Source organism: Serpentinimonas barnesii (genome assembly GCF_000696225.1).
In the GTDB taxonomy this organism is placed as follows: Bacteria; Pseudomonadota; Gammaproteobacteria; order Burkholderiales; family Burkholderiaceae_C; genus Serpentinimonas; species Serpentinimonas barnesii.
This window is the reverse complement of the sequence record NZ_BAWN01000011.1, coordinates 1-55,216: the sequence shown is the minus strand read 5'-3', so window position 1 is coordinate 55,216 and position 55,216 is coordinate 1. Positions and strand designations below refer to the sequence as shown.

Sequence of the window (55,216 nt, the reverse complement as noted above, 5' to 3'; positions counted from 1 at the left end):
CGAGCTCAACAACCCCATCAGCTTCGTGCTGGGCAACACCCACGCGCTGCAAAAATACGGCAGCCGCTTGCAAAGCTATCTGGGCGCGGTGCACGGGCAGCGGCCCGAGGCCGAGCTGCGTGCCTTGCGCCAGCAGTTGCGCATCGACCACCTGTTGAGCGACCTGCCCGATTTGATGGCGGGCACGCTGGAGGGCGCGCAGCGCACCGCCGACATCGTGCAAGGGCTCAAGCGGTTCTCGGCCATGGACCGCCAGGAGCGCCAGCCGCTGGAGCTGGCCGGGGTGATCGAGCGCGCCATCGAGTGGGTGCAAAAGGGGCAGCCGGAGCCGGTGCCCCTGCGCTGGCAGCGCCCTGACACGGCGCTGCCGGTTCAAGGCAGTGCGGGTCAACTGCAGCAGGTGCTGATGAACCTGTTGCAAAACGCCTGTTATGCCGTGGCCACGCAGCCGCCCGCGCGGCGTTGGGTTGAAATCAGCGCGGTGGCCGACGCGAGCCAGGTGCGGGTGACCGTGCTCGACGGCGGAGCCGGCATCGCGCCCGAACACCTGTCGCGCATTTTCGACCCGTTTTTCACCACCAAGCCGGTCGGGCAGGGGACGGGGCTGGGGCTGTCGATCAGCTACGGCATCGTCGAAGAACACGGCGGCCAGTTGAGCGGGCGCAACAGCGCCCACGCCGGGGCCGAGTTCGAGCTCAGCCTGCCGCGTGTTGACGCACCTTGATGCGCAGCGAGGCCACCGGCTGCCCACTGCCTTGCAAGGCTTGGAGCAAGGTGGGGGCGAGCTGGCGCAGCTTGCTGGCCACGGCTGGGTTGTTGACCAGCACACACCAGACGCCGTCGTCGAGCGGGCCGGCTGCCACCTGATCGCGCAGCGGGGGTGGCAACAAGGGCAGCGTCAACCGCAGCAACTGCTGCGACTGCGCCACGCGCTGCGTGATGGCAGACAACACCGTGGAGGCGCGCACGGCCTGTTCGAGCGGGATCATGGCGCAAGTATCGCCGGTTTTGGCTGCACGCGCCGCAGCCGGTCAATCGAGCCAGCGCTTGAGGTAGGCCTCGATCAGCACGCGCACCGCGCTGGCCTTGATCACCAGCCCGAGGTCGATCATCTCGCTGCCCAGCACCGTGCCGCCTTGGCTGGCGGGCACCGGCAGCGGCACCAGGCGGCTGGCTTCTTCGCGGAAAAACACCGCCGCCACCACGCCCACGAACCAAGGCGCTTCTTGGCTGGTGTTGCTGCGGCGCACAAACACCGGCGAGCCGCTGGAGCCGGGATAGACCGCGGCGTCGATCAAGAACTCGGGCCGGCCCTCGAAATCGAGTTCGGCCGCAGTGGCGGTGCTGCCCCGGCGCAGAATGGGCAGGGCGTTGAACTGGTCCCAGACCCCGCTCGGGTAGCCGACGAACAGCACCTCTTCGAGCGCATCGAAGGCAGAGCAAGCGGCCGCGTCGGGGATGTGTCGGGTGTCTATGGCCTGCACGTAGAGCTGCGCCCCGCGCGCCTCGGCCGCTTCCAGCAGCGGGCGCAGCGGCACCAGCGCCAGATCGACCGATTCGTCTGGGTGCAGGAACCAGGCTTGCGGGAACTGCTCGATGTCGATCTGGAAGCGCTGCCCGATCGCCGGCTGGCCGTCCTGCGCCAGCGTAAACACCAGCGCGCCGCGCTGCACCCCCTCGACCAGGTGCCGATTCGTGACGACAAAGCGCGCCCGCCCCTTGGGGTGCTGGTGCTCGATCACGAAAGCGGTGCCCGAACCCAGGCTGCCATCGGCCAGCACGGTATCGACGCGCACGGTGTGAAACAAGAGCCGCTTGGCGGCGGTATCGACTTGCATGGCTTTAGGCCTCCCCGGTGGCGGCGCACTGTTGGTTGAGGGTTTCGACCGCGCGCTCGGCCGCTTCCAGCGCCTGCTGCGCCTCGGCTTCGCTGCCCATCATGGTCAGGCGGCCAAAGGAGCCAAAGGGGCGCACGTCGATGAGGGTGATGTTGGCGGCTTTCTCGGCTTGGTTGGCGGCATAGACCACATAGCCGGCCGGTTCGACCTCGAAAATGAACATGCTCTTGCCCGGCAGCAGCATCGAGCCTTTGCGGAACTGGCGGTTGATCAGGGTGGCGTGGTCGGGCGTGACGGCGCGTATCACCTCGCTCCAGGCGATGCGGCAGGGCAGCCGATCGGCCTCGCGCGTGCCCAGCCGGTTCAAGATGAGCTGGCCGGCTTGCGCCACCTCGCTCTGGTTGCGGTAGTGGATTTCCATGGAGCCAAAGGCGCGCTCCACCACCTGCTCGCCCATGTGCACGTTGCTGCCCTTGAGCGCGATGTCGGACAGGCGGTGTACCGCCATGCCGGGTGCCACCTCGACCCACAGGCAGGCGTCGCCCGGCACCGGCAAAAAGCCTTGCGAGGACGTGGCCAGGTAGGAGGCCAGTTGCGGCTGCAGGGAGTCGATCATGACGTAGGTGCGCAGCGACACCGCAGGGGCGGCGCGGCTCATCGCGTCAGGCCCAGGTAGAGCTGCGGCAGGCGCTCGGGCAGGCGCTCGATGCGGTCGATCACGGCGTAGTGGCGGGCACCAAAGATGCGCTCCACGTAGGTGTCGGCGCGCGGGTCGAGCGAGAGGCCAAAGGTCTGGATGCCCTCGCGCTGCAACTCTTCGACGGCGCGGCGCGCGTCGTGGCGCAGGTACTGCGGGTCGCGCACGTCGCGGTCGGCCGGTTCGCCGTCGGTGATCACCAGCAGCAGGCGTTTTTTCTGCGGCCGCTGGCGCAACTGCGCGCCCGCGTGGCGCAGCGCCGCGCCCATGCGGGTCGAGAAGCGCGCCTGAAGGCCCCCCAGGCGCGCGCGCGCCCCGGCGTCGAAGGGCTGATCGAAGTCTTTGCAGCGCAGGTAGTGCACGTCGTGGCGGCCATCGGAGCAAAAACCGTGCAGGGCAAAGGGGTCGCCGATGCGCGTCAGGGTCTCGGCCAAGATGGCGCTGGCGGCGCGCATGAGTTCGAGCACGGTCTGCTCTTGGCCGTGCACCTTTTCGTTGGCCGATTCCGACAGGTCGAGCAGCACCAGCAGAGCCAAGTCGCGCTGGTGCACCTGGCGCCGCATCATGATGCGCGGGTCGGGCTGCTGGCCTAGGCGCAGGTCGATCAGGGCCTGGATGGCGGGGTCGAGGTCGATCTCATCGCCGTCTTGCAGGCGCCGGATGCGCTGCATGCCCTGCGGCGACATGGCTTCGATCAGGTGCTTGAGCCGCCCCAGCAAGGGCCGGTGCTGCTCCAGCACGGCATCGACCGGGGCCGGGTCGGAGCCGCTCACGGGCCGCTCCTGCAGCGTGACCCAAGCCGGGCGGCTGAGCTGGATGGTGTAGTCCCACTCGGGGTAGTGCACCGGGTCGGGCAGCGCGGTTTGCCCGAGCAGGGAGTTGATGCTCACACCTTCTTGGTCGAGCATGAATTCGGTCGGAAGGGTCCAGATTTCCTGCGCGTCGTCGCCCGCGTATTCGTTGTTGACTTCGTTGACCATCTCCATCAGGCTGACTTTGCGCCGCACCTGTTGGCGTGCGTCCCAAGCCGCCTGCAGCGCCTGCGTTTCGTCGTAGCGCGCGGCTTGCCAGAGGAAACGGTTGTCGTCGCGGTAGGGCGCGCGCTGCACGTCGAGGCGGGCCGAAAAGGGGGCCCAGCCGGCCACGGCGATCCATTCGGCCAGGCTGGCGGCCAGCGCGATGCCGCTGGCGCGGCTGTGTTGCGCGTCGTGCAGGTCGGGCCACTGCGCCAGCAAGGCCAGGCCCTGCTGCACCCAGGGGTGGGGGTCGGGCGGGTCGTTTTGCAGCCAGGCGCGCGCCAGCCGGTTGATCAGATCGCCGGCGCTGCTGGGCGCTGCGTCGGCCTCGGGCGCGCTCGGGTGCAGGCTCAGCCAAAGCTGGCGCAACCGGGGAAAGCGCTGGATCGCCAGCGCCTCGATGCGGGCGTCTTCGACCGCCTCGATCAGGGCGCGCTCGAGCGCGCTCAGGCCCTGTTCGTCGAAGGCGGCACCGCCCAGCACCAGGTGCGCGGCGCAGTGCGCGGCTGCGGCGCGGTACAGCGCCATGGCGGACACGGCCGGGTCGGCTCCGTTGGCAGGCAGGTCGTCGTAGGCGTCGGCCAGGTGGATCACCATCTGCTCGATGAAGGGGCGCTGCCCCGTGCGCTGCTCGTAGTCGCCCGCCGTGGGGCGCAGCACGAAGTCGCGGCCCCAGAGCGCGCGAAGGTAGCGGTTCAGGCGCCGCTGCACGTCCACCAGCAGCGTGCCTTTGCGCTCTTGCTGCAACAGCGCCAGCGCATCCGGGCTACTCAGCCCGAAGTAGCGCACCTGCGCTTCGATGTCGCCCCGGTGCGCCTTGGCCCCCCACTGCACCCAGCGCCGCAAGCCGCCCAGCGTGAGCTGCGCCAGCAGGCGTTCGATCTGGCCCAGCAGCGGCCGCAGCCCGTGCGGGGCCTGCGCCAGCAGCAGTTCGAGCACGTTGAGGTATTGGCGAAACAGCGTGGCGTCGCCCAAGCGCTCGGCCACCGTGGGGGCGCTGGCGGCGATCAGCGCCAGCACCTGGCCAGAGGTTTTGGAGGCCATGGCCAGCAGGAAGTTGACCACGCCGGGCACTTCGTCTTCGCCCACGGCGCGCGCCAGTTGCGGCATCTGCTGCAAGAAATTGAGCACCAGCTCTTCGCCACGGCCCAACTGGTGCAGCGCCAGCGCGCCTTTGAGGTAGTTGTCGAGCCCGCGCGGCGACATGGCGCGCGCCGCTTCCTGCCAGGCCCCTTGCAGCACCTCGTGCGCGGCGCTGGGCAGCTCGGCCAGCAGCTCGTGGTGCTGGTGCAGGTGGACGGTCATGGCGCGGCGCAGCAGGGGTCAGAAATAGGTGCCCACGGCGGCGTCGAGCACATCGCGCATGTCGGCGTCGTCGGTGAGCGGGCGCACCAAGGCCATGCGGCAGGCTGTGAGCGGGGCCACCGAGCGCGCAATCAGGCTGCCGGCGTGGATCAGCATGCGGGTGGACATGCCCTCGACCAAGCCGTGGCCTTTGAGGTTGCGCGCGCGCGCGCCGATGTGCACCAGCTTGGCTGCGGTGTCGCGGTCAACACCGGATTCGTGCGCCACGATCTCGACCTCGACCTCGTGCTCGGGGTAGTCGAAGTCGAGCGCTGCAAAGCGCTGTTTGGTGGACTGCTTCAAGTCCTTGAGCAGCGACTGGTAGCCTGGGTTGTAGGAGATCACGAGCTGGAAATCGGGGTGTGCGTGCAGCGCCTCGCCCTTTTTTTCCAACATCAGCATGCGCCGGGCGTCGCTCAAGGGGTGGATGACGACGGTGGTGTCTTGGCGCGCTTCCACCACTTCGTCGAGGTAGCAAATGGCGCCCAGCCGCGCCGCCAGCGCCAGCGGGCCATCTTGCCAGCGCGTGCCTTGGGCGTCGAGCAGGAAGCGCCCGACCAGATCAGAAGCGGTGAGGTCTTCGTGGCAGGCCACGGTGACGAGCGGCTTGCCCAGGCGCCACGCCATGTGTTCGATGAAGCGGGTTTTGCCGCAGCCGGTCGGGCCCTTGATCATCACCGGCATGCGCACCGCGTAGGCGGCCTCGAACAGCTCGATCTCGTCGGACAGTGGTCGGTAGTAGGGCTCGCTGCGCACGCGGTAGTCGGCCAAGGGGTCGCTTGCCGCAGCCGGGCTGGAATGCCCGGCGTGGCGCAGGGTGGCATCGTAGCGCTCGGTGCGGTTGCTGGTCGGCAAGGGTGCGGCGGGGTGGCCCATACCGGCCAAGTCGAGGTGGCGCGCGGGGTAGTGGCGGGCGGGGGAGTTCATGGCGTTCTTGCTCGGGAGTTGGCGCGGATGGGCGGTGGAGCGGCTCAATCGGGCCAGACCCGACTGGGGAACAGCTCGCGGGCGCTGGGTTTGGGCTCGCTTGCCAGGCGGGATGCCGGGGTGGTGGCGCTTGGGCTTGCGATGGAGGGAGCTGCTGCGCCGGGGGGCGCAAGCACAGCAGTCGGAGCGACCGCTGCCGCAGCCGCAGTGGGTGCAGCGGCGCGGGTGCGGCGCACTGCGGGGCGGGGCGTGCCCGCCACACCGGTCGGGCCGCTGCCGCTGCTGCGCACGCTGGCGCTGAGTTGCTCTTTTAGGCTGCTCATTTCAATATCTCCTCGATGACGGCATCCAATTCGGCTGCGGCCGCAGCGCCACGGCGGCCCAGCATCTGCACCGTCTGCCCGCCCAAGGCGGCGCTGCGGTAAATGGCGCGGCGCCGCACCACGCAAGGCAAGACCTGCAGCTCAAACTCGCGCAGCGCATCGTGCATGGCGGCGGTCAAGGCGCTATCGGGCTCGGCCTGGTTGATCACAAAAGCGGCCTGCAAACCGGGTCGGCTGGCGCGTGCTTGCTGCAACAGCCGAACCAGGTGCCAACTGGCCCACAGATCGATAGGCGAAGGCAGCACGGGCACCAGCACCCAATCGAGTTGCGACAGCAGCGCCAGCACCTGGGGATGGTCGCTGGAGGGCGGGCAGTCCCAAACCACAAAGGCGGGCGGCTCGCCGGCTGCGCCCAGCGCAGCCTCGGCTTCCAGCGCGGCACTGACCCGCATTGGTAACTTCTCCCCACCTTGTTGGGCCGCCCACTGCAAGGCCGAGCCTTGTGCATCCAGATCGACCAGCAGCGTAGGCGCACGCTGCGCCAGCGCTGCGGCGAGGTTGAACGCCAGCGTGGTCTTGCCGGTGCCGCCCTTGTGGTTGAGCAAGGCCAGTTGAAACGGGGCAAGGCGATCGGGCATACCCGCTCAATCCGCCACCAAGCGGCCCAGTTCGGCCGCCAAGCGGCATTCGCTCTCGCTCAAGTTGGGCCCGCTGGCGCTGATCGTCACATTCACATAAGTGGTGCCGAAGTTGATGTTTTGCGGCTGCACCCCGAGCGCGTCCGATTGCTCGGCCAGCCGGTCCAAGAACTGTCGCGTCTGGCCATAGCTGCCAAACTCGAAGCGCCGAAACAAGCTGGGCGGGCGCTCGCTCCACTGCCAGCCCGGGGCGGCGCTCAAGGCCGCGTTTTTGGCGGATTCCTTGCTGGATTCCGAGGCGGTGGGGTCCATCATCTGCGTCTCCTCAGACGGGTGGCTGCGGGGGTCAGCGCGCTTGGCTCAGCGTGCCTTAGCTGCGGGTGGAGGTGATTTCCAAGTCGCGCCCGCCACTGTCGGCTTGCGGGCGCAGGGGCAAAATCCCCTCCACTTCGCTGTGTACGCGGGCAATGATGTGCGCCGCCACCAGCCCGTCGCCCACGCGCTCGCAGGCATCGGCCCCGGCGCGCACGGCGGCGTTGACGGCCCCGGTCTCGCCGCGCACCAGCACCGTGACGTAGCCGCCACCCACGAACTGGCGCCCGATCAGGCGCACCTCGGCGGCTTTGGTCATGGCGTCGGCGGCCTCGATGGCCGGCACCAGACCGCGTGTTTCGATCATCCCGAGGGCGATCCCTGTTGCTTGGCTCATCGCGTGCCCCTTTACAGTGTGAAGTTCAAATCAAGCCGATGGGGTCGTGGGCAGGATGCCCTCGACTTCGCTGTGCACGCGCGCAATGATGTGCGCCGCCACCAGCCCGTCGCCGACGCGCTCGCAGGCATCGGCCCCGGCGCGCACGGCGGCGTTGACGGCCCCGGTTTCACCGCGCACCAGCACCGTGACGTAGCCGCCGCCGACGAACTGGCGCCCGATCAGGCGCACCTCGGCGGCTTTGGTCATGGCGTCGGCGGCCTCGATGGCCGGCACCAAGCCGCGTGTTTCGATCATTCCCAGGGCAATACCCGTTGCTGCAGACATTTCACTTCTCCTTCAGTTTGAAACAAAAAACGGGCCGTTCGCGCTTGAACCCAACCCACCCATGCCACACCGGACTGGCACCATGCCGGCCCTGCTTGCATTTTTTCTGGCATCCTTGGCCGTCGCCTTCATGGGGCTGGCTCCCATTGATCGACAATGCCGCAGATCGCCAGATCGGTCATCGTCAGCGGGTCTGGCATGGCCAGCCGGGCCGCTGTGCCGGTGGCGACCAGCACCCACTTGCCGACCGGAGCCCCGACCGCGTCGGTGGCCACCGAAACCACCCCCTGCTCGCTTTGCAGCACGCGCAGCGACACCGCACCGAGCCCCGCCACGCGCCGGGTACAGACCAAATCGTCGATCACTTGCAGCACTTCCATCAGGCGCTGCCTTCGGCCGTCCAGCGGTCGATGATGCCGACGATGGTCAGGTCGGACGGGAAATCCCGGCTGCCCGCGGCCTCGCGCGCCGCCGATGAACCCACGCAAATCACCCAGTCGCCCGGTATGCAACCCACCGCATCCACCGCCACGCTGCGGACGCCGCCGGCGCGCTCTTGCACCACCAGCAAGGGCCGGTGCCCAAAGGCCTCGATGCGGTTGGTCGAAACCAGGGTTTTTTCTACGCGCATGATCTTCATGGTTCCGATCCTTGCCCGTTCAATGCGCGGCGGCCAGCACAGCGTGCTCGGCCCATTCCAGCACCGAGCCCGCTTGGCGTTCGCTCACCGCCACCCGGCAGTGCAACAGGCCGCGTTCGGCCAGATCGGCAAAACGCACTCGGATGGCTTGCGCCACGCGCAGCCCGCGTTGCACGGCGCGCTCGCGCGCACCGGGCACGCGTGCGTTGTAGGTGAAGTGGACCAGCACCGGCAGGGCCAGGCCCCGCTGCACGTTCAGGCCTTGGAAGATGCGTGCGCCTACGTCGAGGTCGGCCGCGCCTTCTTCCACCGTATCAAGGTGGGCAAAGTAAAACTGGTTGCGCAGGTGCAGCAGCGGCACCGCCTCACCGGCGCAGACGAAGGCTTCGTCGTGCCCGATGACGGCGTAGCGCCCGGCGTGGTGCCGGTTCACGTACTCGATCTGCGAAAAATTGGCAATCAACCACGCCTGCGCCAGCGCCACCATGCCGGCCTCATTGCCCTTGGCGGCCAAGCCGCCGAGTTCGGCCACGTAGCCTTGCAGCGCCTGCGCCACGGCTTGCTGCGCTTCGGCTGCTGACATGCCCTGGGTGCGGCGATACAGCGCGGCGCTGTCGAGGTAGCGCGCAGGGTGGATCTGCCCACGGGCGTCGGGCAGGTGGATGCGGATGGCGTCGCAATCGGTGTCCACCCCGAGCAGCAGCACCTGCGGCGCGGCACCCAGCCCAAAGGTGTTGTCCACCGCCATTTGCAAGGCGACAAGGCGCTCGATGGCGGCTTGCACGGCTTGCTCGTCCAAGCTGCCGTGGGCGGCGCAGCCTTGATCACAGGGTGCCGATGAGCTGTAGTGATAGACCGCCACTTTGAGGTAGTCAAGCTGCGCCCCGCCTTCGATGGCCCCGGTGAGGCGTTCGAGTTCGCGCTGGGTCCAGTCGGCCACGTCGTGCTCGACATCGAACAGCGCCCCGGCGTAGGCCTTGACCCACACATGGGCGGCGGGCGTGGTGCGCAGGATAAAAGGCAGCAGCGCCTGCAGGCGGCCGTCGGCGCAGGGGCTGAAGTCCAGCGTGTGGTAGCCCCAGTCGCGCCACTGCTGCGGCCCGATGGGCATGCGCGCACGCCAGCAGCTTTGATCGAAACCGGCCTGCTGCACCGACTGCGCCACGGTCTGGAACAGGCAGTGTGCGTGCAAGGCTGCCATGTCTACCCCGGCCACCCAGGCGTTGGCGAGCCAGTCGGAGGGCAGCTCAAAGCCCAGTTTTTGCAGCGCCAACGCCTGCGCCTGGGCGGCAAAATCGCGCTCGTGCTGGCAGCTCGACAGGGTGCGCAGCACATCGAGCACGGCAGCAAAGCGGCCGCGCACGCGCTGCTCGTAGGTGTGCAGGCAGTCGTTGAGCTCGGCATCAACGAGCGCGTGGCCGGCAGGCTGGTGATGGGCTTGGGGTTTCAGGGGCCCGCTGGCAGCTGGAGCCTGCGCCCCCCTGGCTGCCCTTGCCGGGGTTTTGCTCGCCGAAGCCGCGCTGTGTCGCGCCGCGCGCTGCAGCGCCAGCGCCGAGGCCGGACGCCGCGGTGGCGCTGCGCCCCCAAGGGGTGCGGCGGCCAGCGCCTGCCCACCGTGCACTGGCGCGGTGAGGGCTTGTCGGCGTTTGAGCGTGTTCATGATGGCGCGCTTGCTGTTGCTGCGTGGGTCTGCGGGGGCGCTTAGCCGCGCGCACCGCCCGAAACCGTTACCGTGGCGCCGCGCCCGGTGCTACCCGATGAACCCGTGACCGGGCTTTGCGGCACTTCGGCGCGGGGCTGTTCGCGCACGCTGCGCGCATCCATGCCCATGCCGCGCGGCTGGCCGCGCTGGGTCGGGTTGCGCGACTGCGCCGAAACCCCGTCGGTGCCGCTGATGTGGCGGCTGCTGCCCCAGGCGTCGCCGGTCAGGCGCGAGCCCTGCTGGCGCCCCTCGCCCGAGAGGCGCTCGCTGGCTGGTGGCAGGGCAGCGGGCGGGTTGGGCGCGCTCACTGCGCTGGCTGTGCTGCGCCGGGTGTGGCCACCGTGGCGGAATTCGGGTGTGCCGGTGATCATTCCCATGGCTTTAAAGCCCGGCCCGGTGATGCGGTCGCTGTTGCCGCACGCCACCCCGGTGACCGGGTTGCGCTGCGGTTCCGACTGGGGTGTGGACTGCGGTGCCGTAGCCCGTCCGGCCGCTTGCCCCCGCTGCGGGCGCACGATGCTGAAGCCTTTGGGTGCGGCAGGCGGGGTTTCCACGGCCAGCTCGGGGTGGCGCGTCAACCAGGCGCTGTCGATGGTGCAGGCGGCGTGCTGGTTATCCGGCCCGACGAAGGGGGTGCCGGTAATGGGTTCGCAGGCACCGCGTTCGTCTCCGGTGACGCTGCCGCCGCCAATGCCGGGCCGGTCGCCGGTGAGCGACTGGGCGCGCCAACTGGCGCTCTGGCGCTGCGCTTGGCCCTGCTCAGCCAGCGCTTGCCGGGCCTCGGAGGCGGGCATTCTGCTCGGCGCCGCTTGCACGGCGCGGGCGTATTGGGTGCCAGTGATCGGGCGCTGCACCCCAGCTTCGTTGCCCGTGACCTTGCTGCCGCCGTTGACCACGACGCCGGTCACGCTCTGCTGGCCCCGGCTCGACATCACGCTGACCTTGTGCGGGCCCTGCAAGGGCTGCTCTTGGCACAGGAGCGCGGTTTCGGCCGATAGGTATTGGGTGCCGGTGATGCCCAAGCAGGCCCCGGTCTGGTTGCCGGTCACGCGCGGCAGCGGATCGACCTCGGTGCCGCTCACACTTTGCTGCTGGCCGGTGGTCTGCGACAGACCGACCTTGGGTGGGCGCGGCTGCGGCTTGGACTCGCACCAGGCTTGGTACTGCTCCATGCCGATGTATTCGGTGCCGGTGACGTTGCGGCAGGTGCCCGGCTCCTGGCCCGTGACCTTGCTGCTGCGTTCGACCTGGATGCCGCTCACCGCTTGCCCAGACAGGGTGTGCCCGACCTCGGTGCGCTCGGCGGCGGCGCGGCTGCGCGTGCGGCCTGCTGCACTGCGGTTGCCGCTGTTGTGGCCGGCTTCGGTGCGCCCAGCCAGCGACTGCACGATGCGTTTTTGCATCGCCAACTGGCGCCCGGTGGCCCCTTGCACGAGGGCGGTTTGCCAATCGGCGCGGTCTGGCATGGTGGCGGCGATGCGGCTGGCGTTCACCACTTTCTGGATGCCCACCTTGCCTTCGAGGGCCAAGGTCTGGCGCCGGGCCCGCGCCAACACACGGCCATTGGGCAAGGCGGAGTTGGCCTTGGCGGGCTGCACAGCCACGCCAAGAGAGGCGCTTGCGCTGCACGCACAAACCGCATCGGCACCGGCCGCACAGCCACACTGCGCCTCGTCGCGCTGGGCCGCTGCCTGCGCCGCCTGAGCCACGTGGGTGGCGCGCACAGCCGCTGCAACGCGCTTGGCCGCCCCGACCTTGCCCTCGGTGGCCATGGCTTGGCGGCGCATGCGCGCCAAATCGCGCCCAGAAAGGGTCAGGTCTGCATGGTTCACTGCGGGCTGCATAGCGGTCTCCTCAATCTTCGGTGGCGCACCGGCTGGGTGCGCGCTGGATGGGCTCAGGCGGGGCGGTTCGTGCTGGCGGGGCTCAGCGATAGACCACGAAGCACTGGCCTTGGCTTTGCGAGTAGTTGTCATAGGCCACAAAGCGCACCATGTGGTCGGGGAATTCGCGGTGGCAGGCTTCGATTTCGGCCAGCACGGTGTCGATGTTTTGCTCGCCAAACAGCGGCAGCTTCCACATATACCAAAAGCTGGTGTTGGCGGTGGTGCCGCGTTCGGTGTGCTCGACCGCCGGGTTCCAGCCCTGGGCGATGGCGTAGCCGATTTGGCGCCGCACCTGCTCCGGCTTCATAGGGGGCAGATAGGAAAAAGTCTCGTACTTGAGCGACTGCTGATAAGCTTGCACGGCCATGATGGGGCTCCTTGGAAGGCAAAAAAGAGGGTTCAGGTGAAGGATGGGGCTCTGACGCAGTGGCTCACTTGTGTGCCACGTCGAGCTTGTCCACGGTGTCGAACTCGAACTTGATCTCTTTCCAAGTCTCCATCGCGATCTTGAGCTCCGGGCTGTGCGCGGCTGCAGCGGTAAGGATTTCCTTGCCTTCTTTTTCGAGCTGACGCCCTTCGTTGCGTGCTTGCACACAGGCCTCCAGCGCCACCCGGTTGGCGTGCGCACCAGCCGCGTTGCCCCACGGGTGGCCGAGCGTGCCGCCGCCGAACTGCAGCACCGAGTCGTCGCCAAAAATGTTCACCAGCGCTGGCATGTGCCAGACGTGGATGCCGCCCGAAGCCACGGCGAACACGCCCGGCATCGAACCCCAGTCTTGGTCGAAGAAGATGCCGCGCGAGCGGTTTTCCGGCACGTAGGACTCGCGCAGCAGGTCGATCCAGCCCAGGGTGGATTCGCGGTCGCCTTCGAGCTTGCCCACCACGGTGCCGGTGTGCAGGTGGTCGCCGCCCGAGAGGCGCAGGATTTTGGTCAGGACGCGGAAGTGGATGCCGTGGTGCGGGTTGCGGTCGATCACGGCGTGCATGGCGCGGTGGATGTGCAGCAGCATGCCGTTTTCGCGGCACCAGTTGGCCAAGCCCGTGTTGGCGCAGAAACCGGCCGTGATGTAGTCGTGCATGATGATCGGCGCACCGATCTCTTTGGCGTACTCGGCGCGCTTGTACATTTCCTCGGGCGTCGGGGCCGTCACGTTGAGGTAGTGGCCTTTGCGCTCGCCGGTTTCGGCCTCGGCCTTCAGGGTGGCTTCCTGCACGAAATCGAAGCGCTGGCGCCAGCGCATGAAGGGCTGGCTGTTGATGTTCTCGTCGTCTTTGGTGAAGTCCAAGCCGCCGCGCAGGCACTCGTACACGGCGCGACCGTAGTTCTTGGCTGACAGACCGAGCTTGGGCTTGATGGTGCAGCCCAGCAGCGGGCGCCCATACTTGTTCATGATGTCGCGCTCGACCTGGATGCCGTGCGGCGGGCCGCCGCAGGTTTTCACGTAGGCAATCGGGAAGCGCACGTCTTCCAGTCGCAGCGCACGCACCGCCTTGAAGCCAAACACGTTGCCCACCAGCGAGGTAAACACGTTGACCACCGAGCCCTCTTCGAACAGGTCGATCGGGTAGGCGATGAAGGCGTAGAAGCAGGTGTCGTCGCCGGGCACGTCTTCGATGCGGTAGGCGCGGCCCTTGTAGTAGTCCAAGTCGGTCAACAAATCAGTCCAGACCGTGGTCCAGGTGCCGGTGGACGACTCGGCTGCCACCGCCGCCGCCGCCTCTTCGCGATCCACCCCGGCTTGCGGGGTGATCTTGAACACCGCCAGCAGGTCGGTGTCGAGCGGGATGTAATCGGGCATCCAGTAGGTTTGGCGGTATTCTTTGACACCGGCGCTGTAAGACTTGACGGCCATGCTTGCTCCTGATAGATGTGGGGTTGAGCCAAAAATCTGCGCCCTGGCTGTGATGGGTGCCGATCCGATGGCTTGAATTGTTAGCCTACCTTTCGTTTGATGCAAGTAAATTGTTTTGACTGTAATCTTTTACTTTGATAAACTAGCATCCATGAACCTGCGCCACCTCACCCTGCACCAGCTCCGCATCTTCTTGGCCGTGGCCCGGCATTCCAGCTTTGCCCGCGCCGCCGAGGCGCTGCACCTGTCACCGCCCACGTTGTCGCTGCAAGTCAAGCAGCTGGCCGAAACCATCGGCCAGCCTTTGTTTGAGCAAATCGGCAAAAAAATCTTCCTCACCGCTGCCGGACAAACGCTGGCCGACGCCTGCCAGGACATGGAGGGTCGGATGGAGCGGCTGGGCCAAGACCTGGCGGCGCTGCAAGGGGTCGAGCGCGGCAGCCTCAAGTTGGCCATCCTGACCACGGTGCAGTACACCGTGCCCAAGCTGCTGGGCCGCTTTTGCAGCGCCCACCCCGGCATCGAGGTGGCGATGCAGGTGGGCAACCGCGAAATGCTGTTGCAGCGCCTGGCACACAACCTCGACGACCTCACCATCATGGGCCAGCCACCCGAGCACCTGGCGCTGGTGAGCGAGGTCTTTGCCGACAACCCGCTGCTGCTGCTGGCCCCGCCGGGGCACCCGCTGGTGGGCGAGCGCGCCATTGACCCGCAGCGGCTGCAAGACCAGCCCTTTGTGCTGCGCGAGCCCGGCTCGGGCACCCGTTTGACGAGCGAGAAGTTTTTCGCCAACCAAGGCGTGCGCATCAAAAACCGGCTCGAAGTGGGCAGCAATGAGGCCATCAAGCAGACCGTAGCCGGCGGGCTCGGGCTGGCGGTGCTGTCGGCGCATGCGGTGGCGGCCGAACTGGCGCTGGGCGAGCTGGTGCAGCTCGATGTGCAGGGTTTCCCGCTGATGCGGCACTGGCACCTGGTCTACCCACAGGGCAAGCGCCTCTCACCAGCGGCGCTGGCCTTCAAGGCCTGGATCGGCCACGCAGCTTTGGCTTCGGCTTAAGCGAGCGCGCAAAACATTTGAATCGACCCGCCCAATTTGGGGTGGCAAAGGCGCTGCATTGTCTTGTGGCTGACGAATCGATCTGAAATAATGGTCTGATCCACCCCCGCCATCCATCCCTATACAAGGCCCAACACCCCATGAACCCACGCGCCACCAAGATCGTCGCCACCCTCGGGCCGGCATCCAACACGCCCGAGATTTTGCAGGCCATGATCGAGGCCGGTGTGAACGTGGTGCGGCTCAACTTCTCGCACGGCACGGCCGACGAGCACCGCCAGCGCGCCGCCATGGTGCGCGCCGCCGCGCAGCGCGCCGGGCGCGAGGTGGCCATCATGGCCGACCTGCAGGGGCCCAAAATCCGCGTGGGCAAGTTTGCCCAAGGGCGGGTGACGCTGCAATCCGGCCAGCCCTTCGTGCTCGATGCCGCGCGCAGCCAGCCCGGCGACGAAGCGGCCGTGGGGCTGGACTACAAAAACCTGCCCGACGAGGTGCAAGCCGGCGACGTGCTGTTGCTCAACGACGGCCTGATCGTGCTGCAGGTGCTGCGCATCGAAGGCGCGGCGGTGCACACCGAGGTGCTGCAAGGCGGCGAGCTGTCCAACCACAAGGGCATCAACAAGCGCGGCGGCGGCCTGACCGCCCCGGCCCTGACCGCCAAAGACATGGAAGACCTCAAGGTGGCCATTGGGCTCGAGGTGGACTTTGTGGCGGTGAGCTTCCCCAAAGACGCCGCCGACATGGAGCTGGCGCGCCAGCTGTGCCTGCTGGCCAACCCCTACGGCGCGCAGCCGGCCCTGATCGCCAAAATCGAGCGCGCCGAGGCCATCCCGGTGCTGGAGAGCATCGTGCTGGCCAGCGACGGCATCATGGTCGCGCGCGGCGACTTGGCGGTCGAAGTGGGCAACGCGGCCGTGCCGGCGCTGCAAAAGCGCATGATCCGGCTGGCACACGCGCACGACCGCTTCGTCATCACCGCCACGCAGATGATGGAAAGCATGATCCACGCCCCCATGCCCACGCGCGCCGAGGTGAGCGACGTAGCCAATGCGGTGCTCGATGGCAGCGATGCCGTGATGCTCAGCGCCGAAACCGCCGCCGGCAAGTTCCCGCTCGAAACCGTGCGCGAAATGGCGCTCATCTGCGAGGCCGCTGAACGCGCCGACCAGCACGACCTGGAGTCCGACTTCAGCGGCAAAACCTTCACCCGCATCGACCAGTCCATTGCCATGGGTGCGCTGTTTACCGCCTCGCACCTGGGTGCCAAGGCCATCGTGGCCCTGACCGAATCGGGCTCGACCGCGCTCTGGATGAGCCGCCACAAGGTGGGCCTGCCCATCTACGCCCTGACGCCGCGCCTGCGCGCGCAGCGGCGCATGACGGTCTACCGCAACGTGCACCCGCTGCTGGTGGACTCCAGCACCGACCGCGACACCGCACTGGCCCAAGCCGAGCAGCACCTCATCGGGCGCGGCATCGTGCAGCCGGGCGACGTCTATGCCATCACCTGCGGCGAGCCCATGGGCACCCCGGGCGGCACCAACATGCTCAGGATCTCCCGGGTGGAATAAAGGGCAGCAGTTGCCCAAAGCGCTGCGCCAAAAAGCCTTCGCCGCGCTCCAGGATGAAGTAGCGAAAAGCCTCTGCTGCGGGTGAGAGCACCTTGGACAGGGTGTGGACCAGGTTCCACGCCCGCACCACCGGGGTGCCCTCCACGTCGAGTTGCGCAATCAGGCCGTGTTCCAGTTCCAGCCCGATGGTGTGCAGCGACAAAAAACTCAAGCCCATGCCGGCCATCACCGCCTGCTTGATGGCCTCGTTGCTCGACAGCTCCATCACCACACGGGGCTGCAAGCGGGTGTTTTGCAAGAACTTTTCCATCGCCGCCCGGGTGCCCGAGCCGCGCTCGCGCACGATAAAGCCATAAGGCTCCAGCGCCGCCGGCGTGGGGTGGCCGATTTTGAGCAAGGGGTGGTCGCTTGGGGCCACGAACACCAGCGGGTTGGCGGCAAAGGGTTCGGTGCGCGTGGCCAGCTCCTTGGGCGGCATGCCCATGACCGCAATATCGACCTCGCCGCCTTGCAGCATGCGCAGCAACTGGTCGTGGTTGCCCAGCACCAGGCGCGTTTCCACGCCCGCGTATTCCTGACGAAACTGGCCGATCAGGTGCGGCAAAAAATACTGCGCCGTGCCCACCATGCCGATGGTCAACTGGCCGACCTCGACCCGCTTTAAGCGCGCTGCCGCGTCTTGCGCGTCTTTGAGGGTGGACAAAATTTTGCGCGCATAGACCAGCATGTACTCGCCGGCCGTGGTCAGCGACACCTTGCGGCCGCTGCGCTCAAACAGGGGAAGACCCACATTGTCTTCCAACTCCTTGATTTGCATGGTGACGGCGGGCGGGGTCAGGTGCAGCGATTCGGCAGCGCGGGCAAAACTCAGGTGGCGCGCCACCTCAGTGAAAACCCTAAGTTGGCGAAAGGTGGTGTTCTTCAATAAGTTTCTCCTGAATCGATTGTGAATTAATCGTAAATTTACCTTATCTCACTTCGAAACTATATTGCGGTTTCCACTTATTTTTGGTCCCCGCCCACCTCCATGCTCACTGCCCTAATCTTCGACGTCGATGGCACCTTGGCCGACACGGAAAGCGTGCACCTGGAGGCGTTTAACCACGCCTTCGCGCAAGAAGGGCTGGGCTGGCACTGGGACGTGCCGCTCTATACCCAGTTGTTGGACATCTCGGGCGGCAAGGAGCGCCTGCTGCACCACTGGCGCAGCGTGCAGCCCGATCTGAAAGAGGTCGACAGCGGGGCCGTGCGCGACACCGTGGCCCGGCTGCATGAAATCAAAACCGCCTACTACGAGCAGGTGGTCAGCGCCGGTGCGCTGTCTTTGCGGCCCGGGGTGTTGGCTTTGATGCAGGCCGCCTTTGAGCAAGGGGTGCAACTGGCGATCGCCACCACCACCTCGCCGGTCAACATTGCGGCGCTGCTGCGCAGCGCCATCGGGCCGGACTGGCGCAGCTACTTTTTGGCCATCGGTGACGCCAGCAATGCGCCCATCAAGAAGCCGCATCCGCAGGTCTACCAAAAAGTGTTGGCCGATATGCGCCTCGACCCGGCGCACTGTGTGGCTTTCGAAGACTCGGCCAACGGCCTGCAGGCTGCCAGCGCCGCCGGTTTGGCGACTGTGATCACCCCCACCAGCTACACCGCCCAGCACGACTTTCGTGGGGCGCTGCGGGTCTTGCCCGATCTCAGCCAACTCAGCTTGGCACAGTTGCGGCAGTGGTTAAGCGAACGCCAGGCCGAACCCGGCAGCCCCCCGCAGCCAGCGGCCAAACCGCGTGCCACAGCCAGGCGCTGAGGCGGCAACGGCACCCACGCGCGCTCCCTGCCCCGCATCCGCATAGCCCCTTGATCAATTAAAACCACCGAGACAACCCATGCTCCAGACCAACCGCTCCACGCTCACCCAATTCCTAATAGAAGAGCGGCGCCGCTTCCCCGGGGCCACTGGCGATTTCAACGCCCTCATCCTCGATGTGACGCTGGCCTGCAAGGCCATTGCCAGCGCCGTGGCCTACGGCGAGCTCGGGGGTGCCATGGGCAACCATGCCCCCGATGCGGGCGGCTCGGTCAATGTGCAGGGCGAAACGCAAAAGAAGCTCGACGTGCTCAGCAACGAGGTCTTCATCCAGCGCACCGAGTGGTCGGGCCACCTGGCGGGCATGGCGTCGGAAGAGATGGACTTGCCGCACCAAATTCCAGCCCAGTACCCGCGCGGTCACTATTTGCTGGTGTTCGACCCGCTGGATGGCTCCAGCAACATCGACGTCAACGTCTCGGTGGGCAGCATCTTTTCGGTGCTGCGCGCTCCGCAAGCGGTGATCGACAGCGGCCGCGATGTGGTCGAGGCCGATTTTTTGCAGCCCGGCGCCACCCAGATGGCCGCCGGCTACGCGCTCTACGGCCCCACCACCATGCTGATCCTCACCGTGGGCCGTGGCGTCAACGGCTTCACGCTGGACCCGAATCTGGGCGAATTCATGCTCACCCACCCCGACATGAAAATCCCGCCCGACACGCAGGAGTTTGCCATCAACGCCTCCAACGCGCGCTTCTGGGAGGCCCCGGTCAAGCGCTATGTGGATGAATGCCTGGCCGGCAAGACCGGCCCACGCGGCAAGGACTTCAACATGCGCTGGATCGCCTCCATGGTGGCCGAGGCGCACCGCATCCTGATGCGCGGCGGCGTGTTCCTGTACCCACGCGACACCAAAGACCCCAGCAAACCCGGTCGTTTGCGTCTGCTCTACGAAGCCAACCCGGTCGGCATGATCATGGAGCAGGCCGGGGGCCGCGCCAGCACCGGCCGCGAGCCGATGATGGGCGTGCAGCCGACCTCGCTGCACCAGCGCATCGGGCTGGTGTTTGGCAGCAAGAACGAAGTCGAGCGCATCGAGCGCTACCACCGCGAGCCCGCACTGGCCAAAGAGGGCGAGCCGCTGTTTGCCACACGCTCGCTGTTTCGCGACTAAGCGCCCGCAGCACCCAGCCCCAGAGTACAAAATTTAGGAGACCTGCCACCATGTCCGAACGCCACCCCATCATCGCCATCACCGGCTCCTCCGGTGCCGGCACCTCCACCGTCACGCGCACCTTTCAAAACATCTTTCGCCGCGAATCTATAACCGCAGCCGTGATCGAGGGCGACAGCTTTCACCGCTTCGAGCGCAAAGCCATGAAGCAGCGCATGGCCGAAGAAGAGGCCCAGGGCAACCGCCACTTCAGCCACTTCGGGGCCGAGGGCAACCGCTTCGAGGAGCTCGAAGCCCTGTTTCGCGACTACGCCGCCAGCGGCACCGGCAAAAGCCGCAAATACCTGCACAACGAGCTCGAAGCAGCCCCCTACGGCCAGGAGCCCGGCACCTTTACGCCTTGGGAAGATTTGCCTACCCACACCGATTTGCTGTTCTACGAAGGCCTGCACGGGGCGGTGAAAACCGAAGCCGTCGATGTGGCGCGCTACCCCGATCTGCTGATCGGCGTGGTGCCCACCATCAACCTCGAGTGGATACAAAAACTCATCCGCGACAAAACCCAGCGCGGCTACAGCCAAGACGCGGTGGTGGACACCATCTTGCGCCGCATGCCCGATTACGTGAACTTCATCGTGCCGCAGTTTGGCCTCACGCACGTCAACTTCCAGCGCGTGCCGGTGGTGGACACCTCCAACCCCTTCATCACGCGCGACATCCCCACCGCCGACGAAAGCGTGTGCGTGGTGCGATTTGCCCAGCCCAAGGGCATCGATTTCCAGTACTTGCTGAGTATGATCAGCGGGTCGTGGATGAGCCGCGCCAACACCATCGTGGTGCCCGGGGGCAAGATGGAATTGACCATGCAGCTCATCTTCACCCCCTTCATCTGGCGCATGATGGAGCGCAAAAAGCGTGCGCTCGGCTTGGCCTGAACCCGCCCCCGATCTGGAACACCTCGCATGAAAAACCCTAGCCCCGAACTGGCCCGCCGCATGGCCAACGCGATCCGCATATTGTCGGTCGATGCGGTAGAAAAAGCCAAGAGCGGCCACCCCGGCGCCCCCATGGGCATGGCCGAAATCGCCGAAGTGCTCTGGAACCGCCACCTCAAGCACAACCCGCTCAACCCGCTTTGGCCGGACCGGGACCGTTTCGTGCTCTCCAACGGCCACGGCTCGATGCTGATCTACTCCCTGCTGCACCTCACCGGCTACGACCTGCCCCTGAGCGAGCTGCAAAACTTTCGCCAGTTGCACAGCAAAACCGCCGGGCACCCCGAAGTGGGCATCACCCCCGGCGTGGAAACCACCACCGGCCCGCTCGGGCAGGGGCTGGCCAACGCGGTCGGCATGGCGCTGGCCGAAAAACTGCTGGCGACCGAGTTCAACCGCCCCGGCCACACCGTGGTGGATCACCACACCTACGTCTTTTTGGGCGACGGCTGCCTGATGGAGGGCATCAGCCACGAGGTCTGCTCGCTCGCGGGCACCCTGCGCCTGCCCAAGCTGATTGCCTTTTACGACGACAACGGCATCTCCATCGACGGCCACGTCGAGGGCTGGTTCACCGACGACACGCCCAAGCGCTTCGAGGCCTATGGCTGGAACGTGATCGCGCGCGTCGATGGCCACGACCCGGCCGCAGTGCAGGCGGCGCTGTTGCAAGCGCAGCAGCAGGCCGCCGCCGCCGACGGCAAGCCCACCCTAATCTGCTGCCAGACCGTGATCGGCCAAGGCTCGCCCAACAAGGCCGGTACGCACGATGTGCACGGGGCTGCGCTCGGGGCCGCCGAAGTGGCCGCCACCCGCGCCGCGCTGGGCTGGGAGCACCCACCGTTCGAGATCCCGGCCGACCTCAGCGCCGCCTGGGACGCACGCGCCAGCGGTGCCGCAGCCGAGGCCGCGTGGCAGACACGCTGGCAGGCCTACCGCAGCGCGCACCCGCAACTGGCGGCCGAGTTCGAGCGCCGCATGGCGGGCCAGTTGCCGCCCGACTATGCTGCCAAGCTGCCGGCGCTGCTGGAGGCCATCGCCGCCAAGCCCGAGGCTATTGCCACCCGCAAAGCCAGCCAAAACGCGCTCGACGCGCTGGCTCCGCTGCTGCCCGAGTTCTTTGGCGGCAGCGCCGACCTCACCGGCTCCAACCTGACCAACTTCAAGGGCTGCGTCAAGGCCGGCCGCGACACCTGGGGCAACCACCTGAGCTACGGCGTGCGCGAATTTGGCATGGCCGCCATCATGAACGGCATCGCCCTGCACGGCGGCTACCTGCCCTACGGCGGCACCTTCCTCACTTTTAGCGACTACTCGCGCAACGCCATCCGCATGGCGGCGCTGATGAAGCAGCGCGTAATCCACGTGTTTACCCACGACAGCATCGGCCTGGGCGAAGACGGCCCCACGCACCAGTCGATCGAGCACGTGCCCAGCCTGCGCCTGATCCCGGGGCTGGATGTCTGGCGCCCCGCCGATGGGCTGGAAACCGCCGTGGCCTGGGCCAGCGCCGTCGAGCGCCGCGACGGCCCGGCTGCGCTGTGCCTGTCGCGCCAGAACCTGCCCCGCGTCAGCAGCCTGGCGCAAGCCGAGGCCATCCGCCAGGGCGGCTACGTGCTGGCCGAAGTGGCCGACCCGCAGGCGCTGATCGTGGCCACCGGCTCCGAAGTCGAAATCGCGCTGCAGGCGCAGGCCGCGCTGGCCGCCGAGGGCGTGCGCGTGCGCGTGGTCTCCATGCCCTGCACCCAGGCCTTCGACCGCCAGCCGCAGGCCTACCAAGACAAGGTGCTGCCGCTCAACCTGCCCGCGCTGGCGATCGAGGCCGCGCACCCCGATTTTTGGCACAAATACGTGGGGCGCAGCGGCACTGTGCTGGGCATGGCCAGCTACGGCGAATCGGCCCCGGCCAAAGACCTGTACCGCCACTTCGGCCTTACCGCCGAGCGCGCCGCCGAGGCCGTGCGCGCCCTGCTCAAGCGCGCCCCGGCCGGCCATTGAGTCCCCCGTGCACCGCCCTGAGCCTACCCTGCAAAGCCTCTATCCCGTGAACCCTGCCCCCGTGAATTCAGCCCGCCCCTACGACCTGATCCTGTTCGACCTCGACGGCACCCTGATCGAGACCGCGCCCGAGATCGCTGACGCCGTCAACGACACCCTGCAAGAGCTCGGCCACCCAGCCGCCGCCGAGCAGCAGATCACCGACTGGATCGGGCACGGCACGCGCGAGCTGCTGCTGCAGGCGCTGGCCCAGGCTAGGGGCAGCGATGTGGAGGCGCAGCGCCAGAGCAGCGGCTTTGCCGCCATCGAAGCCCGCTTTGGCCAGCACTACCTGCAGCGCTGCGGCAGCCGCAGCCAGCTCTACCCGCAGGTGCGCCAAACGCTGGCAGCGCTGCGTGCGGCCGGTGTGCGGCTGGCGCTGGTGACCAACAAAGAAACCCGCTACACCGAGGCCGTGCTGCAAGCGCACCAGTTGACAGAGGCCTTCGACCGCGTGATCTGCGGCGACACCCTGCCGGTAAAAAAGCCCAACCCGGCCGGCATCCAAAGCTGCCTGGAGCAGTTTGGCGTGGCCCCCGAGCGCGCCCTGTTCGTGGGCGATTCCTCCATCGATGTGGCCACGGCGCGCAACGCCGGCCTGGCGGTCTGGGTGCTGCCCTACGGCTACAACATGGGCCAGCCGATCGAGGCCAGCGCACCCGATCGGGTGGTCGAGCACATCGGGGCCTTGCTGGCAGCCACCCCAGCCTTACAATTTTGAATTTTAATCCCGGAGACTTTCAATCATGAGCATCAAAGTAGGCATCAATGGATTTGGCCGCATCGGCCGCATGGTGTTTCGCGCCGCCATCGCCGAGTTCAAAGACATACAAATCGTTGCCATCAACGACCTGCTGGAGCCCGAGTACCTCGCCTACATGCTGCAATACGACAGCGTACACGGCCGCTTCAAGGGTGAGGTGGCGGTCGATGGCAAGGACCTGATCGTCAACGGCCAGCGCATCCGCCTGACCGCCGAAAAAGACCCGGCCAACCTGAAATGGGGCGAAGTCGGGGCCGAGGTGGTGATCGAATCCACTGGCATCTTCCTGACCAAGGAAGGCGCGCAAAAACACCTCGACGCCGGGGCCAAGAAAGTCATCATGTCGGCGCCCTCCAAAGACGACACGCCGATGTTCGTCTATGGCGTCAACCACGCCACCTACGCCGGCCAAGCCATCATCAGCAACGCCAGTTGCACCACCAACTGCCTGGCCCCGGTGGCCAAGGTCTTGAACGACAAATGGGGCATCAAGCGCGGCCTCATGACCACCGTTCACGCCGCCACCGCGACCCAGAAAACCGTTGACTCCCCCTCCAACAAAGATTGGCGCGGCGGCCGCGGCATCTTGGAAAACATCATCCCCAGCAGCACCGGCGCCGCCAAGGCGGTGGGCGTGGTGATTCCGTCCATCAAGGGCAAGCTCACCGGCATGGCGTTTCGGGTGCCCACCTCCGATGTGTCGGTGGTGGACCTCACGGTCGAACTCGAGCGCCCCGCCAGCTACGCCGAAATCTGCGCCGAAATGAAGGCCCAGAGCCAAGGCGCGCTCAAGGGCGTGCTCGGCTACACCGAAGACAAGGTGGTGGCGAGCGACTTCCGCGGCGAGCGCTGCACCAGCGTCTTCGACGCCGATGCCGGCATCGCTTTGGACAGCACCTTCGTCAAGGTCGTGGCCTGGTACGACAACGAGTGGGGCTACTCCTGCAAGTGCCTGGACATGGCGCGCGTGGTTGGCCAAGCTGCCAAATAAGCAAGGGCGCACGATGAACTTCCTGCGTTTCTCCGATCTCTGCGCCAGCGGTCAGGCCACTGGCAAGCGGGTGTTCATCCGCGCCGACCTCAACGTCCCTCTGAATGAGGCGCTGCAAATCACCGAAGACACGCGCATCCGCGCCAGCCTGCCAGCCATGCGCATGGCGCTGGACGCCGGGGCTGCCGTGATGGTGACGTCGCACCTCGGGCGCCCGACCGAGGGCCTGTGGCGCGCCGAAGATTCGCTGGCCCCGGTGGCGGCGCGCCTGAGCGAGCTGCTGGGCCGCCCGGTGCCCTTGATTGCCGACTGGGTCGATGGCGGTTTTGAGGTGCAGCCCGGCCAACTGGTGCTGCTCGAAAACTGCCGCCTCAACAAGGGCGAAAAGAAAAACAGCCCCGAACTGGCGGCCAAGCTCGGGCGGCTGTGCGACATTTTCGTGCACGACGCCTTTGGCACCGCGCACCGCGCCGAGGGCAGCACCTACGGCATCGCCGAAACGGCGCCGCTGGCCTGTGCCGGCCCCTTGCTGGCGGCCGAGATGGACGCCATCGGCAATGCGCTTGGCCTGCCTTTCGCCGGGCCGCCCCAAGAAGGGCAGCACCCCCTCGGGGGGCCTGGCGAAGCCAGGGTTGGGGGCACGTTACCGAAGCGCCCGCTGCTGGCGATCGTGGCGGGCTCCAAGGTGTCCACCAAGCTCACCATTTTGCAAAGCCTGGCCGACAAGGTCGATGGCCTGATCGTGGGCGGCGGCATCGCCAACACCTTCATGCTGGCGGCCGGGCTGCCGATCGGCAACAGCTTGGCCGAGCCGGACTTGGTGGAGCAGGCGCGCGCCGTCATGGCCGCCATGAAGGCACGCAGTGCCGAGGTGCCCATCCCCACCGACGTGGTGGTGGCCAAGCGCTTTGCCGCCGACGCCGAGGCCACGGTGAAGGCGGTGGCCGACGTGGCCCCTGACGACCTGATCTTGGACATCGGCCCCGAGACCGCTGCCCGGCTGGCGACGCAGATCGAGAACGCCGGCACCATCGTCTGGAACGGCCCGGTGGGGGTGTTCGAGTTCGACGCCTTCTCCCACGGCACCGAAACGCTGGCGCGCGCCATCGCCGCCAGCCCGGCCTTTAGCATCGCCGGTGGTGGCGACACGCTGGCGGCGATTGCCAAATACGGCATCGAGCCGCAAGTGGGCTACATCTCGACCGGCGGCGGGGCTTTCCTCGAAGTGCTGGAGGGCCGCACCCTGCCGGCTTTCGAGGTGCTGGCGCGCCGCGCCAACTAATTTTCTACAGCAACGGAGACATTCATGGCCCTCATTTCCCTGCGTCAACTGCTGGACCACGCCGCCGAACACGGCTACGGCCTGCCGGCTTTCAACGTCAACAACCTGGAGCAGGTGCAAGCCATCATGCAGGCCGCGGCGGCGGTCAACAGCCCGGTGATTTTGCAAGGCTCGGCCGGGGCACGCTCCTATGCCGGTGAGCCCTTTTTGCGCCACCTCATCGCTGCCGCGATCGAGATGTACCCGCACATCCCGGTTTGTATGCACCAAGACCACGGCGCCACGCCGGGGGTGTGCTTTCGCTCCATCCAGTCCGGCTTTAGCTCGGTGATGATGGACGGCAGCCTGCGCGAAGACGGCAAGACCCCGGCTTCCTACGAGTACAACGTCGAAGTTACGCGCAAAGTGGTCGAACTCGCGCACGCCTGCGGCGTGTCGGTAGAGGGCGAGCTGGGCTGCCTAGGCTCGCTCGAAACCGGCCAGGCCGGCGAAGAAGACGGCCACGGCGCCGAAGGTGTGCTGGACCATTCGTCCCTGCTCACCGACCCCGACGAAGCCGCCGATTTCGTGCAAAAAACCCAGGTCGATGCGCTGGCCATCGCCATCGGCACCAGCCACGGCGCCTACAAGTTCAGCAGCAAGCCCACCGGCAAGGTGCTGCGCATCGACCGCGTCAAGGAAATCCACCAGCGCATCCCCAATGTGCATCTGGTGATGCACGGCTCCTCCAGCGTGCCCGAAGACTGGTTGGCCATCATCAACCAGCACGGCGGCGACATGGGCCAAACCTACGGCGTGCCGGTGGAAGAAATCGTCGAAGGCATCAAAAACGGGGTGCGCAAGGTCAACATCGACACCGATCTGCGCATGGCCAGCACCGGGGCCATCCGCCGGCACTTGGCCAACGACCGCAAGAACTTCGACCCGCGCAAGTTTTTCAAAGAAGCCACCAAAGCCATGCAGGCGATCTGCGAAGACCGCTACCGCGCCTTTGGTTCGGCTGGCATGGCCTCGCGCATCGGCACCATCCACAGCTTGGAAGCGATGCAAAAGCGCTATGACAAGGGCGAGCTCAAGCCCCTGATCGGCTAAAGAGCCCGCGAGCAGCAGGCCTGGCCTGCTGCCACAGCCACAGAGCGCCACCCCGCCCGAGCAGCGGGGTTTTTTTACGCCCCGGCTGCGTCGGCTAGCTTGCGTGGCAGGATTTGTATGTCTTGCACAATCGCCTTGATGCGGTAGCCGCGCTCCATCAGGGCATCGATGTCTTCCAGCACCCCCATCAGCCGCCGCTCCGACAGGATGATGTGGATCATCACATTGCTGTCGCTGGGCAGGGTGCCGGTGTTGAGCCCCGAGGCTCCAGCCCCGGTAACAGAAGAAATGGTGTAGCCGCCGATGCCGCGCGGGGCAAGGGTCTCGATCACCATGCGCTGCAAAGGCTTGGCGGTGATCAGGATGAGCAGCTTTTTGTGTTCCAGTTGTCGTTTCATGGCGGGTCTCCAGGGTGGGGCAATCGGGGCAAGTCATGCACAAGCACAAGGGCGGGCAGCGTATGTGGCGCTGCCATGGGGCTTTGTGCGGGGTGAGCCGGTGGGTGCAGGCTAAATGAATACAGGCTCACAGAGCCCCCCACAGGAGCCGCCGCATTTTTTAGGCCACGCCATGGAGCCATGTGGCGTAACTGTAATACAGCGGCAAGCCCAGCAGCAAGTTGAACGGCAGCGTGATGCCCAGCGACGCAGTCAGGTAAATGCCCGGGTTGGCCTGTGGCAGCGAGGCCCGGCAGGCGGCCGGGGCGTCGATGAAAGATGCGCTGGCGCACAGGGCCCCAAATACAAAGGAGCCGCCCAACCCCAGCCCGATCGCCTGCCCCAGCGTCACGCCGACGATGCCATTGAAAACCGGCATCAGCGTGCCAAAGCCGAGCATGAACCAACCCACCTCGCGAAAGGCGCGGATGTGGCGCGCCGCGGTCATGCCCATTTCGAGCAGGAACAGCATCAGCATGCCGCGAAACAGGTCGTCGTAAAAGGGCGAAATTTGCTGCCACTGCGCGTCGGTGGTGAGAAAGCCGATCATCATGCCGCCGCCCAGCAACACAATGCCGCGCCCACGCAGGGTGTCGAGCAGCAGCTCGCCGATGCGGATCTGGTTCGGGTTGGCTTGGTTGCTGGCGGCCAGTTCGCGCGCCATGGCCACCCGCGCAATCAAGAGCGAGAAGATAACGGCAAACTCCATCAGCGCCACCATCGCGACCATGTAGCCACCGGCCGGCGTGCCCATGGCGGTGGCCAGCGTGAGCGAGGAGAAAAAGGTGGCGGTCGAGACCGAGCCGTAGTGCGCCGCCAGCGCCGCTGCGTTGCTGATGTCAAAGCGCCCCAGCAAGCGGGTTACCGAATAGACCAGCAGCGGGATGGCCACAACCATGAACAGCGTCAAAGCCAGCAGCGGCAACAGCCCGCCCAATTCGGCCTGCGCCAGCTCGCGCCCGCCCTCCAGCCCGATAGAAAACAGCAGGTAGATGGCCAGCAGGCTGATCACCGCTGCGGGCAGTTCAAGTTCGCTGCGTAAAAATCCGGCTATCGCACCTAAGACGAAGGCCAGGATGATGGGTTGGATCAGGTTGGCGATCAGCAGGTCGAAGCCGGGCATGGGGTCACTTTCGCGTGTGGCTGAGGGGCAGATGCGGATTAGACCGATGATGACCGTTCAGGTAAAGTCATTAATTTTTTATGATCAACTAAGCTTGTTATTAATTGATTGCCGGTTTTGGGTCGGCGCTGCGCTGTAGCGCCTTGGGTGGCTGCGTGTCTGCGCCGACGCATGCCCCGGCTCGCGCACGCTGCACCCAGATCGCTTGGGCTTAGAATGGGCCAACGCGATTCGCTGCACTGGGGTCGGCACCAAGGCCCGTGCACCGAGGGCCGTTTGGTTTCCCCCCCCCTCCCCGTTGTTAAAGCTCCACACCATGGCCCGCACACCCTCGACCATGCGCGCGCTGGGCAGCGCAGCGCCCGATTTCCGTTTGCCCGAGCCGCTCAGCGGACGCCAGCTGGGTTTGGCCAACTTCAGTGGCCAGCCGCTGCTGGTGATCTTCACTTGCAACCACTGCCCCTTTGTGCTGCACATCTTGGATGAGATGGTGCGCGTGCTCAACGCCTGCCAGGCCCAGGGTTTGGCGGTGGTGGCGATCAACGCCAACGACGTGGCGCGCTACCCCGACGATGCGCCCGACAAAATGGCGCAACTGGCGCAGCGCAAGGGCTTTGCCTTCCCCTACCTTTACGATGAAAGCCAGGCGGTGGCGCAGGCCTACCAAGCCGCCTGCACGCCCGACTTTTTCCTCTACGACGCGGCACACCAATTGGCCTATCGCGGCCAATTCGACGACGCCCGCCCCGGCAACGGGGTGCCGGTGACGGGCGCGGACTTGCGCGCCGCCATCGAAGCCGTGCTGGCCGGGCGCGCCCCGGCGGCCGAGCAACGCCCCAGCCTGGGTTGCGGCATCAAGTGGAAACCCGGCCACGAGCCGCATTGATGCCCGGCCGTGTCAAGCAACAGCCACCCGCTCCATGCCTTGCACGGCACGCGCCTGCTCAGTTTGGCGCTGAATCTGCCCGGGCCTGCGGCCTTGCAGCGCCTGCGCGCCATGGGCGCGCGCTGCACCCAGGTGCTGCCGCCCAGTGGCGACCCGATGGCGCAGTACAGCCCGCAAGCGCAGCAGCAGCTGGGCCTGGGCATCTGGCAGACCACACTGGATTTAAAAAGCGCGACCGGGCAACAGCGCTTGCACGCCTTGTTGGGGCGCGTCGACGTGTTGCTCACCTCCTTTAGGCCTGCCGCCCTGCGCCGCTTGGGGCTGGATGCCGAGTCTTTGCGGGCGCGCTACCCGGCTTTGTGCACCGTGGCCATCGTGGGGGCGCCGGGTGGCCGCGCCGATGAGGCGGGCCACGACTTGAGCTACCAGTCCGAAGCCGGGCTGGTGCCCGGTTTGCAGATGCCGGTGAGCCTGCTGGCCGACATGGCCGGGGCCCTGCTGGCCAGCGAGGCGGTGCTGCAGGTGCTGGCGCAGCGCCAGCGCAGCGGCGGCGGTGCGCACCGCGAGGTGGCGCTGACCGAGGCCGCGCACTGGCTGGCCTTGCCGCGGCAGTGGGGCTTGACGTCAGCGGGGGCCCTGCTGGGGGGAGGGCACGCCGGCTACCGACTCTACCCCTGCCTGGACGGGCGGGTGGCGCTGGCGGCGCTGGAGCCGCACTTTGCCACTGCGCTGGCGCAGTTGGTGGGGCTGGACATGCCGCCCATGCCCGACTGGGGCAGCGCACAGGCCCACCAAGCGGTAGCGGCCTTCATGGCGCAACGCACCCGTGCGCAGCTCGAGCAACTGGCCGCAGCGCACGATTTGCCCTTGCACACCTTGCCCGCAGGCTGATGCGCCTGCCTTGGCCGATGGGGTGCCACCCTCGCATTGCTGGCGGCTTTGTTTGGTACCATGAGGGGTAAGCACATGCTTGAATTGCATTACCCGCTGTCCACCCAAGCCCTTTGCAGCCATGAAAAATTCTACTGAGCAAGTGTCCGGTTTGCCCGCCCAGCACCGTTTGGGAGACGCCATTTTGCTGGTCGCGCTGGGCCTGTACGTGTTGGGCGCGGTGGCGTTGGGCTGGTGGTTCAACCGGCCCGATTTGTCGACCACCACCACGGTGCTGCTGGCCGTAGGGCTGGCGCTGCCCGGCGTGCTGGGTTTTGTGGCCTTGCGCGGCCATTTGGCGGCGCGCCTGCTCATCACCTTTTCGCTGGTGGCGCTGGTGGCCTTGCACATCCACACCGCCATGGGCATGCTCGAATTTCACTTCGGTGTGTTCGTCACGCTGGCCTTGCTGCTGGTCTACCTTGATTGGCGCCCGATCGTGTTGGCGGCGGCCCTGTTTGCGTTGCACCACATTGGGTTTGACCGCTTGCAGGCCATGGGAGTGGGGGTCTATTGCTTGAGCGAGCCCAACTTTGGCATCATCTTGTTGCACGCGTTCTACGTGGTGGTGCAAACGGCGCTGCAGGTGTTCCTGGTGCTGCGCCTGGCCGGCAGCGTGCGCGACAACGCCGAGGTGGCGGTGCTGGCCAGTGGCATCCGCCAAGGCGAGCAGATTTCGCTCGATACCCGCCGGGCGCAGGTGCAGGCCCCGCTGGCGCTGCAGTTGCGCGACAACCTCGATCGGATGGCGCAGGCGGTGGCAACGGTGCGCCACGCGGTCGACAGCGTGCTGTCGGCCAGCCAAGAAATTGCGGGCGGCAACCGCGATCTGAGCCAGCGCACCGAGCAAGCTGCCAGCAGCCTGCAGCAGACGGCGGCCAGCTTGGAGCAACTCACAGCGGGGGTGCAGCATTCCGCTGCGGCGGCGGGCCAAGCGCGTGAAATGGTGGCGCAAGCCGCCAGCCACGCGCAGCGCGGGGGGCAGGAGGTGGGGCAGTTGAGCGGCTCGATGGCTCAAATCCACCAAAGCAGCGAGCGCATCCGCGAGATCATCGGGGTGATCGACGGCATTGCTTTTCAGACCAATATTCTGGCCCTCAACGCCTCGGTTGAGGCCGCCCGGGCCGGTGAACAAGGGCGCGGCTTTGCGGTGGTGGCCGCCGAAGTGCGCACGCTGGCGCAACGCAGCGCCCAAGCGGCGCGCGAAATCAAAGACCTCATCAACGTCAGCGTGGAGCGGGTGCAAACCGGCAACGATCTGGTCGGTCGCGCAGCCCTCACCATGCAGTCCTTGGTGGACAGCGTGCAGCGCGTCAATGGCATCATGGCCGATATCGCTGCGGCGGCGCAAGAGCAAAGCGCAGGCATAGGGCAAGTCAACATCGCCGTCTCGCACCTGGATGCGGTGACGCAGCAAAACGCGGCCTTGGTCGAGCAAAGCACCGCAGCCACCGAGAGCCTGAGCCAACAAGCTCAGCGGCTGGAGCAGGCGGTGTCGGTGTTCCAACTCGGCCAAGCGGATACGGGGCGGACGGGGCAGACCGAGCAGCCCAAGCAGCGGCCTGCGGCCTTGCGCGGCCACGCCCCCAAGGCCCTGACCTTGCGCCAGCCCTGACCCACGCAGGGCCGCCGCGCAAGCAGGCCCTGCTGCGGGGCTGGAAAGGTTGGGCGGCGACAGGGGCGGTCTGTGCGCCCTACAATGCCAGTCAGCCGCATCCGCTGCCAGCCCCTGAGGCCAGCGGCGCCACCGTGTCATAGCCCCTGCACCCGCCGGAGACCGCATCCATGCTTACCCCACCCGAAGACCAGCGCGCCGAAATGCGCCGCGCGGCCCTCAAGTACCACGAATTCCCGACGCCGGGCAAGGTCGCCATTCGCGCCACCAAGCAGCTCACGAACCAGCACGACCTGGCGCTGGCTTACTCGCCCGGCGTGGCGGCGCCGTGCGAAGAGATCGTGGCCGATCCGGTGAACGCCTACAAATACACCAGCCGCGGCAACTTGGTGGCCGTCATCACCAACGGCACGGCGGTGCTGGGCCTGGGCGACATCGGGCCGCTGGCGGCCAAGCCGGTGATGGAAGGCAAGGGCGTGCTGTTCAAAAAGTTCGCCGACATCGACGTCTTCGACCTTGAAATCAACGAAAAAGACCCGGAACGGCTGGTCGAAATCATCGCCGCGCTGGAGCCCACCTTCGGCGGCATCAACCTCGAAGACATCAAAGCCCCGGACTGCTTTTATGTCGAGCGGCGCTTGCGCGAGCGCATGCAAATCCCGGTCTTTCACGACGACCAGCATGGCACCGCCATCGTGGTTGGGGCGGCGCTGCTCAACGGCCTCAAGGTGGTGGGCAAGCGCATCGACGAGATCAAGCTCGTCACCTCGGGCGCTGGGGCGGCGGCGCTGGCCTGCCTGGGGCTGCTGCTCAAGCTCGGGCTGCCGCGCGAAAACATCTGGGTCACCGACCTCGCCGGCGTGGTCTATGAGGGCCGAACCGAGCTGATGGACCCCGACAAAGCCCAGTTTGCCCAGCCCACCGCGCAGCGCAAGCTGGCCGAAGTGATAGCGGGTGCCGACGTGTTTTTGGGCCTCTCAGCCGGCGGCGTGCTCAAGCCCGAGATGGTGCGCGCCATGGCGCAGCGGCCGCTGATTTTTGCGCTGGCCAACCCCACCCCCGAAATCCTGCCCCACGAGGTGCAGGCAGTGCGCCCCGACGCCATCATGGCCACAGGGCGCAGCGACTACCCGAATCAGGTCAACAACGTCCTGTGTTTCCCCTACATCTTTCGCGGTGCGCTCGACGCCGGCGCGCGCACCATCAGCGACGAGATGGAGATTGCGGCCGTGCACGCCATCGCCGAGCTGGCACAAGCCGAGCAAAACGAGGTGGTGGCGGCGGCCTACGTGGGCGAACAGTTGTCCTTTGGGCCGCAGTATCTGATCCCCAAACCCTTCGATCCGCGCCTGATGATCAAGATCGCGCCGGCGGTGGCCGAGGCGGCCGCGCGCTCGGGTGTGGCGCTGCGCCCGATCGCCGACCTCGAGGCCTACCGCGAAAAGCTGCAAAGCTTCGTCTTTGCTTCCGGCACCATCATGAAGCCGGTCTATGCGATTGCCAAGCAGGCGCAGCACAAGCGCATCGCGTTCGCCGAGGGCGAGGAGGAGCGCGTGTTGCGCGCCTGCCAGATCGTGGTCGATGAGGGGCTGGCGCGCCCCATGCTGATCGGGCGCCCGGCCGTGATTGGGCAGCGCATCGAAAAGTTTGGGCTGCGCTTGCAGGTCGGGCGCGATATCGACGTGGTCAACATCGAGCATGACGAGCGCTACCGCGAGCTGTGGCAGGACTACCACCGCTTGCAAGAGCGCCGTGGCGTGACCGAGCAGATCGCCAAAATCGAGATGCGCCGCCGCCTGACCCTGATTGCTGCCATGCTGCTGCGCCGGGGCGACGTCGACGGACTGATCTGCGGCACCTGGGGCACGCCGCAAATCCACCTGCACTACATCGATCAGGTGATCGGCAAGCGCCCGCACGCCAGTTGCTACGCCGCCATGAACGCGCTCATGCTGCCCGGGCGCCAGGTGTTCATGGTCGACACCCACATCAACTACGACCCCAGCGCCGAGCAACTGGCCGAAATCACCCAGATGGCGGCGCGCAAGATGTTGCGCTTTGGCATCACGCCCAAGGCGGCGCTGCTGTCGCATTCCAACTTTGGTTCCTCCGACCAGCCCTCGGCGCTCAAGATGCGCCGCGTGCTGGAGCTGTTGCGCGAGCACGCGCCGTGGCTGGAAGTAGAGGGCGAGATGCACGGCGACGTGGCGCTCGATGCCGCCGCCCGCATGCGCCTGATGCCGCGCAACGCGCTCGAGGGCGAAGCCAACTTGTTGGTGCTGCCCAATGTGGACGCCGCCAACATTTCTTACAACCTGCTCAAGACGGCAGCCGGCGGCGGCATCGCCGTCGGGCCGATGCTGCTCGGGGTGGCCAAGCCGGTGCACGTGCTCACCGCCAGCGCCACGGTGCGGCGCATCGTCAACATGACGGCGCTGTGCGTGGCCGAGGCCAATGTGGGGCCGCGTGCGGTCGCAGCAGGCGCCACGGGCGCTTGATACCCGCTGACGCCAGAGGATTTTGCTTGCATTTTCGGGGTGCTTGAGGCAAAATCGGGGGATCGTTTCGAGGCAAAGGTGGCGTTTCGCATCCGCAGATCGCCCCCAAGCCTCGATTTGGGTATCGTGTTTTTTCCACGCAGCCAAGCGCTTGTTAACACGCTCGACGAAATAGCCGGACGGGCTTTTTAGTGGCGCTGCCGCATAGCGTTTGGTTGGTCTTGTTTTCTTTTTTCTATTTTCTGGACCAGCGCCGAGATGGACAACCCCCTTCGTCACGTGCGAACCAACATCGTGCAATCGATCCGTGCCCACACGGTCAAAGACTTGCAAGCCGCAGCCGAGCAACTCGGGCACCGCTTCCTGTATGCCGACCTTGCCGCCGCCCTGACCAAGCAAGACGTGATCGACCTCGTGGCCCAGCACCCCAACTTGCCGGTGCAAGCGACCAAAAACTTCGACGCCTTGCACGACAAGCTCACCGATGGGCTGCACAAGTCGGGCCAGCAAACCGGCTTCATCGTGGTGCTCGAACACATCCCAACGGGCCCCAAGTTCGACAAAGAAGCGCGCGAGCAGTTGCTCGACATTTTTCGCGACGTGGCCGACTACTGGAGCGAGCGCAAGGTGCCTTTTCGCTGCTTCTACTCTTTCTCGGTGGCGCGCGCGCCCAAGGCGGCCGATCTGCAGCTGGGCCAAGAGCCGCAGCTCACCGACAAGCTGGTCGATGTCAGTCCGCAGGCGCTGCGCATGAGCAGCCCCTTCAACGCCGGTTACTGGCTTTCGGCAGCCTGAGTCGGCGGCTGTGCGGCTGGCGCGGTGCCTGCTAGGGCCTGCGCCAGCGCCACGTACTCGGCCACGGGCACTTCTTCGGCCCGGCGCTGCAGGTCGAAGTGCCCAGCGTAGCCTTGCTCGGTCAGCCAGCGCCCTAGGCTGTGGCGCAGCAGCTTGCGCCGTTGCGAAAACGCCACCCGCACCGTGTCTTCTAGCGTTGGCCAATGCAGCGCGGCGGCTTGCGCGTGCGGCACCATGCGCACCACCGCGCTGTCGACGCGCGGCGGCGGTGTGAAGCTCTGTGGCGGCACGAACAGCACGTTTTCCATGGCGTAGCGCCACTGCAACACCACGCTCAGGCGGCCATATGCGGCGCTGCAGGGGGCGGCCACCATGCGCTCAATGACTTCCTTTTGCAGCATGAAGTGCTGGTCTTGCACCAGGTGGGCCCAGGGCAGCAGGTGAAACAAGATCGGGCTTGAGAGGTTGTAGGGCAGGTTGCCCACGATGCGCAGGCGCGCCGGCCCTGCACCGTCGGCATCGCCCATGGGCTCGGCCGCTGGGTCTGCCTGGGGCAGGAGCGAGGCAAAATCCACCCGCAGCACATCGGACTCGATCACCTGCAGTTGCGGGTGGGTGCGCAGGCGCTGGGCCAGATCGCGGTCCAGTTCGATCACCGTCAGGCGGCCCAGGCGTTCGACCAGCGGCTGCGTCAGGGCCGCCAGGCCAGGCCCGATTTCCACCACCCATTGGCCCGGACGCGGCGCAATGGCGCCCACCAAGGCCTCGACTATGGTTTGGTCAGACAGAAAATGCTGACCGAAGCGCTTGCGCGCCAAGTGGCCTTGGTGCAGCGCCGGGGCGCTGTGAGGGGGGCGGCGCGCGGACACCTGGGCCTTCAGCGTTCGCTCAGCCGCAGTTCGACGTAAGCCCGCCCGCGCAGTTCACGCGCCCATTCCTCGTAGGCCTGCTCGCTGCGTTGCTCGCGCAGGCGCGCGCGCACCCAGTTGCGCCGCTCCAGCGCGCTGGTTTCGACCTCGCGCCGCTGCACCACCTCGATCAGGTGCAGGCCAAAGCGCGAGCGCAGCGGTTGCGCCACTTCACCGGGAGCGAGCCGGTTCATGGTTTGCTCAAACTCGGGCACGAACTGGCCTGGGCTGGCCCAGCCCAAGTCACCGCCCTCGGGGGCGGAGCCATCTTGGCTGTGCTCGCGCGCCAAATCCTCGAAGCGCGCCGTGCCAGCCAGCAGGCGCGCGCGCCACTCGCTCAGGCGCTGCAGCGCGGCGGCCTCTTCGGCGGCGTTGGTCGGGCGCAGCAAGATGTGGCGCGCCCGCGTCTGCGTTAAGTGCGTGGGCGGCAGGTTGAGGTTGCGCTGCTCCAGCACCTGCAGCACATGAAAACCGGCCCCGCTGCGCAGCGGCCCCACCAGCGCCCCGCGCGGCTGTCCCCGCACCGCTTCGACGAACAGCGTGGGGTAGCGGTCGGCGCTGCGCAGGCCCATTTGGCCACCGGCGCCGCGCTCGGGGCCATCGGAGTGCTGGCGCGCCAAGGCCGCGAAGTCTTCGCCAGCGCGGGCGCGGCGCAGCAAGTCAGCGGCCCGGGCTTGGCGCTCGGCCACCGTGGCGGCGTCGGCGCCCTCGGGCAGGGCGATCACGATTTGAGCCAGGTGCAGCGCCGTTTGTGCCGCAGCCACCGCACTGCTGTGTTGGCGCAGGTAGGCGTCAATTTCGAGTTCGGTGATGCGCACCCGTGCCGCCACTTCGCGCTCGCGCACGCGCAGCAGCAGCAGCTCATTTTCTAGGTTGGCGCGAAAGCCGCTCAGGCTCAAGCCGTCGGCTTGCAGGCGCTGGTGCAGTTGCGCCACCGTGACGCCGTTTTGCCGCGCCACCGTGGCCTCGGCTTCGGCCAGCGCGGCGGCGTCGATGACGATGCCGGACGCGCGCGCCCACTGAGTCTGGGTGCGCTCGATGATCAGCGCCTCCAGCAGCTGGCGCTCCAGCTCTGCCGCCGGCGGCAGGTTGGCCCCTTGGGTGGCCTGCACCCGCTCGATGCGGGTGCGCAGCTCGCGCTCGGTGATCGGCTCCGAGTTGACCAAGGCCACGATGCGATTGAGGTCGCGCACCGGCACGGCGCTGGGCGGCGCTGCCGACCGGGCCGCAGCGGGCGCCGCCTGCGGCGCGGTGACGGCTTGGGCTGGCCTTTGCAGTTGCGCGTGGGCGGTGCCTGCCCACAGGCAGCCAGCCAAGGCCCACAGCAGCAGAGGCAAGGGTGCCGGGCGTGCCCGCAGGCTTGAGGGGAGGTTATTCATGGCGCTGGAAACGGCTGGGCGGGTTGATTTCTTCACGCAGGAACTGGTAGCGCGGGATGTTGTCGCGCAGCACCTGCAAGGGGTTGGAGCCAATGCGCGAAAAGCCAGCGAACTCGAGCTGGAACAAGATGCGCTGGTTGGCTTGGGTGCGGCTTTGTTGCAGCCGCTCGATCACGATGCGGCCGATCCAGCAGCCCGCATCGTACTCGAAACCGGCGATCAGATCGACGATGCGGCGTTCGGTGAAGCTGTAGTTGATCCGGCCCACACTGTACCAGTGCCCCGGACCGAGTCCACGCCCTGGCCCCAGGGCCGGGACGGCTGGGCCGCGCAGCAAATCGCTCAGCGGCCACTGCCAGCCAAAGTCGATCTGCTCGCTGGTGTCGCGCTGCAAGCGGTAGGCCACGTTGAAGACCCGGAAGTCGCCCGGGCTGTAGCGGGCGGCCAGCGTGGTGCGCTCGGTCTGCCCGAGCTCGGGGTTGTACTGCAAGGTGCCGTTGAAGGCCCACTGCGGGCTCCAGTTGAGGTTGCCGCTCAGCAGCACGTCGCTCAGTTGCTCGCGTATGGCTTGTTGTCCAGGCAGCACCACCTCTTGGTCGCGCAGCCGCACCCGCTGCGCCACGCTCAGGTTGGCCCATTCGGCGCCGGTGGCCGGGTCGAGCAAGCGCGTGGTGGCGCCCAGCGTGAGCGCGCTCAGGTCGGCAATGCGGTCGTGGCCGCCAAAGGGGTTGGCCGAAAAGATCGAGCTCAGGTTGAAGTCAAAGGCCGAGCTGTCGTAGACCGGCAGATAGCCTTGGCGGCGGTACGGGGTGTGCGCCAGCAACAGGCGCGGCTCCAGCGTTTGCAGCACCGCACGGCCAAAGTAGACCGCGTCGCGCTCCAGCACCAAGCCGGAGTCCAGGGTGAGGGTGGGCACCAGCACACTCGGATTGCGTTCACGCGCCCCGACTGGGCCCACGGCCTGCTCGAGTTGGTACTGGCGCGCGTGCAACTGCAGGCCCGGGCGCAGGTAGCCAGCCGGGCCTTGCCAGGTTTTGTCCACGTTGAGCACACCCAGCCAGCGCGTGCCATTGACGTCGGTGGGCTGGTTGAAGGCGCCGATCAGCGGCTGCCGGTCGGTGCGAAACTGCGTCACATCGGTCAGCAGCGACACACTCCAGCCTTCGGTGCCGGCCCAGCCGAAGGGGCCGCTGCGGTAGCTGGCCGACAGCGACGGCAGGCGGTCGTAGGGGGCCACGATGGGGGCGTCGCGGTCTTGCAGCGTCTGCCAGGTGTAGGCGCCGGCGCTGAAGGCCCAGTTGCCATGGCGGGCGCTCAATTCCAGGTCGTTGCGCAGCAGGCGCGAGGTGAGCGAGGTGCTGGTGCGCGGGAAGTCACGCCAGTAGTTGTCGTCGCTGACGCGGTTGAGGTCCAGCCTCAAGCTGGGCCCGCTCAGGCCAGCCAAGTCGGGCAGCAGGTGCTGGTGCTGCGCCGACAGGCCCCAGCGGTCGGCGTCGCGCAAGCGGTCGTCGGGCATGAAGGCGGCGCGCACCTGGCCGGCGTAACGCGGCTCTAGGTAGCGGTATTCCCCGGCCAAGTCGATCCCGCGCTCGCTCATCAGGGTCGGGAACAGGGTGGCGTCGCGGTTCGGGGCCAGGTTGAAGTAGTAGGGCAGGGTGAGCTCGACCCCGCTGACGTTGTCGAGGTTGAAGGTCGGCGCCAGCAAGCCCGATTTGCGCTGGTCCGACAGCGGAAAGCTGATCCATGGCGCGGCCAAGATAGGCAGACCCTGAAAATTGAGCACGGCCCCGGTGGCGGTGCCGGTGTCGGTTTCTTGGTCGAACACGATCCGGTTTGCGCTTAAGTACCAGTCGGGCTCCCAGTTGGCGTCGCGCGGGCGCGGGCAGGTGCTGTAGCGCACCTGGTGCGCCACGGTGCGGCCCGGCCCTTCAAAATCGATCCGGCCCGCTTCGCCATAGCCGCCGTGGCGCAACAATGAAAACCGGGGCGACTCGAAATGCCCTTGGCGGGTCTCGAGTTGCAAGCTCAGCGCCGGGCCTTCGAAAATGTCGCCCATGCGGTTGATGCGCACCTGGCCTTGGGCATGGGCGGTGTCGCTGGCGGGGTCGTAGCGCAGGGTGTCGGCGCGCAGCACGAGGTCGTGGCGGCGCAGTTCGGCCTGGCCCTCCAGCCGCACCTCCTGCCCGGCTTGCCCCGCCATGCGCTCGGCCGACAGCAGCAGCGCGGATTCGGCCAAGGCCGGCGCGCTCAGCCCCTCTTGCAGCCGCTCGCTCAATTGCAGCGCCAGCGCGTCCGGGCTGGGGGGCTGCGCCCAAGCCGGTGCCGCCATGCAAGCCAGCAGGCAAGCCTGCGCCCAGGCGCGCAGGCGCGCACCCACCGGGTGTTGCCCAGACCAGGCGGTCGGGTAGGAAACGGTTCGGCCCATAGGGCGCAGCATAGTGGGCATGTGGAGCAGGTTCGGGGCCACGCGGCCGAATCAGGCCGTCGCTAGCAGCCTGTCGGACTTGGGAATCGTCGGCTGCAAATCGACCGCAGCGGCCCATTTTTCACCGTCTTCTGGCCCCATAGCCGGGCTATGGGGCGGCGAATCCGGCGCAAACTGTGCTCGCTGGGGCCGATTTTCGCTTTCGACGCCCCAAGTCCGACAGGCTGCCAGGGGCTGCGTAGAATCAGCGGCGATTATCACCCACCCTGAGTGCCCCAAGCGACCATGACTTCTGCCCCCCTGTCCGTTGGCGAACCCATTTCTTGGAGCGACCCGGCGCGTGCCGCGGCCTTTGAGCGCTGGCTGGCCGAACAGGCCCGCGCGCACGGCCTGGTGCCCGCCAGCCTGCGCTTGGCTTCGGCCGATGCCAGCTTTAGGCGCTATTTGCGCCTCGACCGCCACGGCGGCGGCTGTGCAATCGTCATGGACGCCCCGCCGGCGCAGGAAGACTGCCGCCCCTTCGTGCAAGTGGCTGAGCTGCTGCGCGCGGCTGGGGTGCGCGTGCCCGAGGTGCTGGCTTGGCAGCCCGAGCTCGGCTTCATGCTGCTGAGCGACCTGGGCCAGCAGACCCTGCTTGAGGTGCTGGATGCGCAGCAGCCCGAGGCCGCGCTGCCCTACTTCAAAGACGCCATCGCCGCCCTGCTGGCCTGGCAGCAAGCCAGCCGGCCCGGCCAGCTGCCCGCCTACGACGCCGCCTTGCTGCGGCGCGAGCTGCAACTGTTCCCCGATTGGTACCTGGGGCGGCACAAAGGCTGGGCGCTCACGCCGGCGCAGACGCAGACGCTGGCGCAGACTTTCGATCTGATCGTGCAGCGCAACCTAGCGGCCCCGCAGGGCTTCGTACACCGCGACTACATGCCGCGCAACCTGATGCTGCCCCACGCCGGTTTCGACGCCCGCGAGCCGCAGCGCCGCCTGGGCGTGCTCGACTTCCAAGACGCCGTCTATGGCCCGCTCAGCTACGACATCGCCAGCCTGATGCGCGACGCCTTCCTGAGCTGGGACGAAGCCGTGGTGCTGGACGTGACGGTGCGCTACTGGGAGCAGGCGCGCCGCACCGGCTTGCTCGATTTCGAAGACTGGGGCAGCGACTTTGGCAGCTTTTACCGCGCGGTGGACTGGATGGCGCTGCAGCGGCACCTGAAAGTGGCGGGCATTTTTGCGCGCCTGACCTTGCGCGACGGCAAGCCCAAATACCTGGCCGATGCGCCGCGCTTTATCCACTACATCCGCAGCACCGCCTTGCGCTACCGCGAACTGACGCCGCTGCTGCGCCTGATTGACGAAATCGAAGGCTGGCAGGGGGCCAGCGGTTTCGCCTACGGCCGGGTCTGATTTTTTGCTCACCTTGCCAGCCCTATGCCGCGCATCCACCACCCCGAGCCGCTGCACGTCGGCCAAACGCTGGACCTGGGCGCAGCCGCCGTGCGCCACGTGCAGGTGCTGCGCCTGCAGCCGGGCGACACGCTGACGCTGTTTGGCGGCTTCGAGCACGGCGGCGAGTGCGTGGCCGAGGTGCTGCAAATGGGGCGCAACCAAGTGCAGGTGCAGGTGCAGGCGCTGCGCGAGGGTGGGCGCGAGCCGCAGCGGCCGGTGCATCTGGCGGTGGGCATGCCGGCCAACGAACGCATGGACTGGCTGGTCGAGAAGGCCACCGAACTCGGTGTGGCCAGCATCCAGCCGCTGCACACCGAGCGCAGCGTGCTGCGCCTGCAGGCCGAGCGCGCTGTTAAAAAAGTGGCGCACTGGCAGGCGGTGGCGGTGAGCGCTTGCGAGCAGTGCGGCGGCAACCGGGTGCCGCTGGTTCACCCGGTGCAATCGCTGCAGGCCTGGTTGCAGGCCTTGGGTGCTGCGCCGGGGCTGGATGCGCCCTGGCGCGCCGTGTTGTCGCTGGCGCCCGGCAGCCAGCCTTGGCCGGCCGCGCTGGCGCAGGTGCAGCCACCCACCCGGCCCCTGTGCCTGGTGCTGGGGCCTGAAGGGGGATTGGCGGCTGCCGAGGAGCAAGCCCTGCGGGCGCAGGGCTTTGCCCCGGTCAGCCTGGGCCCACGGGTGCTGCGCAGCGAAACGGCGGCGCTGGCGGCGCTGGCCTTGGCCTTGGGATAAATCGACCGAGCGCCCAGCGAGCCAGCGCCCAAGTCAGCAGCCAAGTCAGCAGCCAAGTCAGCAGCCGGGGCCAGCGAGCCTGCCCAGCCTGGCGCCGCCGCGCAGCGCGGGCGCCGCCCTCACTGCCAGCGCTGCGGCTCCAGCGCCACCGTGGCGCTGGCGCTCGAGAGCGTCAGCACCCCGTCGAGCAGCGTGGCTTGCAGCGCCATGCTGCGCTCGGTCAAGGCCGCCAGCGCCTGCATCTCGGCGCTGGGCAGGCGCCAGACCTGCAACCTGTCCAGCCGCGCCAGCGCCCCTTGCGCGCCCTGCCACCAGACCTCGGCCGCCGGCCCGTAGGCATAGACGCGCACCGCATCGGCCTGGTTGCAGGCTTTGGCAAGCGGTTTCGCCTCGGGTTGCCCCACTTCCACCCACAGCCGCTTGCGGCCGGTGAAGTCGCTCAGGTGCACGTCTGGGTCCTGCGGGTCCGACAAGCCCGCGCCAAAGGCCAGCGTGGCGTCGCCACCGCACCAGTCCTTGATCAGGTGCGCATTGAGCACCAGCGCCGCCAGCCGCGCCATCAGGCGCGCATCGGTCTCGCTTGGGTGCCGGGCCAGCGTCAGGGCGTGGTCGGCGTAGTAGCCGTGGTCGATGTCGGCGATTTGCAGGCTGGCTTTGAAAATGGTGGACTTGAGGGCCATGGCGTTTGGATTGATACCCGCTGGTGTATATTCGGCGTTGATCGGATTGGGGCTTTTCGCGCGGCTGCGCGGCGGCCAGCACCGCACCGGGGGTTCCAGCGCTGCCTGATGGGGCCTGATAGGGTTTCGATTATCGCGGCAAGCACGGCGCGGCGGGTGCCTCACTGGCGCGGTCGCGCTTCCCATGAAGCCCTGCCACGCTGGCGCAGCTTGCAACTTTGGTACATCTTCCTTGCGGCATAGGGGCCGAGGCGCACCAAAATGGCGGTAAGCTACGGGTAAGCACAAGTTTTTAATTCGAACCGCAGGAGTCACAGATGTTGATAGGTGTACCCGCCGAAAGCGCGGCAGGCGAGACCCGGGTGGCGGCCACGCCCGAGACGGTCAAAAAACTGGTGGCCCAGGGCCACACCCTGCGGGTGCAGTCCGGTGCGGGCCTTGCCGCCAGTTGCACCGACGCCGCCTACCAAGCCGCCGGGGCCGAGGTGGTCGAGGCGGCCGCCGCCTTGGCTTGCGCGCTGGTGCTCAAAGTGCGCAGCCCCTCGGCCGCCGAGCTGGCCCAGATGCAGCCCGGCAGCACCCTGGTCGGCATGCTCAACCCCTTCGACGCCGCTGGCCTGCAAGCCTTGGCGCAGGCCGGCCTGACCGCCTTTGCGCTCGAAGCGGCACCGCGCACCACGCGCGCCCAAAGCTTGGACGTGCTCTCATCGCAGGCCAATATTGCGGGCTACAAGGCGGTGCTGCTGGCGGCCAACCAATACCAGCGCCTGTTCCCCATGCTCATGACCGCAGCCGGCACCGTGAAAGCGGCGCGGGTCGTCATACTGGGCGTGGGCGTGGCCGGTTTGCAAGCCATTGCCACCGCCAAGCGCTTGGGCGCGGTGATCGAAGCCTCCGACGTGCGCCCGAGCGTGAAGGAGCAGGTCGAGTCGCTGGGGGCCAAGTTCATCGAGGTGCCCTACGAAACCGCCGAAGAAAAAGAGGCCGCCGAAGGCGTGGGCGGCTACGCCCGGCCCATGCCGCCCTCTTGGCTGGCGCGCCAGCAGGTCGAGGTGGCCAAGCGCGTGGCGCAGGCCGATGTGGTGATCTCCACCGCCCTGATTCCGGGCCGCCCGGCGCCGCAGCTCATCAGCGAGGCGATGGTGCAGAGCATGAAGCCGGGTTCGGTGATCGTCGATCTGGCCGCCGGCAAGGGCCCCGACGGCGTGGGCGGCAACTGCCCGCTCACCGAGGCCGGGCGCACGGTGCAAAAGCACGGCGTGTTCCTGATTGGCGAAACCAACGTGCCCGCGCTGGTGGCGGCCGACAGCTCGGCGCTGTACGCGCGCAACGTGCTCGACTTCCTCAAGCTGGTGCTGCCCAAAGACGCCACCTCTGTGCAAGTGCCGCTGGACGACGACATCGTCGCCGCCTGCCTCATGACCCAGGGCGGCGAAGTGCGGCGCAAGGCCTAAGGCCCTGCTGCACCCGCGTCGCACCCCCACACACCGCAAGCAAGGAACCTCCAAAATGGAAGCCGTCTCCCCCCTGGTCTTCAACCTCATCATCTTCGTGCTGGCGATCTACGTCGGCTACCACGTGGTCTGGAACGTCACGCCGGCGCTGCACACGCCGCTCATGGCCGTGACCAACGCCATTTCGGCCATCATCATCGTCGGGGCCATGCTGGCCGCTGCACTCACTGAAACCACCCTGGGCAAGGGCTTGGGCGTGCTGGCGGTGGCGCTGGCCGCGGTCAATGTGTTTGGCGGCTTTCTGGTCACGCGCCGAATGCTGGAAATGTTTAGGAAAAAAGAGCGCAAAGCCGGTGCGGCCGCGCAAGGGGAAGCCAAATGAGCATGGATCTGGTCGTACTGCTGTACCTGGTGGCCTCGGTCTGCTTCATCCAGGCCCTCAAGGGTTTGAGCCACCCAACATCCTCCATCCGCGGCAACCTCTTTGGCATGACCGGGATGGGCATCGCCATCCTGACCACCGTCGGCCTGGTGCTGACCATGGCGCAGCAGATGCAGGTCAACGCCGCGCAGGGCTTGGGCTGGGTCTTGTTCGGTCTAGTGCTCGGCGGGGCCTTTGGCACCTATTTGGCCAAGCGCGTCGAGATGACCAAAATGCCCGAGCTGGTGGCTTTCATGCACAGCATGGTCGGCTTGGCGGCGGTGTGCATCGCCATCGCAGCGGTGGCCGAGCCCTGGGCCTTTGGCATCGCCGAGCGCGGCGGCGACATCCCCTTTGGCAACAAGCTGGAGCTGTTCCTGGGGTCGGCCATCGGGGCCATCACCTTCAGCGGCTCCGTGATCGCCTACGGCAAGCTTAGCGGCAAGTACAAGTTCCGCCTGTTCCAGGGCGCGCCAGTCACGTTTGCCGGGCAGCACAAGATCAACCTGGTGCTGGGGATCGCGATTGTGGCGCTGGGCCTGTACTTTGCCTTCACCGGCAACTGGACCGCCTTCATCGTGCTCACCGCCTTGGCCTTCGTGATCGGGGTGCTGATCATCATCCCTATCGGCGGGGCCGACATGCCGGTGGTGGTCTCGATGCTCAACAGCTACTCGGGTTGGGCCGCGGCCGGCATCGGCTTTGGGCTCAACAACAGCATGTTGATCATCGCGGGCTCGCTGGTGGGCTCCTCGGGCGCGATCCTGAGCTACATCATGTGCAAGGCCATGAACCGCAGCTTCATCAGCGTGATTCTGGGCGGCTTTGGTGGCGAAGAGGGCGTGGTGGCCGCCGGTGCGGCGCAGCGTCCGGTCAAGAGCGGCAGCGCCGACGACGCCGCCTTCATCCTGGGCAACGCCGAAACCGTGATCATCGTCCCCGGCTACGGGCTGGCGGTGGCGCGCGCGCAGCACGCGGTCAAAGAGCTGGCGCACAAGCTGGCCGACAAGGGCATCAAGGTCAAATACGCCATCCACCCGGTGGCCGGGCGCATGCCAGGCCACATGAACGTGCTGCTGGCCGAGGCCGAAGTGCCCTACGACCAGGTGTTCGAGATGGAAGAGATCAACGGCGAATTCGGCCAAGCCGACGTGGCCATCATCCTCGGGGCCAACGACGTGGTCAACCCGGCGGCGTTGCAAAAAGGCAGCGCGATCTACGGCATGCCGATTTTGGAAGCCTACAAGGCCAAGACCATCATCGTCAACAAGCGCAGCATGGCCGCCGGTTACGCCGGGCTGGACAACGACCTGTTCTACATGGACAAAACCCTGATGGTCTTTGGCGACGCCAAGAAGGTGGTCGAAGAGATGGTCAAGGCCGTGGAGTAAAGCAATGCCGCTCCGCCACCTTCTGTGCGCCGCGCTGCTGGGCGCGTTCATGTCCCACGCCAGCGCCCAGTTCACCGGCCCCAGTGTGGCTGGCCCCGCCAGCACGGTTCAGCAAGCCCAGCAAGCGCGGCTGGGCAGCTACCTCACCCTCACCGGCCACATCGTGGCGCACCAGCGCGAAGACTACTACCTGTTTCGCGACGCCAGTGGCGAGCTGCGGGTCGAGATCGAGCCCGAGGTTTGGCAGGGCCGTCGCATCGGCCCCGAACACCTGGTGCGCCTGCACGGCGAGATCGACCAAGGTCTGCGCGGGCGCTACCTGTGGGTGAAAACGCTGCAGCCCGTCAACTGAGCTTGCCCCCGAGCGCAGCAGGCTCAGGGGTGGGCGCAGTGCGGGCGCTGCGGCTGGGCCGCCCAGCGGCCCAGATCAATCCAGGTGTTCCGGGCGCGCCACGATGTCGCGCTTGGACACATCGACCTTCCAGTAGGTGTAGGTGTCGCCGTCTTCATCGACCAGCCGGATGTCGAAAATCGGGCTGCGGTAGCCGGTGAGCGTGACGCGCTGGGTGGCGCCCTTGGCCAGCACCTTGTTGCCCAGCACGTCTGCTTCCCAGCTCGAAGACTCGGCCGGGCTGACGTAGATGTGGGTGATCACAAAGCCGGTGCGGTTTGTGATGTCCACGTAGTAGCTTTGCGCCAGCGCATGGCCAGCCAGCCAGAAAGCGCTCAGGGCCACCAAGAGGAATTTAAGGTAGGTTTTCATAGCGTGTACTCCAAACGGATCGGCCGCCGAAAGGCAGCGCCCCCGATCGGAACTCTACGCCGGCTGCGCGCCGGCGTCAAGCAGGCCCCGGCCTCAGCCCCATCCCCTAGAATCCTTCCACCTACAACTGCGAGATCGCCATGCCGCAACCCCTGTTGATCGCCCGCAACGCCCACACCGAGTGCTTCTTGCTGCCGGGCTTGGCGAACCGCCACGGCCTCATCACCGGGGCCACCGGCACCGGCAAAACGGTCACGCTGCAAAGCCTGGCCGAGCAGTTTTCGCGCATCGGGGTGCCGGTGTTCATGGCCGACGTCAAGGGCGACCTGGGCGGCATCAGCCAGCCGGGGCAGGTGGGCGAAAAACTGGCCAAGGTGCTGGCCGAGCGCGGCGTGGCCTTGCCCGAACCGCTGGCTTGCCCGACCACCTTCTGGGATGTGTTTGGCGAGCAGGGGCACCCGGTGCGCGCCACCGTGAGCGACATGGGGCCGCTGCTGCTGGCGCGCATGCTCGACCTCAACGAGACCCAGGCCGGGGTGCTCAACCTGGTGTTCAAAATCGCCGACGACCAAGGCCTGCTGCTGCTCGACCTCAAAGACCTGCGCGCCATGCTGCAACACGTGGGCGAGAACGCGCGCCAGTTCACCACCGAATACGGCAACGTCAGCGCCGCCAGTGTGGGCGCGATCCAGCGCGGGCTGCTGCAAATCGGCGAGCAAGGCGGCGAGCAATTCTTTGGCGAACCCATGCTCGATTTGTCTGACTTTATGCAGACGGTGGGCGGCCAAGGCGTGATCAACATTCTGGCGGCGGACCGGTTGCTCAACGCGCCACGCCTCTACGCCACGTTTTTGCTCTGGATGCTGTCGGAGCTGTTTGAGCAGCTGCCCGAGATCGGCGACCCCGAAAAACCCAAGCTGGTGTTCTTTTTCGACGAGGCGCACCTGCTCTTCAAAGACGCGCCCAAGGTGCTGATCGAGCGCATCGAATTGGTGGTGCGGCTGGTGCGCTCCAAGGGTGTGGGGGTGTATTTCGTGACCCAAAACCCGCTCGACATCCCGGATGCGGTGCTGGGCCAGCTGGGCAACCGCATCCAGCACGCGCTGCGCGCCTTCACCCCGCGCGATCAAAAAGCGGTGCGTGCCACCGCCCAGACCATGCGCCCCAAAGAGGGGCTGGACATCGAAGCCGCCATCACCGAGCTGGCGGTGGGCGAGGCGCTGGTGAGCCTGCTCGACGCCAAGGGGCGCCCCTGCCCCACCGAGCGCGCCTACGTGCTGCCGCCGGGCAGCCAGCTCGGACCGATTGCGCCGGCGCAGCGCCAAGCCTTGATGCAAAACTCACTGGTGGCTGGCGTTTATGAAAAAGTGCTGGACCGCGAAAGCGCGTACGAGTTGCTGCGCCAGCACGCGCAGGCGGCGGCAACTGGCGCGCCTGTGGCTGCAAACAACCCAGCCGCGGCGTCTGCGGGCGGCCGAGTTGCTGCAGCGCGGCCGGGTGCTGCAACAAATGCGGGCGTCGGTGGGTTTTTGCAGGAGGCCTTGCTCGGCCGCACTGGGCCACGCGGGGGGCAGACCAATGGACTGTTGCAGAACGTGGCGCAGACCGCAGTGCGCGCGGTGGCCAGTTCGGTGGGCCGGCAACTGGTGCGCGGCGTGCTGGGCGGCTTGCTCGGCGGCGGTCGGCGGCGCTAGCGCCAGCCCTCAGTGCACCGCCACCGGCGTCTGGGCCAAGGTGGCGTAACCTTCCAGCGTGTCTTCCACTTCCTCTTGCGTGGGGGTGTCGCGCTGCCACGTGTGAATCTGCTGCTGGAACAGCTCGGCCCACGAGCCGTCCAGGTACACCTCTTTGCCAGAGCGCTTGTCCACAATCTCAAAGCCGTGGCGCGGCATCTGGTGCGTGGCGGGGGCGCTGTCGGCCCCGGCCGTTTGCCCATCATGACCCGGTAGTGCGCGCACCGGCGACCGCACCGCATCGGCGTGCGCCAAAATGTGGACTACCACAAAGGTGTCGGAGTCGTAGAGGGTTTGCATAGCTGTACTGTGCGCCGAATCAGGAAACCTTGCAAGGCCACGGGTTGCGGCCGTGTACGCAGCTTCCCTGTGCATTAGATGGGGCTGTAGGGCCTTGGTTCAAGCCGTGGGCAGTCGCAGCAGGCGCTGGTCGGCCCAATCGCCGTCGGGTTCTTGCAACAAGATGCGCACCGGCAGGTAATGCACCGCTTCGGCCAGCCACAGGCTCAGGCGCGAGTCGTCGGGCTGCGCGTTGTGGCGTTCCAAGCGCCAAGCCGACAAGGGGCCGGCCGGGGTTTCGATGGTTTCCAGCGCCCGCAGGCGCAGCGTCCAAGGCTGCACCCCAGAGGGGCCCAGCACGGGCACGCTCCACACCGCATCCAGCACCGGCGTCTGGCGCTGCAGCCGGCGCGCGAGTTCGAAAAACAAGCTGAGCCGGTCTTGGGTGCCGGTTTGCAGGGGGCCAACGCGCTCGGCCTCAGAGTCGCGCTGGTGGCGATAGCGCAGCGCGGTCCAGTCGAGCTCGTAGCGGCGCGTGCGCCGGGTTTGGTCGCTGAACTCGGTCGGTTGCAGGCCATCGGGCAGCAGCCGACCGCGCGAACGCTGGGTGCGCCCTCCCACCAAGGGCAAGCGCATCGCCAAGCTGGCTTCGTACTGGCCGCTGCGCATGAGCCACTGCAGTTGGCCACTGGCACGCACCGGCATGCCGCTGATGCGCGCGCTCACGTCGTAGTCGAGCGCCAACCGGTCCGGCCCCGCAAAGGCCCCGCGATGGCCTGTGGGGGTGGCTGGGTTGCTGTGCGCCACACCGCTCCACGCGCCGCCCCAAGCCAACGCCGCCACCAGGCATTGGCGTCGGGTAGTCAGGCCGGCGGGGCGGAGGGCGGGGTGGGTTTGCACGGCGCGTTACATCGAAGGGTGGGTCTCGCCACGGGCCTGCTCAAGCTGGCTTTGGCAGGCCACGCAGCGTTCAGCGGTCGGGTTGGCGTGCAGGCGTGCGGTTGGAATATCGACCCCGCAGGCGGTGCACAGACCGTAGCTGCCGGCCGCGATGCGCTTGAGCGCGGCGTCGATGGCGGTCAGGGCCTCGGTCTCGCGCACGTCGATCGACATGGCCAGATCGCGCTCGGCCTCGTTTTGCGCCCGGTCGCCGCTTTGCACATCGTGCCGGTCTTGCGCCGCTTCGGCGCGGCCGATCTTGCCGCCGCGCTGGGCACGCAGCTGCGCAATCACCTCGGTGCGCATGTGCTGCAACTGCAGCGCGAAGGTGTCGGAAATGTTTTGGCTCATGGGTCGATCTCCTGCTTGTTGGACTTTATTGTGAGGCAAAACGCGGCACAACGGCCTTGATCCCGATCAATCTCTGGCGCCAGACGGGCCGGGGTCCACACGAAGGCACCCAACTGTGGCATGCTGCAGGCTGGCCAACACGAGGAGCACCCCATGACGCAACCGGAAGCCTTTGAATTTGCCCGCAGCCTGCCGGGTTTTGAGTTTTTGAGCAATCTGGGCCGCCAAAGTGCCGCCAGTGCCACGGGTTTGGGTGCCGGCGCTGGTGCGGTGCCAGGCATGCCGCCTATGAATCACTGGATTGCCCCGGTGTTCGACCCCGAGGAGCTCGACAAGCGCATCCAAGACTTGCGCACGGTGCATTTCTGGCTCGACCAAAACACCAAGGCGCTGGCGGCCACCATCCAGGCGCTGGAGCTGCAAAAAATGACGCTGCTCACGCTCAAAAGCATGAATGTGAGCATGCAGGAAATGGCCGAGGCCTTCACGGTCAAGCCGCCCGCGCCCGAAGCCCCGGCAAGCGCCACCCCGGCAAGCGCAGCCCGCACCAGTGAACGGGAGGCATCCGCAGCGCAGCGCCAGCCGGAGGGCAGCCCCGCCCCAGCGGCGGGGGCAGCCGAGGCCGCGCCCCCCGCCGTCGATCCCATGCAGTGGTGGAGCGCCCTCACTGAGCAGTTCCAAACCATCGCCAACGAGGCCTTGCGCGATATGTCCGAGCACGCCAGCCGCGCCGCCGAGCAAATGGCGCACAGCGTGCAAGCCGGCACCGAGGCCATGGCCAGCGCACAAGCGGCCGTGGCTGCGGCACCGGCCAGCGCCGAGGCCGCGCCCGCAGCTACACCCCGCGCGAGCGATCCGCCGCAAAGCGCAAGCGCCAAGCCGCAAAAGCGCCGCCCTCCAGCGCCGCGCGCACCTCGCGCATCAAGTTGAGGTAGTAGTGCAGGTTGTGGATGCTGGCCAGCATCGGGGCCAGCATTTCGCCGCAGCGCTCCAGGTGGTGCAAATAGGCGCGTGAAAAGCCCCCGCGCCCGCCTTGTTCCCAGCTCAGGCCCTCGGGCCCGGCGCAGGCGCTGCAGGTGCAAGAGGGGTCGATCGGTTGCGGGTCATGCCGGTGCCGGGCGTTGCGGATTTTCAGGTCGCCATAGCGCGTGAACAGGGTGCCGTTGCGTGCGTTGCGGGTGGGCATCACGCAGTCGAACATATCCACCCCGTCGGCCACGCCCTGCACCAAATCTTCGGGTGTGCCCACCCCCATCAGGTAGCGCGGCTTGTGCGCCGGCAGCCGGTGCGGCGTGTGGGCCATGATCTGACGCATCAGCTCCTTGGGCTCGCCCACGCTCACGCCGCCGATGGCGTAGCCGGGTAAATCCAGATCCACCAGCGCCTGCAAAGATTCGTGCCGCAGGTGCTCAAACATCCCGCCTTGCACAATGCCAAACAGGGCGTTCGGGTTTTGCAGGCGCTCGAACTCGGCCTTCGAGCGCCGCGCCCAGCGCAGGCTCAGCTCCATGCTGGCGCGCGCTTCGGCTTCGGTTGTGATGTGGCCGCTGCCATCCTTGCCTGCGCCCTCACCCTGCCAGTAGGGCGTGCATTCGTCAAACTGCATCGCAATGTCGCTGTCGAGCACGGTCTGGATCTGCATGCTCACCTCGGGCGAGAGGAACAGCTTGTCGCCATTGACCGGGCTGGCAAACTGCACCCCCTGCTCGCTGATCTTGCGCATCGCCCCCAGGCTCCAGACCTGGAAGCCACCCGAGTCGGTCAGAATGGGTGCGGGCCAGTTCTCAAAGCGGTGCAGGCCACCAAAAGTCTGCACCACCTCCAGCCCCGGGCGCAGCCAGAGGTGAAAGGTGTTGCCCAAAATAATCTGCGCCCCCATCTGCTGCAGGCTCTGCGGCAGCACCCCCTTGACGGTGCCGTAGGTGCCCACCGGCATGAAGATCGGGGTTTGCACCACACCGTGGCGCAGAGTTAGGCGGCCACGGCGCGCGTGGCTGGCGGGGTCGGAGGCGAGGCGTTCAAACTGCAGCATGGGCGCGATTGTCGCCCAGCCGCGCGAGCCATCGGCGCTGCAGGCGCTTGCAGCCCATGCATCAGGGCTGGCAGGTGGCAAATCCAGCCCCGCAGGCGCAGGCCTTATACAGGAAAATCGATAGTCGGTGCTAGGATAGGGTTATATTAGGAATCGGTGCCTGATCGGGCGCAGCCGCATCTCGCTGGCCTGCCCGTGGTTCACAGTCCCATCGCAGCAGGAGCGCATCGCCATGACCCAGTCCCCGCCCACGTTTGCCGTCCAGCCGCCACCCACCAAGCCGCATCGCCAGCTCGATCAGTGGGTGCAGTCGCGCCTGTCCGAGGCCGCCATGGGTTTGTCGCCCATTTCGCTGGCGCTGGCGCAGGCCGACTGGCTTTGGCACTTGGCGGCCGCGCCCGGCCGGCAGCTGGAGCTGGCGCAAAAAGCGCTGGAACTGAGCGCCCAGGCGCTGCGCAACAGCAGCGCCCACGAGCCCGCGCACGACGCCGACCCCCGCTTTGCCGAGCCCGAGTGGCAGCAGTGGCCCTTCAAGGCCTGGCGCGAAACTTTCAGGGTGCTCGACGACTGGTGGCGCGAGGCCGCACAAGTCGAGGGCATGAACCGGCACCACCAGCACCTGCTGGGGTTTTTTGCGCGCCAGGGCGTCGATGCCCTGGCCCCTTCCAACTGGCCCTTGAGCAACCCGGTGGTGCTCAAGTCCGGCTTGCAAAGCGGCGGCCAGACTTGGATCAAAGGCAGCCAGCAATTTTTACAAGATGCGGCAGCCATGCGGCGAGCCCAGCCCAGCACGCCGGCCGAAGATCTCGAGCCCTTGCCCTACCCGGTCGGCGAAAAGGTGGCGGTCACCCCAGGCCAGGTGATCTACCGCAACCGCCTGATCGAGGTCATCCAGTACCGGCCCAGCACGCCCGAGGTGCACCCCGAGCCGCTGCTCATCGTGCCCTCGTGCATCATGAAGTACTACATCCTGGACCTCTCGCCCGAGAACTCCTTGGTGCGCTACTTGGTGGCACAAGGTTTCACGGTCTGCATCATCTCGTGGCACAACCCGGACGCCAGCGACCGCGCGCTCGGGATGCAAGACTACCTGCGCTTGGGGGTGATGGAGGCGCTGGCGGCGGTGCAGCGCAGCACGGCTGCCGAGCGCGTGCACACCTTGGGCTACTGCCTCGGGGGCACTTTCTTGGCCATTGTCGCTGCCGCCCTGGGTCGGCGCCAGGCCGATCGCATCCTGCCCACGGGGCAACAGCGGCGCCGCGCCGACGCGCTCTACGACCAGTTGCCGGCGCTGGCCTCGGTCACGCTGCTGGCGGCGCAGACCGATTTCAGCGAACCCGGCGAACTCGGCGTGTTCATCGACGACGACCAGCTCCAGACCCTGCGCACCTCGATGGCGCGCACCGGCTATCTGTCGGGCAAGCAGATGGCGGGCTCGTTCCAGTTCCTCAACTCGCGCGACCTGATCTGGTCGCGCAACACCCGTCGCTACCTGCTGGGTCAGGACGAAATCGGCAACGACATGATGAGCTGGAACGCCGACGTGACGCGCCTGCCCGAGCGCATGCACTCAGAGTACCTGTCCTCGCTGTTTTTGAACAACGCCTTGGCAGCGGGGCACTACCGGGTCGAGGGCCGTGGCGTGGCGCTGGTGGACATCCAGGCCCCCTTGTTCGTGGTGGGCACCGTGCGCGACCACATTTCTCCGTGGCGCTCGGTCTATAAAATCCATCTGCTCACCGACACCCCCATCACCTTCGTGCTGGCTGCGGGCGGGCACAACGCCGGCATCGTCTCCGAGCCCGGGCGGCCCCGGCGCAGCTACCAGATTGCCACCACCGTGCCGGCCGATGGCTGGATCGAGCCCGATGCTTGGGCCGCCCAAGCCCCGTTGCTCGAAGGCTCTTGGTGGGAGGCTTATCGGGACTGGTTGCAGGCCCGCTCGGGCCCCAAGCAGGCGCCGCCTGTTATCCCGGCCGAGCTGCAGGTCTGCGAGGCCCCGGGTCTGTACGTCAAAGAGCGTTATGCGGACTGACGACGACCGCAAGCACCAGCGGGCCGAAGCGGCCTTCATGCTGCGCCGCGAAGACTCCCTGCGCGCCCTCAACCAGCGCATCGAGCGGCTGGCGCACGCGTTGCAGCTCGATCTCAAGCGCGAAGGCACCATCGATCGGCTCATCCGGCAGGTCAAAAACCCGTCCCCACCGAGCAACGCCGAGCCCTATACCGGGCCCGAGCGGCGTGCGCGCGCGCTGGATGGCACCGAGCGGCGGCGCAAAGACCTGCTGTTTTTCGAGCTGCGCGGCCTCGTGGTGTTGCGCTACGAGCTGGTCAGCGCCTACGCCAGCCAGTATGGGTCGCAAGCCATGATGCTGATGATCGAGAGCGTGGATTTGCACCTTGCACACATCGGCCCAGTGGCGGCTGCCGGTGCAGAGCGCGCCGTGTCATCGAATTGACGGTTTGCTCACCTATGCTGCCGATTGATTGCCCCAGCAACAAGCCAACCCCATGAACCCACCAATCCCATCGGCAGCCGACTGGCTCGAAAACCACACCTTCGACGAACTGTCGGTCGGCCAGAGCGCGCGCTTGCTGCGCACCCTGACGCTGCAAGACATCCAAGCCTTTGCCGCCGTCTCGGGCGACACCAACCCCACGCACCTCGACCCGCAGTACTCGGCCGACACCCGTTTGTACGGCGTGGTCGGGCACGGCATGTGGGGCGGGGCCCTCATATCGGCGCTGCTGGGGACCCAATTCCCAGGGCCAGGAACCATCTATCTGGAGCAGCAGCTCACCTTCTTGCACCCCGTGCATGTTGGCGACACGCTGGAGGTGCTGCTCACAGTCGCATCCAAAGACGAAGCAAAAAAGCGCGTCGAACTCGACTGCAGCGCCACCAACCAAAATGGCGTGCGGGTATTGCAAGGCGTGGCCCGGGTGCTGGCCCCCACGCAGAAGCTGCGCCTGCGGCGGCCCGATCTGCCGCGCCTGCAACTGTCCGACCCCGAGGCCCGGCTGCGCGAGCTGCTGGCGCGGGGCGCTGGACTGGAGCCCGCGCGCTGCGCGGTGGTGCACCCCTGCGATGCCGGCTCCCTGCAAGGGGCCCTCGATGCGGCGCAGGCCGGCTTGATCATCCCGGTGCTGATCGGGCCTGAGCAGCGCTTGCGGCGCGTGGCCGCCGAGGCCGGGCTGGATTTGTCGCCCTACCAAATCGTGGCGGCGGCGCACAGCCACGAAGCGGCCGAAATCGCCGCCCACATGGCGGTGCAGGGCGAAGTCGAAATGCTCATGAAAGGCAGCCTGCACACCGACGAGCTGATTGCTGCCGTGCTGCAGCGCAAAGAGCTG

At 66.9% G+C, this 55,216-nt stretch carries 54 protein-coding genes and 1 pseudogene (1 of these 55 cut by a window edge); 27 read left to right on the top strand and 28 right to left on the bottom strand.

Annotated features, from left to right (window positions below; translation table 11 throughout):
• Positions 1-724: the 3' portion of a sensor histidine kinase gene (locus SRAH_RS03710; protein WP_045476080.1), read on the top strand. 653 nt of this gene lie to the left of the window's left edge; only the last 724 of its 1,377 coding nucleotides appear in the window; its start codon lies beyond the left edge, outside the window; it ends in the stop codon at positions 722-724.
• Here the strand turns inward: SRAH_RS03710 and SRAH_RS03705 are convergent.
• From SRAH_RS03705 to SRAH_RS03635, 16 genes are all read right to left on the bottom strand, one after another.
• Positions 696-989, bottom strand: a complete 294-nt coding sequence (locus SRAH_RS03705; RefSeq protein ID WP_029462008.1) for a DciA family protein — start codon at positions 987-989, stop codon at positions 696-698. The two genes, SRAH_RS03710 and SRAH_RS03705, sit on opposite strands and share 29 nt — an antisense overlap.
• A 42-nt stretch (positions 990-1,031) precedes the next feature.
• Positions 1,032-1,838, bottom strand: a complete 807-nt coding sequence (locus tag SRAH_RS03700; RefSeq protein WP_029462007.1) for a trypsin-like serine peptidase — start codon at positions 1,836-1,838, stop codon at positions 1,032-1,034.
• A gap of 4 nt (positions 1,839-1,842) precedes the next feature.
• The gene (locus tag SRAH_RS03695) at positions 1,843-2,496 is read right to left on the bottom strand and encodes a BMC domain-containing protein (protein ID WP_029462006.1); all 654 of its coding nucleotides are present in this window, start codon (positions 2,494-2,496) and stop codon (positions 1,843-1,845) included.
• The gene (locus tag SRAH_RS03690; protein WP_029462005.1) at positions 2,493-4,856 is read right to left on the bottom strand and encodes a nitric oxide reductase activation protein NorD; all 2,364 of its coding nucleotides are present in this window, start codon (positions 4,854-4,856) and stop codon (positions 2,493-2,495) included. Before SRAH_RS03690 ends, SRAH_RS03695 begins: the two co-directional genes overlap by 4 nt.
• 18 nt (positions 4,857-4,874) lie before the next feature.
• Positions 4,875-5,822, bottom strand: a complete 948-nt coding sequence (locus SRAH_RS03685; protein ID WP_232840980.1) for a CbbQ/NirQ/NorQ/GpvN family protein — start codon at positions 5,820-5,822, stop codon at positions 4,875-4,877.
• A gap of 44 nt (positions 5,823-5,866) precedes the next feature.
• The gene (locus SRAH_RS12565; protein ID WP_076606978.1) at positions 5,867-6,145 is read right to left on the bottom strand and encodes a hypothetical protein; all 279 of its coding nucleotides are present in this window, start codon (positions 6,143-6,145) and stop codon (positions 5,867-5,869) included.
• Positions 6,142-6,783 (bottom strand): nucleotide-binding protein, encoded by a 642-nt coding sequence (locus SRAH_RS03680; protein ID WP_029462003.1) that lies wholly within the window; start codon positions 6,781-6,783, stop codon positions 6,142-6,144. Before SRAH_RS03680 ends, SRAH_RS12565 begins: the two co-directional genes overlap by 4 nt.
• Before the next feature lie 6 nt (positions 6,784-6,789).
• Positions 6,790-7,098 carry a 4a-hydroxytetrahydrobiopterin dehydratase gene (locus SRAH_RS03675; RefSeq protein ID WP_232840979.1) on the bottom strand — a complete coding sequence of 103 codons (309 nt, stop codon included), beginning with the start codon at positions 7,096-7,098 and terminating at the stop codon, positions 6,790-6,792.
• A 55-nt stretch (positions 7,099-7,153) separates the two neighbouring features.
• Positions 7,154-7,492: an alpha-carboxysome major shell protein CsoS1 gene (csoS1, locus tag SRAH_RS03670; protein ID WP_029462001.1), complete on the bottom strand. Its 339-nt coding sequence runs from the start codon at positions 7,490-7,492 to the stop codon at positions 7,154-7,156.
• Between the two features lie 30 nt (positions 7,493-7,522).
• Positions 7,523-7,819 (bottom strand): alpha-carboxysome major shell protein CsoS1, encoded by a 297-nt coding sequence (csoS1, locus tag SRAH_RS03665; protein ID WP_045476069.1) that lies wholly within the window; start codon positions 7,817-7,819, stop codon positions 7,523-7,525.
• Between the two features lie 128 nt (positions 7,820-7,947).
• Entirely contained in the window at positions 7,948-8,199 is a 252-nt protein-coding gene (locus tag SRAH_RS03660; protein ID WP_029461999.1) for a carboxysome peptide B, read from the bottom strand.
• Positions 8,199-8,459, bottom strand: a complete 261-nt coding sequence (gene csoS4 / locus SRAH_RS03655; protein ID WP_029461998.1) for an alpha-carboxysome shell vertex protein CsoS4 — start codon at positions 8,457-8,459, stop codon at positions 8,199-8,201. The genes SRAH_RS03660 and csoS4 overlap by 1 nt, the downstream gene beginning before the upstream one ends.
• 19 nt (positions 8,460-8,478) lie before the next feature.
• Positions 8,479-10,119: a carboxysome shell carbonic anhydrase gene (locus tag SRAH_RS03650; RefSeq protein WP_052369073.1), complete on the bottom strand. Its 1,641-nt coding sequence runs from the start codon at positions 10,117-10,119 to the stop codon at positions 8,479-8,481.
• 41 nt (positions 10,120-10,160) lie between these two features.
• Positions 10,161-11,993 carry an alpha-carboxysome scaffolding protein CsoS2 gene (locus SRAH_RS11935; RefSeq protein ID WP_197537845.1) on the bottom strand — a complete coding sequence of 611 codons (1,833 nt, stop codon included), beginning with the start codon at positions 11,991-11,993 and terminating at the stop codon, positions 10,161-10,163.
• Between the two features lie 94 nt (positions 11,994-12,087).
• Positions 12,088-12,414, bottom strand: a complete 327-nt coding sequence (locus tag SRAH_RS03640; RefSeq protein WP_029461996.1) for a ribulose bisphosphate carboxylase small subunit — start codon at positions 12,412-12,414, stop codon at positions 12,088-12,090.
• Between the two features lie 64 nt (positions 12,415-12,478).
• A complete protein-coding gene (locus SRAH_RS03635; RefSeq protein WP_029461995.1) occupies positions 12,479-13,900 on the bottom strand; it encodes a form I ribulose bisphosphate carboxylase large subunit in 1,422 nt (473 codons plus the stop codon).
• Between the two features lie 151 nt (positions 13,901-14,051).
• Here SRAH_RS03635 and SRAH_RS03630 point away from each other — a divergent pair, with 151 nt between their 5' ends.
• Complete coding sequence (locus tag SRAH_RS03630) at positions 14,052-14,957, top strand: LysR family transcriptional regulator (protein ID WP_029461994.1); 906 nt, start codon at positions 14,052-14,054, stop codon at positions 14,955-14,957.
• Positions 14,958-15,097: 140 nt separating this feature from the next.
• Complete coding sequence (gene pyk, locus SRAH_RS03625) at positions 15,098-16,528, top strand: pyruvate kinase (protein ID WP_029461993.1); 1,431 nt, start codon at positions 15,098-15,100, stop codon at positions 16,526-16,528.
• Here the strand turns inward: pyk and SRAH_RS03620 are convergent.
• The gene (locus tag SRAH_RS03620; RefSeq protein ID WP_029461992.1) at positions 16,506-17,453 is read right to left on the bottom strand and encodes a LysR family transcriptional regulator; all 948 of its coding nucleotides are present in this window, start codon (positions 17,451-17,453) and stop codon (positions 16,506-16,508) included. The two genes, pyk and SRAH_RS03620, sit on opposite strands and share 23 nt — an antisense overlap.
• 102 nt (positions 17,454-17,555) lie before the next feature.
• Here SRAH_RS03620 and SRAH_RS03615 point away from each other — a divergent pair, with 102 nt between their 5' ends.
• From SRAH_RS03615 to fba, 8 genes are all read left to right on the top strand, one after another.
• Entirely contained in the window at positions 17,556-18,326 is a 771-nt protein-coding gene (locus SRAH_RS03615; protein ID WP_029461991.1) for an HAD-IA family hydrolase, read from the top strand.
• Positions 18,327-18,405: 79 nt separating this feature from the next.
• Positions 18,406-19,500, top strand: coding sequence for a class 1 fructose-bisphosphatase (locus SRAH_RS03610; RefSeq protein ID WP_029461990.1), 1,095 nt, complete (start codon positions 18,406-18,408; stop codon positions 19,498-19,500).
• Between the two features lie 50 nt (positions 19,501-19,550).
• A complete protein-coding gene (locus SRAH_RS03605) occupies positions 19,551-20,435 on the top strand; it encodes a phosphoribulokinase (protein ID WP_029461989.1) in 885 nt (294 codons plus the stop codon).
• Between the two features lie 27 nt (positions 20,436-20,462).
• Positions 20,463-22,493, top strand: a complete 2,031-nt coding sequence (tkt, locus tag SRAH_RS03600) for a transketolase (RefSeq protein WP_029461988.1) — start codon at positions 20,463-20,465, stop codon at positions 22,491-22,493.
• Between the two features lie 46 nt (positions 22,494-22,539).
• The gene (locus tag SRAH_RS03595) at positions 22,540-23,253 is read left to right on the top strand and encodes a phosphoglycolate phosphatase (protein ID WP_232840978.1); all 714 of its coding nucleotides are present in this window, start codon (positions 22,540-22,542) and stop codon (positions 23,251-23,253) included.
• A 25-nt stretch (positions 23,254-23,278) separates the two neighbouring features.
• Positions 23,279-24,286: a type I glyceraldehyde-3-phosphate dehydrogenase gene (gene gap / locus SRAH_RS03590; protein ID WP_029461986.1), complete on the top strand. Its 1,008-nt coding sequence runs from the start codon at positions 23,279-23,281 to the stop codon at positions 24,284-24,286.
• A 13-nt stretch (positions 24,287-24,299) separates the two neighbouring features.
• Positions 24,300-25,568, top strand: a complete 1,269-nt coding sequence (locus SRAH_RS03585; RefSeq protein WP_029461985.1) for a phosphoglycerate kinase — start codon at positions 24,300-24,302, stop codon at positions 25,566-25,568.
• 24 nt (positions 25,569-25,592) lie between these two features.
• Positions 25,593-26,660 (top strand): class II fructose-bisphosphate aldolase, encoded by a 1,068-nt coding sequence (fba, locus tag SRAH_RS03580; protein WP_029461984.1) that lies wholly within the window; start codon positions 25,593-25,595, stop codon positions 26,658-26,660.
• A gap of 74 nt (positions 26,661-26,734) precedes the next feature.
• Here fba and SRAH_RS03575 read toward each other — a convergent pair whose 3' ends face one another.
• Positions 26,735-27,058, bottom strand: coding sequence for a P-II family nitrogen regulator (locus SRAH_RS03575; protein WP_029461983.1), 324 nt, complete (start codon positions 27,056-27,058; stop codon positions 26,735-26,737).
• 160 nt (positions 27,059-27,218) lie between these two features.
• The gene (locus SRAH_RS03570; RefSeq protein ID WP_029461982.1) at positions 27,219-28,220 is read right to left on the bottom strand and encodes a sodium-dependent bicarbonate transport family permease; all 1,002 of its coding nucleotides are present in this window, start codon (positions 28,218-28,220) and stop codon (positions 27,219-27,221) included.
• A gap of 316 nt (positions 28,221-28,536) precedes the next feature.
• Between SRAH_RS03570 and SRAH_RS03565 the strand changes: the two genes are divergently transcribed.
• The 5 genes and pseudogenes from SRAH_RS03565 to SRAH_RS03545 all read left to right on the top strand — a co-directional run.
• The gene (locus SRAH_RS03565; RefSeq protein WP_029461981.1) at positions 28,537-29,106 is read left to right on the top strand and encodes a thioredoxin family protein; all 570 of its coding nucleotides are present in this window, start codon (positions 28,537-28,539) and stop codon (positions 29,104-29,106) included.
• Between the two features lie 9 nt (positions 29,107-29,115).
• Positions 29,116-29,997, top strand: a complete 882-nt coding sequence (locus SRAH_RS03560; protein WP_029461980.1) for a CoA transferase — start codon at positions 29,116-29,118, stop codon at positions 29,995-29,997.
• 121 nt (positions 29,998-30,118) lie between these two features.
• A complete protein-coding gene (locus SRAH_RS03555) occupies positions 30,119-31,651 on the top strand; it encodes a methyl-accepting chemotaxis protein (protein WP_076606977.1) in 1,533 nt (510 codons plus the stop codon).
• A 170-nt stretch (positions 31,652-31,821) separates the two neighbouring features.
• Positions 31,822-34,149 carry an NADP-dependent malic enzyme gene (locus SRAH_RS03550; protein ID WP_045476063.1) on the top strand — a complete coding sequence of 776 codons (2,328 nt, stop codon included), beginning with the start codon at positions 31,822-31,824 and terminating at the stop codon, positions 34,147-34,149.
• Between the two features lie 258 nt (positions 34,150-34,407).
• Positions 34,408-34,803 (top strand): annotated as a pseudogene (locus SRAH_RS03545) (barstar family protein); the annotation flags it as partial.
• 119 nt (positions 34,804-34,922) lie between these two features.
• Here the strand turns inward: SRAH_RS03545 and rsmA are convergent.
• From rsmA to SRAH_RS03530, 3 genes are read right to left on the bottom strand one after another with little or no spacing between them, the layout of a single operon-like run.
• A complete protein-coding gene (gene rsmA, locus SRAH_RS03540) occupies positions 34,923-35,813 on the bottom strand; it encodes a 16S rRNA (adenine(1518)-N(6)/adenine(1519)-N(6))-dimethyltransferase RsmA (protein WP_232840977.1) in 891 nt (296 codons plus the stop codon).
• A gap of 8 nt (positions 35,814-35,821) precedes the next feature.
• The gene (locus SRAH_RS03535) at positions 35,822-37,231 is read right to left on the bottom strand and encodes a peptidylprolyl isomerase (protein WP_052369072.1); all 1,410 of its coding nucleotides are present in this window, start codon (positions 37,229-37,231) and stop codon (positions 35,822-35,824) included.
• Complete coding sequence (locus SRAH_RS03530; protein ID WP_232840976.1) at positions 37,224-39,656, bottom strand: LPS-assembly protein LptD; 2,433 nt, start codon at positions 39,654-39,656, stop codon at positions 37,224-37,226. Before SRAH_RS03530 ends, SRAH_RS03535 begins: the two co-directional genes overlap by 8 nt.
• 285 nt (positions 39,657-39,941) lie before the next feature.
• On the opposite strand from SRAH_RS03530, the gene SRAH_RS03525 reads away from it, so the two are divergent.
• Positions 39,942-41,051, top strand: coding sequence for an aminoglycoside phosphotransferase family protein (locus tag SRAH_RS03525; RefSeq protein WP_029461973.1), 1,110 nt, complete (start codon positions 39,942-39,944; stop codon positions 41,049-41,051).
• Positions 41,052-41,075: 24 nt separating this feature from the next.
• A complete protein-coding gene (locus tag SRAH_RS03520) occupies positions 41,076-41,819 on the top strand; it encodes a 16S rRNA (uracil(1498)-N(3))-methyltransferase (RefSeq protein WP_029461972.1) in 744 nt (247 codons plus the stop codon).
• A 119-nt stretch (positions 41,820-41,938) separates the two neighbouring features.
• Here SRAH_RS03520 and SRAH_RS03515 read toward each other — a convergent pair whose 3' ends face one another.
• Positions 41,939-42,499, bottom strand: coding sequence for a YaeQ family protein (locus SRAH_RS03515; protein WP_029461971.1), 561 nt, complete (start codon positions 42,497-42,499; stop codon positions 41,939-41,941).
• Positions 42,500-42,816: 317 nt separating this feature from the next.
• On the opposite strand from SRAH_RS03515, the gene SRAH_RS03510 reads away from it, so the two are divergent.
• From SRAH_RS03510 to SRAH_RS03495, 4 genes are read left to right on the top strand one after another with little or no spacing between them, the layout of a single operon-like run.
• Positions 42,817-43,953: a Re/Si-specific NAD(P)(+) transhydrogenase subunit alpha gene (locus tag SRAH_RS03510; protein ID WP_029461970.1), complete on the top strand. Its 1,137-nt coding sequence runs from the start codon at positions 42,817-42,819 to the stop codon at positions 43,951-43,953.
• Between the two features lie 55 nt (positions 43,954-44,008).
• Entirely contained in the window at positions 44,009-44,335 is a 327-nt protein-coding gene (locus tag SRAH_RS03505) for an NAD(P) transhydrogenase subunit alpha part 2 (protein WP_029461969.1), read from the top strand.
• Complete coding sequence (locus tag SRAH_RS03500; RefSeq protein ID WP_029461968.1) at positions 44,332-45,765, top strand: NAD(P)(+) transhydrogenase (Re/Si-specific) subunit beta; 1,434 nt, start codon at positions 44,332-44,334, stop codon at positions 45,763-45,765. The genes SRAH_RS03505 and SRAH_RS03500 overlap by 4 nt, the downstream gene beginning before the upstream one ends.
• Before the next feature lie 4 nt (positions 45,766-45,769).
• Entirely contained in the window at positions 45,770-46,117 is a 348-nt protein-coding gene (locus tag SRAH_RS03495) for a YgiW/YdeI family stress tolerance OB fold protein (protein ID WP_045476059.1), read from the top strand.
• A gap of 75 nt (positions 46,118-46,192) precedes the next feature.
• On the opposite strand, the gene SRAH_RS03490 is transcribed toward SRAH_RS03495, so the two are convergent.
• A complete protein-coding gene (locus SRAH_RS03490; protein ID WP_029461966.1) occupies positions 46,193-46,528 on the bottom strand; it encodes a hypothetical protein in 336 nt (111 codons plus the stop codon).
• Between the two features lie 140 nt (positions 46,529-46,668).
• Between SRAH_RS03490 and SRAH_RS03485 the strand changes: the two genes are divergently transcribed.
• Positions 46,669-48,222, top strand: coding sequence for a helicase HerA-like domain-containing protein (locus SRAH_RS03485; protein WP_029461965.1), 1,554 nt, complete (start codon positions 46,669-46,671; stop codon positions 48,220-48,222).
• A gap of 9 nt (positions 48,223-48,231) precedes the next feature.
• Here the strand turns inward: SRAH_RS03485 and SRAH_RS03480 are convergent, their stop codons facing one another.
• From SRAH_RS03480 to SRAH_RS03470, 3 genes are all read right to left on the bottom strand, one after another.
• Entirely contained in the window at positions 48,232-48,561 is a 330-nt protein-coding gene (locus SRAH_RS03480) for a BTH_I0359 family protein (RefSeq protein ID WP_029461964.1), read from the bottom strand.
• A 99-nt stretch (positions 48,562-48,660) separates the two neighbouring features.
• Complete coding sequence (locus tag SRAH_RS03475; RefSeq protein ID WP_082210052.1) at positions 48,661-49,440, bottom strand: DUF3108 domain-containing protein; 780 nt, start codon at positions 49,438-49,440, stop codon at positions 48,661-48,663.
• Positions 49,441-49,446: 6 nt separating this feature from the next.
• Positions 49,447-49,830, bottom strand: coding sequence for a TraR/DksA family transcriptional regulator (locus tag SRAH_RS03470; RefSeq protein ID WP_029461962.1), 384 nt, complete (start codon positions 49,828-49,830; stop codon positions 49,447-49,449).
• 153 nt (positions 49,831-49,983) lie between these two features.
• Between SRAH_RS03470 and SRAH_RS03465 the strand changes: the two genes are divergently transcribed.
• The gene (locus SRAH_RS03465; RefSeq protein ID WP_029461961.1) at positions 49,984-50,760 is read left to right on the top strand and encodes a PhaM family polyhydroxyalkanoate granule multifunctional regulatory protein; all 777 of its coding nucleotides are present in this window, start codon (positions 49,984-49,986) and stop codon (positions 50,758-50,760) included.
• Here SRAH_RS03465 and tgt read toward each other — a convergent pair.
• Entirely contained in the window at positions 50,666-51,862 is a 1,197-nt protein-coding gene (tgt, locus tag SRAH_RS03460; RefSeq protein ID WP_029461960.1) for a tRNA guanosine(34) transglycosylase Tgt, read from the bottom strand. The two genes, SRAH_RS03465 and tgt, sit on opposite strands and share 95 nt — an antisense overlap.
• Before the next feature lie 232 nt (positions 51,863-52,094).
• Here tgt and SRAH_RS03455 point away from each other — a divergent pair, with 232 nt between their 5' ends.
• The 3 genes from SRAH_RS03455 to SRAH_RS03445 all read left to right on the top strand — a co-directional run.
• On the top strand, positions 52,095-53,897 hold the full coding sequence (locus tag SRAH_RS03455; protein ID WP_029461959.1) for a PHA/PHB synthase family protein: 1,803 nt from the start codon (positions 52,095-52,097) through the stop codon (positions 53,895-53,897).
• Positions 53,887-54,321, top strand: a complete 435-nt coding sequence (locus SRAH_RS03450; protein WP_029461958.1) for a hypothetical protein — start codon at positions 53,887-53,889, stop codon at positions 54,319-54,321. Before SRAH_RS03455 ends, SRAH_RS03450 begins: the two co-directional genes overlap by 11 nt.
• Positions 54,322-54,373: 52 nt before the next feature.
• The coding region (locus tag SRAH_RS03445) for a bifunctional enoyl-CoA hydratase/phosphate acetyltransferase (RefSeq protein WP_029461957.1) at positions 54,374-55,216 on the top strand (843 nt) is incomplete at its 3' end.

Coding starts and splice junctions, on each gene's coding strand:
- SRAH_RS03495 (WP_045476059.1), top strand. CDS start 45,770: ATGCCGCTCCGCCACCTTCTGTGCGCCGCGCTGCTGGGCGCGTTCATG.
- SRAH_RS03700 (WP_029462007.1), bottom strand. CDS start 1,838: ATGCAAGTCGATACCGCCGCCAAGCGGCTCTTGTTTCACACCGTGCGC.
- SRAH_RS03500 (WP_029461968.1), top strand. CDS start 44,332: ATGAGCATGGATCTGGTCGTACTGCTGTACCTGGTGGCCTCGGTCTGC.
- SRAH_RS03515 (WP_029461971.1), bottom strand. CDS start 42,499: ATGGCCCTCAAGTCCACCATTTTCAAAGCCAGCCTGCAAATCGCCGAC.
- SRAH_RS03480 (WP_029461964.1), bottom strand. CDS start 48,561: ATGCAAACCCTCTACGACTCCGACACCTTTGTGGTAGTCCACATTTTG.
- SRAH_RS03605 (WP_029461989.1), top strand. CDS start 19,551: ATGTCCGAACGCCACCCCATCATCGCCATCACCGGCTCCTCCGGTGCC.
- SRAH_RS03530 (WP_232840976.1), bottom strand. CDS start 39,656: ATGGGCCGAACCGTTTCCTACCCGACCGCCTGGTCTGGGCAACACCCG.
- SRAH_RS03575 (WP_029461983.1), bottom strand. CDS start 27,058: ATGAAACGACAACTGGAACACAAAAAGCTGCTCATCCTGATCACCGCC.
- SRAH_RS03695 (WP_029462006.1), bottom strand. CDS start 2,496: ATGAGCCGCGCCGCCCCTGCGGTGTCGCTGCGCACCTACGTCATGATC.
- SRAH_RS03455 (WP_029461959.1), top strand. CDS start 52,095: ATGACCCAGTCCCCGCCCACGTTTGCCGTCCAGCCGCCACCCACCAAG.
- SRAH_RS03470 (WP_029461962.1), bottom strand. CDS start 49,830: ATGAGCCAAAACATTTCCGACACCTTCGCGCTGCAGTTGCAGCACATG.
- SRAH_RS03685 (WP_232840980.1), bottom strand. CDS start 5,822: ATGAACTCCCCCGCCCGCCACTACCCCGCGCGCCACCTCGACTTGGCC.
- SRAH_RS03525 (WP_029461973.1), top strand. CDS start 39,942: ATGACTTCTGCCCCCCTGTCCGTTGGCGAACCCATTTCTTGGAGCGAC.
- SRAH_RS03565 (WP_029461981.1), top strand. CDS start 28,537: ATGGCCCGCACACCCTCGACCATGCGCGCGCTGGGCAGCGCAGCGCCC.
- SRAH_RS03690 (WP_029462005.1), bottom strand. CDS start 4,856: ATGACCGTCCACCTGCACCAGCACCACGAGCTGCTGGCCGAGCTGCCC.
- SRAH_RS03505 (WP_029461969.1), top strand. CDS start 44,009: ATGGAAGCCGTCTCCCCCCTGGTCTTCAACCTCATCATCTTCGTGCTG.
- SRAH_RS03555 (WP_076606977.1), top strand. CDS start 30,119: ATGAAAAATTCTACTGAGCAAGTGTCCGGTTTGCCCGCCCAGCACCGT.
- SRAH_RS03610 (WP_029461990.1), top strand. CDS start 18,406: ATGCTCCAGACCAACCGCTCCACGCTCACCCAATTCCTAATAGAAGAG.
- SRAH_RS03450 (WP_029461958.1), top strand. CDS start 53,887: ATGCGGACTGACGACGACCGCAAGCACCAGCGGGCCGAAGCGGCCTTC.
- SRAH_RS03675 (WP_232840979.1), bottom strand. CDS start 7,098: ATGATGGACCCCACCGCCTCGGAATCCAGCAAGGAATCCGCCAAAAAC.
- SRAH_RS03510 (WP_029461970.1), top strand. CDS start 42,817: ATGTTGATAGGTGTACCCGCCGAAAGCGCGGCAGGCGAGACCCGGGTG.
- SRAH_RS03465 (WP_029461961.1), top strand. CDS start 49,984: ATGACGCAACCGGAAGCCTTTGAATTTGCCCGCAGCCTGCCGGGTTTT.
- SRAH_RS03705 (WP_029462008.1), bottom strand. CDS start 989: ATGATCCCGCTCGAACAGGCCGTGCGCGCCTCCACGGTGTTGTCTGCC.
- SRAH_RS03640 (WP_029461996.1), bottom strand. CDS start 12,414: ATGGCCGTGCAAGCTTATCAGCAGTCGCTCAAGTACGAGACTTTTTCC.
- SRAH_RS03490 (WP_029461966.1), bottom strand. CDS start 46,528: ATGAAAACCTACCTTAAATTCCTCTTGGTGGCCCTGAGCGCTTTCTGG.
- SRAH_RS03650 (WP_052369073.1), bottom strand. CDS start 10,119: ATGAACACGCTCAAACGCCGACAAGCCCTCACCGCGCCAGTGCACGGT.
- SRAH_RS12565 (WP_076606978.1), bottom strand. CDS start 6,145: ATGAGCAGCCTAAAAGAGCAACTCAGCGCCAGCGTGCGCAGCAGCGGC.
- csoS4 (WP_029461998.1), bottom strand. CDS start 8,459: ATGAAGATCATGCGCGTAGAAAAAACCCTGGTTTCGACCAACCGCATC.
- SRAH_RS03630 (WP_029461994.1), top strand. CDS start 14,052: ATGAACCTGCGCCACCTCACCCTGCACCAGCTCCGCATCTTCTTGGCC.
- SRAH_RS03485 (WP_029461965.1), top strand. CDS start 46,669: ATGCCGCAACCCCTGTTGATCGCCCGCAACGCCCACACCGAGTGCTTC.
- SRAH_RS03660 (WP_029461999.1), bottom strand. CDS start 8,199: ATGGAAGTGCTGCAAGTGATCGACGATTTGGTCTGTACCCGGCGCGTG.
- SRAH_RS03535 (WP_052369072.1), bottom strand. CDS start 37,231: ATGAATAACCTCCCCTCAAGCCTGCGGGCACGCCCGGCACCCTTGCCT.
- csoS1 (WP_029462001.1), bottom strand. CDS start 7,492: ATGAGCCAAGCAACAGGGATCGCCCTCGGGATGATCGAAACACGCGGT.
- SRAH_RS03550 (WP_045476063.1), top strand. CDS start 31,822: ATGCTTACCCCACCCGAAGACCAGCGCGCCGAAATGCGCCGCGCGGCC.
- gap (WP_029461986.1), top strand. CDS start 23,279: ATGAGCATCAAAGTAGGCATCAATGGATTTGGCCGCATCGGCCGCATG.
- SRAH_RS03570 (WP_029461982.1), bottom strand. CDS start 28,220: ATGCCCGGCTTCGACCTGCTGATCGCCAACCTGATCCAACCCATCATC.
- tkt (WP_029461988.1), top strand. CDS start 20,463: ATGAAAAACCCTAGCCCCGAACTGGCCCGCCGCATGGCCAACGCGATC.
- SRAH_RS03520 (WP_029461972.1), top strand. CDS start 41,076: ATGCCGCGCATCCACCACCCCGAGCCGCTGCACGTCGGCCAAACGCTG.
- pyk (WP_029461993.1), top strand. CDS start 15,098: ATGAACCCACGCGCCACCAAGATCGTCGCCACCCTCGGGCCGGCATCC.
- SRAH_RS03585 (WP_029461985.1), top strand. CDS start 24,300: ATGAACTTCCTGCGTTTCTCCGATCTCTGCGCCAGCGGTCAGGCCACT.
- tgt (WP_029461960.1), bottom strand. CDS start 51,862: ATGCTGCAGTTTGAACGCCTCGCCTCCGACCCCGCCAGCCACGCGCGC.
- SRAH_RS03615 (WP_029461991.1), top strand. CDS start 17,556: ATGCTCACTGCCCTAATCTTCGACGTCGATGGCACCTTGGCCGACACG.
- SRAH_RS03635 (WP_029461995.1), bottom strand. CDS start 13,900: ATGGCCGTCAAGTCTTACAGCGCCGGTGTCAAAGAATACCGCCAAACC.
- csoS1 (WP_045476069.1), bottom strand. CDS start 7,819: ATGTCTGCAGCAACGGGTATTGCCCTGGGAATGATCGAAACACGCGGC.
- SRAH_RS03680 (WP_029462003.1), bottom strand. CDS start 6,783: ATGCCCGATCGCCTTGCCCCGTTTCAACTGGCCTTGCTCAACCACAAG.
- fba (WP_029461984.1), top strand. CDS start 25,593: ATGGCCCTCATTTCCCTGCGTCAACTGCTGGACCACGCCGCCGAACAC.